This window comes from Mesorhizobium sp. CU3 (assembly GCF_006442965.1).
Lineage (GTDB): Bacteria > Pseudomonadota > Alphaproteobacteria > Rhizobiales > Rhizobiaceae > Mesorhizobium.
The window spans coordinates 1-57,671 of record NZ_VFWX01000013.1 but is presented as its reverse complement, the minus strand read 5'-3'; the positions used below and the strand labels follow the sequence as shown (position 1 = coordinate 57,671).

Here is a 57,671-nt window from a genome sequence, read left to right as displayed (position 1 = left end):
GCGTGGTGACCGTGCCCGACGTACCGAGCAGATGGAAATTGGGGCTGGCCAGCACATGCGCGAGCCGGTCGCGGCCGTCGAAAGCCTTCAGCCGCGCCGCGACGTCGTCGACCATGGCGGCGAAGGTTTCGCGCGTCACCGTGCGGCCGCCGAAGCGCTCGGCCAGCGAAACCACGCCGACCGGTAGCGAGGTCCAGGAGACGATGTGGTTGGCAAGGCGCGGCGAGCGCCGGCCGGTGAGGTCGATCAGCGCGATTTCGGAGGAGCCGCCGCCGATGTCGAACAGCACCACGCCCTGCGTGTCGCGCTCGACCAGCGAGCCGCAGCCGGAGACGGCAAGGCGGGCCTCGGTCTGGCGGTCGATGATCTCCAGCTTCAGCCCGGCCTCGCGCTCGACACGAGCGAGGAACTCGACGCCGTTGGCGGCCGAACGGCAGGCTTCGGTGGCGATCAGCCTGGCCTTGCGGATCTTGCGGTTGCGCAGCTTCTCGCCGCAAACCTTCAGCGCCTCGACGGCGCGGTCCATCGCGGCCTGGCCCAGCCGGCCGGAAGCGGTCAGCCCCTCGCCCAGCCTGACGATGCGCGAGAAGGCGTCGATGACGCGGAACTGGCCGTGACGCGCAGGAACCGCGACCAGCAGCCGGCAATTGTTGGTGCCGAGATCGAGCGCGGCGAAAACCGGCAGTTCTTGGAACGGGCGCGGCCCCGTTTGAGCCGGCGGCCTGGGCTGCGGTTGCGACGGCTCGGGTTGGGGCTGGGTCGGCGGGTCGGCGGCAGGCGCCGTCGCCTGAGCGGACGCGGCCTCGTCGCGCGCGAAAACCTTGCGGCCGCGCCTGCGCTTGCGCCGCTTGCGCGCCTTGCCCTTCGGCCGCTCGGCATGATCTGACAGTCTTTGGTCGGCATGTCTGGCATGCGCGCCCGCATGGCGGCTGAACCGCGCGGCGGACGGGCTCGCCTCACCTGTCGGCGATGCCCCGGACACACCCACTGCCGACGCGCCCGCGCCGGTGTCGTGGTCTTCCACTTCAGTTCCTTCCGGCGCCGCGCGAACCGGGAACGGACGCAGCAGGCACCTCGATTTGTTTCAAAGTTGGCAACAGACTAGCAGCGCGATCCGCAATCACCAAGAGCGCAGGGCCGAATTTTGACATGGGTCACGCCAGGGCAATCTCTTGCCGGTTGAATAGCCGGCTTCGATCAGGCATGTCTCAAATGAAGCCGGGCGCACGAACAGACGGGGCAACATCGCCGCATGAGCCGCAACGCATGACCATCTCGCCATGAATTGGAAGCGCTTTTTCTGGCCGGTCATCGGCATCGCGGCGGTGGCGTTCTCGCTGTGGCTGCTCATTCACGAATTGCGCGGCATTTCGCTCAACGACGTCTGGGCAGGCATTGCCGCCGTCCCGGCGCGCGGCTGGGTGCTTGCCGGGCTGAGCGCGGTGCTCGCCTACGCCTCGCTTGCCGGCTACGACCACATCGCGCTCCTGCATATCGGCAAGAAAGTGTCGTGGCTGTTCGTCACGATCTGCTCCTTCACCACTTACGCGGTGTCGCACAATATCGGCGGCTCGGTGTTTTCGGGCGCGGTGATCCGCTACCGCGCTTACGGCACGCGCGGGCTGACCGGCCAGGAGATCGGCGTGCTGGTGGCGATATGCTGGTTCACATTCATCCTCTCCAGCGTCTTCCTCGGCGGCCTCGTTCTGCTCTTCGAGCCGCAGATCATCGACCGCTTCACCGGCGCGCCGCATCATGGCGCCGCGTTTGGCGCGGGTGTCGCCATGCTTCTCCTCGTCGGCGCCTATGCCTTCGGCAGTTGGCTCGGGCTGAGGCCGCTGAAGGTCGGCAGCTTCGTGCTCCACTATCCGGCGCTGCCGATCGTGGCGCGGCAGTTGCTGATCGGCCCGGTCGAACTGCTGGCGGCGGCAGCGATCATCTATTTCGCTCTGCCCGAGGCCGGCAATCCCGGCTATTTCGTCATACTCGGCGTGTTCATGGTGTCGTTCTCGATCGGCCTGTTGTCGCATGCGCCCGGCGCGCTCGGCGTGTTCGAGGTGGTCTTCCTGACCGGGCTTTCCGACATGGACCCGGTCGGCGTGCTCGCCGCCCTCCTCGTCTTTCGCCTGTTCTACCTCATCATTCCGCTGGTGATCGGGCTCGGCGTGGTGCTGCTCTTCGAGCATTCGCAATACAGCAAGGGCGAGGGCTGAAAGCCTGGCGCCTGCGGTGTTGGCTAGCCTCACGCATGTCGCCCAAAAATGCGGAGCGGTTTTGGGAAGACGACATGCATCGGAAAAGCCTGCAGTTGAACTCAGCTACGGGCTTGACTATTTTTCGATGGCGGCTACAAGGCAGCGCTCGCGGCGCATAGCCGCCCGCTTCGCGCGGCACCAGCCGCGCCTGCTGGGGAATAGGTTAACGGTAGACCCACGGACTCTGACTCCGTTAGTCCTGGTTCGAATCCAGGTTCCCCAGCCACTAATTTAAATTAACAAAAACAAAGACTTATCTGATACCCTTATCTGTTCCTGCTGCAACGGATTTGCAACACAGTTTCAACTGAAATCTTTTTTCCATGGATTACAAACTCCACGGAACACGGATGGAACATGGAATCGGTGTTTGTTCCCTCCGCCTTGGGCACTCAGTCGAAATTGAGCGATCGGGCGTCTGCTCATAACTTACGCGGGGCGGTTCCGCCGCAAATGCCCGCACATGGCCGGTGCTACCACTCTCCCAATCCCAAAGTCCAAGGCGACACCCGGCCATTCCAAGCCAGCTTGAAACATGATGCCGCCCCTGCGCTTCACCCTGAACGGACAACCCCTCAAGATCATTAGGTTGCCAATGGCCTGCGACCGCTGCCATCATGGTCCGCATGGGGCTTCAGGAAGACATCGAGAGAGTCGAGCAGCACATCCGCGACATTGAGGAGCGGATCGGGAGGCAATTGGCCATCATTGTTCAAACGGAACAAGATGGATTGCCGATAGAACGCCCGCGCAATTTCCTGTGGGTCTTACAAGAATCGTTGAGGCTCAGCCGCGACCACCTCGCCAGGCTGCTCGCGGATGAGTTCATAGCGGGCCGAGCGCCGGATCAAGCCACAAGCTGATCACATCTCGATGTAAGCGTAGGCCGCGCCGAAGAAGGCCAACGTCCCAGCGATGAAAAATGCCCAGCCCTTCAACGCGTGGCGAACATCCTCCGGCCTGGGACCTTTTTGGTTGCCATAATCTTCCATGCTTGCCTCCGCTATTCACGAGTTCTCAGACGTTTCAGGGTAGCGACACGTTCCCGCTGCTCGGCTCGCAGAGATTGCAGGAACACAACCGCATTGTAGATCATCAGGCGCTGACCTTGTTCCTTGAGGCTCCTGACAAGCGCTTCTTGGCGCGCAATCAGTTCCTGACCTTCGCGCACCTGGCGCTCTACCGTTTCCAGCGGAGTTCCGGTTGGCCCATTTGGGGCCCTAGGAGTTCGGGGAAATTGTCATGTCCCTTATACGGAGCAGCGGAGCAATTACATCCCGGCACGTTAGAGTATTCTAAAGCTATGTGAACACTCAAACCCCTCGGACGCATTCTGTTTCAGGTGAGCGGGGCTTAACACACTGAGCTAACATCTTGTTATTAAATGCATTCCAAAACAGATCCGGGCACTTGAAACGAGATACCGGAAAAGACCGGCAGCGCTGGAGCGGCCTGATTTAGATCGCACTAATCCCTGTGCAAGCAGTAATCGCAGAGGCCGCCGGCTCCCTCATGGGCAGGATATGAATTTCCACAGTGGATGCAATCGAGTTTCTGGGGCTCTTCAATGAAGCCTGAGCGCTTACGCCGCAGATAATCCTCGACTTCCTTATCGGTGAAAGTCTCTTGCTGTGCGGCGATGATGATACCCCCTCCCTTGGCTTTGTCTTTGCGCATCTTGGCTAAGTTCATTTGATGACCGCGATGCTGATTGCAGTGGAGATGAGCCGCGGCAAGATTAGTACGCGCGTTCGTGCCGCCGCGCATCTTTCAGGTGCTCTAACGTAGCTCGCTTAGGTCCGGTCGCAGTGAAAGGTTTGTGGCACCAGTAGCAAAGGCCACCCTGCTGTTTGACCAGTTCGTCTCGGCGCTTAGCTGGTTTGAACGTCATGGGGGTTGTTTCCCTCCTTATTGTTGTTGTTAGCCGTTGCTGGCATCGCAAAGAACCACGGCCTCGAGGAGACGTCAAGCCTCCATTAGGCGATGCTTATAAGCCCTGGAGACAGGATACACAGTTTCCGCGCTTAACGAGTCAGCACTTGCCTTTGACTTCAATCGACATTTGCCACCTTTCCATCTCCGCAACAGATCACGAAGATTGATCGACAAGCGAACGGATGAGTTGATCTCTCCAGCAAACGGGAGTGCATCTAAAGCAAGCCAATTCGTGGATTGTCCAAATTTCTGCTTAACTTGGCGATGTCATTGTGCGCCAGGGAGCCGCACACGTCGCCAAGACCCAAGCGGAGGCGGTCGCAAAGAATCGCGAGCATCCGGCGAGGCTTCGCAGAAGCAAAAGCCCGCCGCCATCCAGGAGATGGCAACGGGCTTGCGATCGGCAGCGGCTACACCCCTGAGGGATCGACCACTCACCAGTAGAACGACTCACTTCCCCGCTTATCGCTTACGGAGCGCTCGCGGCGGCTTGCTGGTCGATCTTATCGGCCAGCACGCCCTTGGCCCAAGAGGTGACGTCGGCGTCGACCGGCTTGTTGGCCATGCTGGTAAGCGCCGCATCCAGCGACGCATCGTCCGGGGCCGGCGTGTTGGCGGCCGCGGTCTGGGCATCGGCGAGCGCAGCGGTGTCGGCGGTTATCGCGGCATTCTGGGCGTCGATCTGCGCCTGCAAGGCGTCGACCTGCGCTTGCGTGTGCAGCGGATCCGCCGTCAGCGCGGCCATCTGGTCGTTCAGCGAGGTCAACTGCGTCTGGTCATCGGCCAGTTTGGCGTTTGCGGCGTCAACCGCGGCCTGCGCGTTCTTGGCCGCGGCCGCCGCCGTCACATAGGCCTGGATGCCGGCAAACTTCTTGCTCTTCGAGTTCATGTAGGCGTTGATGTTGCGCTGCAGCGAATTCAGCCGGCCGAGCTTGGAATGAATGTTGGTCTTTTGCGTCGACGCCGTGACGGTGTCGTCCGCGGAGTCGTCGTTGGTATCATCCTGCGACTTTGACAGTTGGCCCGGCGCCGAAGCTTTGCCATGAGAGGCCTTGCCGTTGCCGCCGGCATTGCTGTTGCCTCCAGCGTTGCCATTGCCATTGCCACCGCCATTGCCGTGGCCTCCGCCGTTGCCGTGGCCTCCGCCATTACCGCCGGCTCCCGCAAACGAAGGGGCAGCCGCCAGCGCGAGAACGGCAAGCGATGCTATGAGTGTCTGTCGGATCTTCATCCTTAATCTCCGATCTAAAGCGCCACCACCACCCGACTGCTAGGCCGTGTCATATGGGAAATCCCTAATTGCTTGCAGCGACTTTTAGACAAATGCCGGTGTGCTGGGCCGGGACGCGGCCAACCAGAGCCGCAAGTCAATGCTTGGCGCAAGGTAAGCAATTGAATTATATGCATAAAAATTGAACCCCAAACACGTATCGGCCCTATGGAACAATGAAGGCTGACGCCCCCTTGGACCATAGGCCCAAGAGGCTCGGCAATGTCGCAGCCCATGGGCCGGCGCCAAAGCGCACACCTTGTTTTCAACTCGCTGATTCCATGGGATTTTTTGTTTGCGACCCAGGTCGGAAAAGTGGCCTTGCAGCGTTCGCCGACTGCAATCAGCCGCTGATCAGCGGCACGGTCACCGTGGTCGAATAGTTAATCGGAAAGGAAGCGAAATAGGGGAATGCGATAATGAAGGCGTAACTGGCCGTGATATGGGCCATCTTGAAGCCGCCGCTCGGCGGATCGGTGGCGATTGCGACGTTAACGTTCTGAAAGCCGAGCGTCTGCAGCTTCTGCGTCGCGATCGACTGGATGTCGGCCTGGGTAAGCGTGTTGTTGAGTTGCAGCGAACGGGCGGACGCCTCCAGCGTGTAGCGCACCGTGGAGGCCGAATGCATCGACCAGCCGAAGGCGAAGATGCCGAACAGAAGCATGATCAAGAAAGGCACGATCAACGCAAATTCGATGGCCGCGCCGCCCTGGGCATCGGCCGCAAATTCTCTTGTCCTGGATCGATCAGCGGACACGGACCACCTGCAGATGCGCGATGGCGCTGTTGCCGGGGAAGACACCGAAGGTGAAAGGGGGAACCCAGGTGCCCGAGGCCTGGATCTGGACATAGATGGTGGGCATCTTCGGGCCACTGCACAGTGTCGTCGAAGTGACCTCGGTCGTCCCGCACATATATTTGCGGTTCAGGCTGACCGTGGCATCGTCGGGCTTGTTCTCCCAGCTTGCGAGCGCCACGGCCTGGGTGGAGCTGTCATTCGTGGCGCCGGCCATCACCAGGTTCGCCGCCGTCTTGACGCCGGCCCGCATCGCCAGCGAGGCGGTGACGTAGGACCAGCCGTCCGCAGTGCTCAAAAGCGCGACGGTCAGCACCGGCAGCACGAGCGCGAACTCCACCGCGGCGGTGCCGTTGCGGCTTTTGCGGAAGCGGATCGCAGCCGATCGCATGCTGCTATTCGACGACCGCGACCGACTGGGCTGCGGGAATGGTGCGCATGCCGAGGCTCGAGCAGTCCTGGTTGATGGTCGAATTGCCGGACCATTGAATGGTGTCGGCAACGACCTGGGTGCAGCCGCTCTGCCCGGAGAAGTTGCCGAGATAGTTGACCTGCTGCCTGGGGAAATAGATGGCGCCGGTCAGAAGCGAGTTCGCCGTGCCGTTGAAGGTGCTCTGCGCCGCGGTCCCCGTCTGGTCGCCGTAGAACAGCACCCCGGAATAGGTGCCCGAGGTCGGCGCGCTCAGTGTCACGGTAGCGTTGCCATTCATGCTGACGGTGTTGCTGCCCGACATGAAGATGGTCACGCCGCTGCCGCTGACGGCGGCGTTCGCGTTGACCTTGAAACTGCCCTGGACGACATAGACGCCTGGCTGGAGGGTGACGGTGCCCTTGAGGTCCATGCCGCTGCAATAGGTCCCGGGCTGAAGCGTCTGGCTGCTTTTGTTGCCATTGACGTTCTTGCATGGGTTGGAGGCGGCTGGCGCCGGCAGGCTTGCGAACGGATCGGACGCAGGTAATGCCTGGGTGATCGGGGCCTTGCAGACGGTGGTCACCGGATTGCTGAGCGACACACCGCCGACCGCGATGAGGCAGTCGGCCTGCAGCGCCGCAGATCCCTGCAGCTTGATGGCGTCGGCCTGAAGCGAGTCCGACATGACTGAGCAGCCGATCAGCTTGACGCTGGTGTTGCCGGAAAAAAGCGCCGCCTGATAGGCCGACGGATTGAGCGCCAGCACGCACGCCTTGGACGCATCGGTGATCAGCGCCACCGCCCGCGCCTGCTCCGGCACCTGATTGGTGGCGAAGATCGAGGTGAACATCCGGTCGAGGTTCTGCTTCAGGATCACCTCGACCGCCTTGTTGCCGGTGTTCGGCCCGCTTGCTGGCGGTGTGTTGACGACAACGGTCGCCGCGGACAGCCCGTTGGAGGCGACCGACTGCGTGGCGGCCGCTGTGATGGTGGGCGTGTCGGAGCCAGCGACCTTCTCCAGCGCGCCGGCATAGGCGGCCGCGTCGGCCGCTGCCTGCAGCTTTAGGCTGGAATAATACCAATAGGATGTCTCGACGCCGAGCCCGGCGCCGCCGACCACGACCGGCAGGGTGAGCGCGACGATGGTAGCGACGTTACCGCTCTCGCCCTTTCGCCGACAACCGGAAACGAAAAGTCGCAAAAGTCGACCGAGTGATGCCATGCCCGACGCCCCGACGCGCAACCTGACATCCACGGGAGCGCTTGTTCTATGAACGAAGGACTAACTTTTTTGGTTGATTTGCGATCGTCAGACCTTAGCGCCGACTATACTGCACCTGGCGGAAGCGATACTTAGGACCAAGGTCCCATACCGACGGCGTCCTGGTGTTTGACATCCCAAGGACGCCGCATCTTTCAGTTTGGCCCGGGTGCCATACCCCCTGGCAAGTCAGGCTTCTTTCACAAGCGCCCTCCCCGGCGATGGCAAGCAGCGGGGACCGGGCTGGTGGCGTTGGGGTCGGTCCCCGCCGCCTTGAGCTGCCTTGCGGGTGGGACATGGGCAGCACAATCAAAACGACGGCCGAGCCAGCGAATACATGGCATCGGAGTTGAAGGTCCAGGTGCGGGCGTCAGGGGTGCGGCCGGGGTCGGAACGTCAAAAACGCGTTACAACTTCCGTAACCCAGCCGCACGCCAGGCCTGACGTGCACGCCACCCGTCTCTACCCCAAAAACGCCAGGCGACAGATCAACATAGCAGAAACGGATCACCCCCAAATCGCTCCATGGAGCTAGCCCAGGATAGATAAATCAGGCAGGCGGGGAGACCAGTCTTGCGCCAGCATCATGAACTGGTGGCCGAAACCGATTAAGCACTCCGCTGCGCGCCCACGAGACACTTCGCCATGCGTTCCGAACGAGCAGCCTGTCGGGCAATCGAAGCCGTATTCGCTCTGGCATCGCCAAGGCCCCGGCCTTTCTCGGGGCCAGGCGAGTTCGTGATCCGCATGCAGTGGGCCGGGTAACTGCCCAAGCGCGTCAAGACGTGCTGGCGGGACTGTTGCCCCATTTCGAGACAGGGGGCTTGGCATTCGCCTTGCAAGTCAAGTCCGTGCCGGGCTGGTCCCGGTCCCGATTGCGTACATTGATCGGGTTAGTGGGCTCGTCGGGCTTGAGGCTGTTGGGGTCTTCGCCCGGCGAGTTCCGCACGACAAGCGGCCCGACAATCCCAGGGGTTGGGGTGCATTGGGCTGAGACAGCCGGGCCTAACCGACCCATGCGGCTGAGTCGGCTAGAGCGATCTTAGATTAGCAATTGCGCAGATAGTGCTTTAACTCGATCTTTCCCCTGGTTTCCACTGGGCGCCTTCCTTTCACGCCGGGCGGCCCGACACTGGCGGGGAAGGCCAGACTGTGTCGGGCCTGACCGGTGGGGACTTAGCTACGTGTTGGGCAGCACGAACCGGCTAACGGCGATTTACGTATCTGCCGGCGTAAATTGGAAGGCATCCATTAAGGCGCCAGGCACAAGCATCTACTTACCCCCTTGTAAGTAGGTCGGACTGGCGCGCCTAGACCCGGAAGCCGCTGAGCGCGAGGCTTGTGCGGCAATGGTCTAGCGTCTCGCCGCTGCTCGTGACACGTTCAGCGCTCTATGGTCGTCGGACATTACATTAGCAATCAACGATATATTAATAAGCATGGCAGAGCCTATGCGCGTTAAGACCAGTTCCTGATCGACGATCCGGCGCTATGCCGCGACGTCCGGCCGGAGCAAGAAACATGAGTGCTGAGACAGCGCTGGCCCAGTTATTGCGCATGATCCACCGTCGCGCCTTCAATCTGGCGGCGATGCCGGACGATGAAAGAGACCCGCATTACGACACCATCCGCCGGTCATGCTGCGGAGCCGCAGAGCATATCGGTCAAAGTCCGGACAACGCAGCCCTGACGGCAAACAGCATGGTCGAGTTCACGCGCGCCATGGTCGGCATAATCGAGGCAAACCGCGGCGGCCACGACAGTCGCCAGCCCCACCGCTGAACCGATAGTGGCCCGGGGCCTCGCCACGACCGTCAATTGCCCAGCACCTTCGCCTTGCACAAGAACAAGCCAAGGGGGCACGTTGCCTGGTGTTGCAAAAGCCAAAGGCCGCTCCTCTCTCGAAGGGCGGCCCTCGGCAGGCTCGATGTTTGATTTTTTCGTCAGCCGGCTATTCAGCCGCCTCGTAGCCGGCGATGCCCTTGATCTCGAGGAAATCCTCAAGGCCATATTCGGCATATTCGCGGCCGTTGCCGGATTGCTTGTAGCCGCCGAAGGGCAGGCCGGCGTCCCAGGTCGGATAGTTTATGTAGACATTGCCGGAGCGCATGCGAGCCGCCACCTGGCGCGCCTTCTCGATGTCCTTTGCCTGGAGGTAGGAGGCAAGGCCGTAGACCGTGTCGTTGGCCTGCTCGACCGCCTGCTCGACACTGTCATAGGGCATGATCGCCAGCACCGGGCCGAAGATCTCCTCCTTGGCGATGCGCATGTCGTGGGTGACGTCGGCAAACACGGTCGGGCGCACATAATAGCCGCGATTGAGTTCGGCCGGACGGCCGGGACCTCCGGCGACGAGCGTGGCGCCTTCGTCGATGCCGCTCTGGATCAGGTCCTGGATCTTGTCGAACTGAATCTGGCTGACCACCGGGCCGAGCTTCGAGGCCGGCGCGTCGGCCGGGCCGACTGTGAATTTCTCCGCCGCCTGCTTCGCATAGCCGGCGGCCTCGTCATGACGGTCGCGCGGCACGAACATGCGGGTCGGCGCGTTGCAGGACTGGCCGCTGTTGCCGAAGCAGCCGGCGACGCCCTTGGTGACCGCCCGCTCCAGATCGACATCGGGGAACAGGATGTTGGCCGACTTGCCGCCGAGCTCCTGATGCACGCGCTTGACCGTATCGGCGGCGGCCTTGGCGACCAGGATGCCTGCGCGGGTCGAACCGGTGAAGGACATCATGTCGATATCGGGATGGCTGGAAAGTGCCTGACCGACGCCCGGGCCGTCACCGTTGACGAGGTTGAACACGCCCTTAGGCACGCCTGCCTCGTCGATGATCTCGGCGAAGATGATGGCATCGAGCGGCGCGATCTCGGACGGCTTCAGCACCATGGTGCAGCCGGCGGCAAGTGCCGGGCCGACCTTGCAGGTGATCTGGTTGAGCGGCCAGTTCCACGGCGTGATCAGGCCGACGACGCCGATCGGCTCCTTGACGATCAGCGCCGAGCCCTTGACGTGGCGGAACTGGAATGACTTCAGCACCTCGGCCATCTTCGTGAGATGCGCCAGGCCGACGCCGACCTGGCTGTCGAGCGCCATCTGGCGCGGTGCGCCCATCTCGCGCGAGACGGCAAGCGCAAGGTCGCCGCTGCGCTTCTTGTAGACTTCGATGATGCGGTTGAGGATGTCGAGGCGTTCCTCGACCGAGGTAAAGCCGAACGTGTTGAAGGCGCGCTTGGCGGCAGCCACGGCCTTGTCGACATCGGCCTTGGAGCCCAGCGAAATCTGCGCGAAAGCGTCTTCATTGGAGGGATCGATGACGTCCAGCGTGTTCGGCGCCACCGGATCGACCCAGGCGCCGTCGATGTAGAACTGCAGATTATGGGACATGGATTTCCTCCTCGGTCAGCCGTGGTTCTCGATTGTGATGGATTGGGTCGTCGTATACCGCCAGAGATAACGATGCCGCAAGCGTCCTGTCAAACGCAAGCACGAGCGATTGAGCCAGCCTCCGCGGCGCCAGTGGAGCTTCAGCCAAAGCCAAGATGGACGGCTAAAGCAGCGCGTGTCCAGCCTTGCCCATCAACCGTGCGGCCGCCGCTCAGCCGGCGATCCTCTTGCTCATATAGACGGTCGTGCCATTCATGAACGGCTCCTCCCGGTCGATCGTGTAGCCCAGCCTCGCATAGAGCGAGACATTCGCCTCAAAGGCGCCGTTGGTCAGCAGGCGAAGCTCATGACGCCCGGCCTGGCGCGCCTTGGCCTCCGCCCGCTCCAGCAGCAGCCGGCCGATGCCCCTGCCCTGCGCGTCAGGCGCCACGCAGACGTTTTCGATCCAGAGGTGGTCGTCGGCCAGCACGGTCTCGATCAGGCCGACAATGCGATCGCCGTCGATGGCGAGCCCGAATGGATGCTCGGCGACGGCCTTGTCGTAGTCGGCTCGCATCGGCATCGGCTCGCGGCCGATCACCGGGACCCATTTGGCATAGGCCGCGCGCACGATGTCACGGATGGCGGCGGCATCCGCCGGCGTGGCCAGCCGAAATTCGATGGCAGAAACGACAGTCATTCGAGACACTCCAAAATGCAAAAAACCCGCCGATCGTTTCGATGGGCGGGGCTGGGGGACGGACAGACGAGGGTGACTTGCTAGCCGGCCTTTGTCTTCACGCAATCAGCTTGCCGCTCGAAGGAGCGGCGGCGTCGCTGAGTGTTTGCGATAAGGGCTACCATGGCGCGAAACTGGACCGGAGGCCGCAACGCTGTCAAGCCAACCGCCGGCATCCGATAAGCGCGTTTTACATCGCTCCTACAGATTACGAGCGCTGCGTGCCTGATCGTTCGTAAAAATCGATCGTTATGATACAAACAATTCGCTTGAAAGATTGATTTCGGAATGGCATTTCACCCGTGAAAGCGCCTGGAGAATTCAATTGTCTTTCCTGCCCGCGACCGCGAACGATCTTCCAAACAGCCTGAATTCGGCCAGTCAGAGCAGCAGGCGCCCTGCCCTCGCTGCGATCTCGACCGGCGTCGTGCCGGGACTGGTGCTGGTGGGGATGATCACCAGCGTCGCCTATTCGGCGCGTGGCTTCTCCGGCCTCACTTTGTTCAGCCCGATGATCCTGGCCGTCGTCGCCGGCATGGTCTATTCCAACGTGCTCGGCCTGCCTGCGCACGCCAAGGCCGGCATCGCATTCTCGCAAAAGCGTCTGCTGCGCTTTGCTATCGTGCTGCTCGGCTTCCAGCTGACGCTCGGCCAGGTCGCCGGCATCGGGTTTGGCGGCGTCGGCATCGTCGCTGCGACACTCGGCGCCACCTTCCTGTTCACCGTCACGCTTGGCCGGCTGATCGGCGTCGACCGCAAGCTCGCGCAACTGATCGCGGCCGGCACCTCGATCTGCGGCGCTTCGGCGATCGTCGCCACCAACATCGTCACCGAAGCGCGGGATGAAGACGTCACCTATGCCGTCGCCGCGATCACGCTGTTCGGCACCGTCGCCATGCTCGGCTTCCCGCTGCTCGCGCCGGTGTTCGGCCTCGACCAGCACGCGTTTGGCCTGTGGGCCGGCGCCTCCATCCATGAGGTGGCGCAGGTGATCGGCGCCGGCTTCCAGAACGGCACGCTGTCCGGCGAGACGGCGACGGTCGCCAAGCTGACGCGCGTCGCGATGCTGGCGCCCATGGTCATCGCGCTCGGCCTGATGGCGCGGCGCGGCAACACTGATGCTTCCGGCGCCAAGCCGCCGATGCCGTGGTTCGTAGCGGCCTTCGTCGCGGTCGTGGCGCTGAACAGCCTGGTCGCCATCCCGGCGCCGATCCATTCGGCAATCGCGCTGGCCGCACAGATCGTGCTGACCATGGGGCTCGCCGCCATGGGCCTTCAGGCCGACATCTCCCAGCTACGGTCGCGCGGCCTGCGCCCGCTGATGCTGGCCTTCTCGGCCTTCATCTTCATCGGCTGCTTCAGCCTGATGCTGGTGAAGTTCGCCTAGCCCTATCTCCTTGTTTTACGCAATTCCGGACGGAAAATCGCTCACACTTTTCCTGGAATTGCTCTAATCCTCGAACGAGCAAGACGCGACATAGATCGCGGCGAGTTTCTCGATGCCGGCCTGGTCCTCCTTGTCGAAGCGGCCGGGCGTCGGGCTGTCGAGGTCGAGCACGCCGAAGGCGCCTTCGGCATCGCGCAACAGCACCACCAGTTCCGAGCGCGAGGCGGCATCGCAGGCGATGTGGCCGGGGAACTCGTGCACATCCTTGACCAGCATCGACATGTCGAGCTCGATCGCCTTGCCGCAGACGCCCTTGCCGACGGCGATGCGCACGCAGGCCGGCTTGCCCTGGAACGGACCGAGCACCATCTCGTCGTCTGAGGCGAGGAAATAGAAGCCGGCCCAGTTGAGGTCAGGCACCATCTGGTAGATCAGCGCCGCGGTGTTGGCGGCGTTGGCGATGGAGTCGCCCTCGCCTTCGAGCAGCGCCTTAAGCTGCGCGGCCAATTCCTTGTAGAAAGTCGGCTTGTCCTTGGTGTCGATGGCGGTTGCCGCAAACATGGTGTCGTCTCTCCGTTGCAAGGGCGCCGACGCGCCCGCTAGAGTCTCGCTCTCTGTGCCATCAATGCAGCGCCCGGGAAATACACAATCGTGAATGTCGCCTTAGCCAGCCGAGAACGCGACCGCGACCAACCGGAGGCGAACGAAGCGCCCCTCACCTTCGCAGTGCTTGTCTTTCCAGGCTTTCCGATGATGGCGTTTTCTTCCGTCATCGAGCCGCTGCGCGCCGCCAATGTGTTGTCAAAGCGCGAATGCTATCGCTGGGTGATCGTCGGCGCCGACAAGGGCACGGTCGAAGCCTCCAACGGTGTCGTCATCCAGCCCGGATTTTCGGCCGCCGACGCGCCGAAGGTTGACCGCATCGTCGTCTGCTCCGGCGGCGACGCCGACCACGTCGTGGCCGACGAGGCGATGAGCTGGATCAGGAAAAGCCTGCGCGGTGGCGCGCATATCGGCGCGGTCGCTGACGCGGCCTTCTTTCTCGCCCGTGCGGGCCTGCTCGACGACCATGCCTGCACCTTGCACTGGACCAGCCAGGCCGCCTTCACCGAGGCGTTCCCGGACATCGAGCTTCGGCGCGATCTCTTCGTCATCGACCGCAAGCGCTTCACCTCGGCCGGCGGCGTCGGTGGCCTCGACATGATGCTCGAGATCATCGCGCGCGACTACGGCGCCGAGATCGCGGCCGGCGTCGCCGAATGGTTCGTGCATTCGCCCCTACGCTCCAGCGTCGACCGCAAGCTGATGCCGCTCCGGCTGCGCACGGGCGTCCAGAACGAGCTGGTGCTGTCAGCCATCGCGATCATGGAGGACGCGGTCGAGGAGCGGCTCGGCATGGCCGAGCTTGCGACAAGGCTTGGCGTGTCGCCGGACAAGCTGGAGCGCAATTTCCGCGCCGAGCTAAATATCTCGCCCAACGGCTATTACCGGCGACTCAGGCTGAAGCGCGCCGCCGACCTTTTGGCCCATTCCACGCTGATGGTGCGCGATGTCGCGCTGGCCTGCGGCTTTGCCTCGATGTCGAGTTTTGCGCGGGCTTTCAAGGAGGAGCATGGACACGCGCCGAAGGCGATGCGGCGGCATTAGCGGCCACGCGGCATCCGGCACAACATTTGCGGAACTCCGCACAAGCTGAAACCCCCGCCCCGCTATGGTCTCCGCAACAGGAGACTTCCCATGAGCATCGTCGTTTTCGATCCCGACAGCACCGAGGATGTGGACTTCAAGGACCGCATGCGCCATCCGGCAGCGGCCGATCCGGCCGGCGGCATGTGGCTGTCCGACACCGAGCCGTCCTTTATCGATGCGGATGCCCTTCGCAAAGGCCGGCTGGCAAAACTGCGCGGCTGGATGCGCGAGGCGGGCTATGGCGGCGTCGTTCTGTTCGATCCTTACAACCAGCGCTACGCCACCGGCTCGCGCAACATGTTCGGCTATTTCCTGCGCAACTCGACGCGATACTTCTTCATCCCGACCGAAGGACCGATCGTGCTGTTCGAATATCCGCAGAGCTACCATGTCTCGATGGTGCTCGACACGATCGACGAGGCAAGGCCTTCGAAGCTGGTCTGGTCGTCGGTCTCGGGCCGTGATGACGAGACCGCCGGCCCCTTCGCTGACGAGATCGCAGAGCTGCTGAAGAAGCATGGAGGCGGTTCGATGAAGCTCGGGCTCGACCGCTGCAGTCATTTGCAGGCGCTGGCGCTGGAAAAGCGCGGCTGCGAGGTCCGGGATTGCCAGGGCGAGATCCTGGCGGTCCGGGCGGTAAAGACGCCGGAGGAAGTCAAATGCCTGTTGGCGTCGATGGCCGGCGCCGAAGCGGCGGTCGCCGCTGTGCGCGAGGCGATCAAGCCCGGTGTGTCGGAAAACGAGCTGTTCGCCATCATGTATGGCGAGGTGATCCGCCAGGGCGGCGAGTTCATCGAGACAAGGCTGCTGACCTCCGGGCAGCGCACCAATCCCTGGTTCAACGAGGCGAGCGGGCGCAAGATCCGGCCGGGCGAGCTGGTCGCGCTCGATACCGACACGATTGGGTGCTACGGCTATTATTCCGATTTCTCGCGCACCTTCCGCTGCGGGCCGGGCAAGCCGACGCCCTACCAGAAATCGCTCTATCGCATGGCGCATGACCAGGTGCAGCATAACATCGGCATCGTGAAGCCCGGCATGGCGTTCCGCGAGATCGCCGAGAAGGCCTGGAAGATCCCGGACCGTTTCGTCGACCAGCGTTACACTTCGGTGATGCACGGGGTCGGCATGCATGGCGAGACGCCTTTTATCGCCCACGCGATGGACTACGAGACCTACGGCCGCGACGGCATCGTCGTGCCCGGCATGGTGGTCAGCGTCGAAAGCTATATCGGCGAGAAAGGCGGCCGCGAGGGCGTCAAGTTAGAGGACGAGATTCTCATTACGGACACGGGAACGGAGCTGCTTTCGCGGTTTCCGTATGAGGATGAATTCCTGGGATGAGCGGTTTGATGCCTACTGCCGGCCTCGGTGACGTGAACTTTGCTGCTTGCGCGAACGCCCACCGCTTCGTCATCCTAGGGCGAAGCAAGGAGCGCAGCGACGCGGCGCAGACCCTAGGATCCATGCCGCGACTTCAAAGCACCGCCACGGTCCAAATTCTGCTCCGCTGCATCCGTCGATCAACGTCACGGCATGGATCCTCGGGTCTCCGCGACGGAGCTTCGCTCCTGCTCCGCCCGTGGATGACGAAGGTGGAGAGGCACCGGCCAAGCACCACGGCTTACGCCAGCGCGCTGAACGGAACGGACATGAGCGCCAACCAAGGCGTCTCTGCATGAAAACGCCCATCTCCATCCGGCGCGGCAGCGTCGCCGCGGTGTTCATCGATCTCCAGGAGGAGCATCGCCAGGACGAGCGCTATCTGGTCGAGGGCTTTGCCGACATCCTCGCCAACGTCCAGCGGCTGCAGGACGCGGCGCGGCGCAATTTCGTGCCGCTCTACCATTGGGCCTACATCGTCGACCTTGCCGAAGCGCGGCCGTTCCATCCGGTGGATCAGAGCGGCAAGTCGGCCTTCTCCGATAAAAATGACCCACTGACCGCGATCTGCCACGAGGTTGGCCCGAAGGACGGCGAGGCCATGCTGGTCAAGCAGGAGGCAAGCGCCTTCGGCAGGAACGATTTCGCCGACAAGCTCAAGGCTTCCGGCATCGAATGGCTGGTCATTGCCGGCGTCTGGACCGAGGCCTGCATCGACGCCACGGCGAAGGACGCCGTCGCGCGCGGTTTTCGCGTGCTTTTGGTCAAGGACGCCTGCGGCAGCGGCAGCGCGGCCATGCACCAGACCGGCATCCTCAACCTCGCCAACCGGCTCTATGGCGGCGCCGTCGCCAACACGCTTGACGCCTGCCGGCTGCTGGCCGGCGATGTGGTCGATGTCTGGCAGGTCGAGGGCTCGGTGCCGCTGCGCTTCACTTTCGAGAACGCGGCGCGGCTTTACGCCGAGCTGTGAACCAATGGCGGGCGACGCAGCAGACCAAACGAGGCGCGGCAAATATGCCGACAGGCTCGACCCGGAGTTGTGGGCCTATATCGACAAGGTCAACAGTTGGTACCCGCCAGAGATCGTTGCAGCGCCCATTGCCGAGCAGCGCGCGGTGTACAATCGGATGTGCGCGGCGTTCCACCACGGCCGCCCCGCGGGCGTGAGCGCCGGCGACGGGCTGGTCGTCACGCAAGCGCATGCCATCCCGGTGCGGCATTACCGCATGGCGAACAGGATCGCGACGGCCATTGTCGTCTACTATCATGGCGGCGGCTTCGTGCTCGGCGACCTGAACAGCCATGACGACATCTGTGCCGAGATCTGCGCCGGCACCGGCTTCGAGGTGATCTCGGCCGACAACCGGCTGGCGCCGGAGCATCTGCATCCCGCCGCCTTCGACGATGCGCTGGCCGTGTTCGAATGGGTCGCGGCGACAAGCGCCCTGCCGATCGTTCTGTGCGGCGAGAGCGCCGGCGGCACCCTGGCGGCGGCGGTGGCGCAGGCGACGCGGCATCATGAGCGGCATGCCGTCGGCCAGGTGCTGATCTATCCCGGCCTCGGCGGCGACGAGAGCGGGCGTTCCTATATCGAGCATGCCGAGGCGCCGCTGCTGACGCTGGCCGATATCGAGTTCTACCGTCGCGTCCGTTCCGCACCGGGACAAGTGCTGGACGATCCGACGTTCTCACCGCTCCGCGATCGCGACTTCTCCGGCCTGCCGCCGACGGTGATCGTCACCGCCGAGTGCGATCCGCTGTCTTCCGATGGCGAGGCCTATCGCAACCGGATCCTTGCGGCCGGTGGACAAGCGTGGTGGCGAGAGGAGAAGCGGCTGGTGCACAGCTTTCTGCGGGCACGGATGACGGTGCCAAGGGCGGCTGAGGCGTTTGCGAGGATCATCAGCGACATCGCCAGGCTGGGCGCCGGCGACGGCGCGCTAATCTCCCCCCTTGTGGGGGAGATGGCCGGCAGGCCAGAGGGGGGCGCGAAGGATCGCGACCTTTCGGATTCCTAAAATCCAAAAACTACCTGCGAAGGTAGCGGCAGTTAGTTGAGACGTCGGCGGGACAGCGCCCCCCTCTGCCCTGCCGGGCATCTCCCCCACGAGGGGGGAGATCAGCAGCTTCAACGCTCTGCGGAACAGCGCACAAGAACTGCGGAAAACCAAACATTTCGTCGTGGCAAGCAGACCTATCATCCCTCCGGCAGGCAACGGCGCTCCGGCGGTCGCATCCGCCCCCGCGCCTTACGGCGGCCAGGGTGTCCGCTGCCTCCTGCATGCCGCCGGCCCAGCACTACGCCGGCAGGCCCCGAGCGGCAGCCACCGACAACAAAGGGAACGACGATGAAATTCATGCTGACCGACAGGAAACTCCACCCGCAAGCCAGACCGACCGCCAATGACTTCAAGAAAGGCGCGATCAGCCGACGTGAATATCTGGCGCTGATGGCCGGCTTCGGCGTCAGCGCCGCCGGCGCCTTCGCGCTGGGCGGGCTCACCCCCTCGCCCGCGCGCGCCGAGGAGGCGAAAAAGGGCGGCGTGCTCAGGGTCGCCATGAACGTCAAAGGCTTCAAGGACCCTCGCACCTTCGACGGCGTCGAGATGTCCAATGTGGCGCGCCACTGCAACGAATATCTGGTGCGCTGGAAGACCGACTTTTCCTTCGAGCCGTGGCTGCTGGAAAGCTGGGAGACCAGCGACGATGCCAAGACGATCACGCTGCATGTGCGCAAGGGCATCACCTGGTCGAATGGCGACACCTTCAACGCCGAGGACGTGATCCATAATCTCAACCGCTGGTGCGACGCATCCGTCGCCGGCAATTCGGTTGCCGCGCGCATGGGGGCACTGGTCAATGCCGATACCAAGAAGCCGGTCGACGGCGGCATCCAGAAAGTCGACGACTATACGATCAAGCTCAATTTGCCGAAGCCCGACATCTCGCTGATCGCCGGCATGGCCGACTATCCGGCGCTGATCATGCACCGCTCCTATGACGGCGATGCCGACCCGAAAAAGGCGCTGGCCATCACCACCGGCCCCTGCGAGCTGGTGAGCTGGGACGCAGAGACGGGCGCAGAGGTGAAGCGCAAGGACAAGTGGTGGAAGGGTGAGTTCCATCTCGACGGCATCAAATGGGTCGACTACGGCTCCGATCCCAACGCCACGCTGTCGGCCTTCGAATCCGGAGAGATCGACACCGACCACGAAACCGCTTCGGATGCCGTCTCCCAGACCGAGCAGATGGGGCTGGAAAACTCCGAGATCGCCACCGGTTCGACCATCGTCGCGCGCTTCAATGTCGCCAACGCGCCCTATGACGACGTCAAGGTGCGCCGCGCCGCGCAGCTTGCGGTCGACAATACGGCTGTGCTGAAGCTCGGCATCGATGGGCGCGGCAAGCCGGCCGACAACCACCATGTCGGCCCGATGCATCCCGAATTCGCGGACATCGGACCGGCCAAACGGGACGTCGATCAGGCGAAGAAGCTGATCGCCGAAGCCGGCAAGGCCGACCACGAATACGAGCTGATCTCGGTCGACATCGAATGGCAGAAGAGCACCGCCGACGCGATCGCCGCGCAGATCCGCGAGGCGGGCCTGAAGATCAAGCGCACGGTGCTGCCGGCCGCGACCTTCTGGAACGACTGGGCCAAATTTCCCTATTCCTGCACCGAATGGCTGGGACGGCCGCTCGGCGTCCAGGTGCTGGCGCTCGCCTACAAATCGGGCGCGGCCTGGAACGAAAGCGCCTATGCCGACAAGGAGTTCGACGAGCTTCTCGATAAGGCGCTGGCGACGCCCGATGCGGCGGCGCGCAAGGAGATCATGGCAAAGATCGAGACCAATCTGCGCGACAGCGGCATCATTATCCAGCCCTACTGGCGCTCGGTCTACCGCACCTACCGCAAGGGCGTGCATGGCTGCGAGCAGCACCAGGCGCTGGAGCAGCATTTCGAGACTGTCTGGTTGGAGTCTTGATCCTCCCGGGATAGGACCGGGCCGGCGTGGCTTAGCTGAGCCGCGCCGGCCGATTGCTTTTCAAACTCTCATATCTCTGACGACGGACCTACCGACATCCGTTCGATGATCGTCGTCGGCAGCACGATCCTTTCGGGCGGCCGGTCGTCGCCTTTCAGGCGGCGTATTAACAGCTCCGCCACCAATTTTCCCAGCGCATAGACAGGCTGGTCGATGACGGTGATCGGCGGCGTGGTGACGCTCGTCCAGTCGGCATCGTGGAAGGTGATCAGCGATATGTCGCGCGGGATGCTGAAGCCGCATTCGCGGATCGCCTTGAACAGGTCGAGCGCCACGACGCTGTCGGAGGCGAGGATCGCCGTCGGCCGCTCCTGGCTTTTGAGCAGGCGCTGCACCATGGCGTGCGCGCTCTCCGATCGCCCGCTGCCGAAATGGATGTTGCGCTCCGCGCCTTCTATGCCCGCTTCGCGGCAGGCCTCGATGAAGCCGAGTATGCGCTCGCGCACCGTCGAGGTGTTGATCCTGGACGCCGCGCCGCGAAAGTCTCCCGACAACACCGCCGCGGTGACATAAGCGATCCTTCGGTGCCCTTCCCGGGTCAGGATGCGCGTGGCCTGCAGCGCGGCATTGCGGTCGTCGACCGTGACGGTGTCGACGGCAAGCCCCGGCAAAGCGCGGTCGAGCAGCGCCAGCGGACAGGCGATCTCCTTGAGATGCGCGATCTCGCCGGCCTGGGCCGGCGTCACGATCAGCCCGTCGACCTGCTTGGCCAGGAGGACGCGGATCGCGTTCTTCTCGGCTTCGACGTCTTCGCCCGAATTGGCGAGGATGACGTTGATGCCGGACAAGCGCGCAACGTCGCTGATGCCGCGAACGGCCAGCGAGAAGAACGGGTTCTCGATGTCGCCGACAACCACGCCGATGCTTCCTGAGCGCCCGGTCGTCATGCTGCGCGCCAGTTCGTTCGGCCGGTAGTCGAGCGCCCTGGCGGCTTCCAGCACGGCGACGCGCACCGTCTCGCTCACCGTGCCGTAGCCGCCCAGCACGCGCGCCGCCGTCGCCTTCGAAACCCCTGCTTCGCGGGCGACGTCGCTGACGGTGACGGAGGGAGCCTTGGGTGGGCGCTTCATTCCTTGGGCAGTCGCTCTCAAACGCGTTGACGAATGGTCGTCGCTGTGCCTACAAATGTCAAGAGACCGGTCTCATTCGCATTTGAGACCGGTCTCATAAGAAAAAGAGCGCCGGGAGGCGCCGCATCGGAAGCCGTGTCGAATTGACCGCCGGGCCGTTTTCAGAGCCCGGCTTGAACCGATCTTCAGAGTGGAGAACAACCAAATGAGCATAAGAGGTCTTTTCACAGCGAGCCGGCGGCAGCGCATCGGCTCGGTGTTCTTCGCCATCGCGCTGGCGGCGCTTTCGCTGCCCAAGGCCTGGGCGGCGGACAATCCCTACAATCTCATCGACCCCAAGACGATCAGCGTCGGCACGATGGGCGACGCCAAGCCCTATGCCTTCACCACCGCCGACGGCAAGTTCACCGGCTTCGACCTCGAATTCTTCCTCAACGTGGTCGGCCGCATGGGCTTCAAGCCGGAACAGGTGACCTTCACCGGCCAGGAATTCTCGGCGCTGATGCCTTCGGTCGCCAACCAGCGCTTCGATGTCGCGGTCGCGGCGATCGGCACGACGGAGAAGCGCAAGCAGACGGTCGATTTCTCCGACGGCTATCTCGCCGGATATCTGTCGGTGCTGACGTCAGATCCCAAGATCACCAGCGCCGACGGCCTCGCCGGCAAGCGCCTCGGCGTCGTGCAGGGCACGCTGCAGGAGATCTACGCCGCCAAGAATTTCACCAACACCGACCTGGTGAAGTTCCCCGACAACAACTCGGCCATCGCCGCGCTCAACAACGGTACGATCGACGGCCACTTCCTCGACTATGAGGCGGCCAAACAATATGGCGAGCGCTATCCGGCGCTCAAGATCGCCGTCAACATCCCGTCCTTCGACGCGCCGGCCGGTTTCGTCATCCGGAAGGGCAACGACGCTTTCCGCGAGGCTTTGAACAAGGGCATCCATGAAGCCATGCAGGACGGCACCTGGCGCGACCTCTACCAGAAATGGTTCCCCGGATCGCCGATGCCGGAGCAATATCTCCCCAAGAAGAACTGACCTGTAAATTTGCCGCCGGCGCGAATGCCGGCGGCCTTTCAGGCAGGTGGTGAGCGATCGCGCGACGGAGAATTCCGTCGCCGAGCAGGGCAGGTTGGCGGATGGACTGGTTAGCAAACCTTCAGCGCAGCTTTTTCGACTGGGACGCGATGGCCGAAGTACTGCCGTCGCTGCTCATGGTCGGCTTGAAGAACACGCTGATCCTAGCCGCGGCCTCGACCGTGCTTGGCATCTTCATCGGCATGGTGCTTGCCGTGATGGGCATTTCGCGCTCCGCCTGGCTGCGCATTCCGGCGCGCGTCTACACCGACATTTTTCGCGGGCTCCCAGCGATCCTCACCATCCTCCTGATCGGCCAGGGCTTTGCCCGTATCGGTCGCGAGATTTTTGGGCCCTCCCCCTACCCGCTCGGCATCCTCGCGCTCAGCCTGATCGCCGGCGCCTATATCGGCGAGATCTTTCGCTCGGGTATCCAAAGCGTCGAAAGCGGCCAGATGGAAGCTTGCCGCGCGCTCTCGATGAGCTATGGCCAGGGCATGCGGCTGATCGTCATTCCGCAAGGCGTGCGCCGTGTGCTGCCGGCCCTGGTCAACCAGTTCATCGGCAACGTCAAGGATTCCAGCCTCGTCTACTTCCTCGGCCTGCTCGCTTCCGAACGCGAGATTTTCCGCATCGGCCAGGACCAGGCCGTGGTCACCGGAAACCTGTCGCCGCTGCTCCTGGCCGGCATGTTCTATCTCATCATCACCGTGCCGCTCACCCATGTGGTCAACACCATCGACAACCGCCTGCGGCTCGGCAAGCAAAAGCCGGGCGGCGTGGTCAGCGGGCTGGTCGAGGTCGGCGAATTGAAGGACACGGCGTCGTCCGGCGCGGCGCGGCCGGCGATCAAGGCCGGCAGCCTCGAAGTGCGCGATCTCGACATGGCTTATGGCGAATTGCAGGTGCTGAAGCAGATCAAGCTGAAGGTCGAGCCGGGCACGGTCACCTGCGTCATCGGGCCGTCGGGTTCGGGGAAATCGACGCTGCTGCGCTGCCTCAACCGGCTGGTCGAGCCGAAGGCCGGCGACGTGTTGCTCGACGGCCAAAGCATCCTGGCGATGAAGCCGGAGACGCTGCGCCGGCGCGTCGGCATGGTCTTCCAGCATTTCAACCTATTCCCGAACCATACCGCGATCGAGAACGTCATGCTGGCGCTGACCGAGATCAAAGGCATGCCGCGGAGCCAAGCGAAGCGCCTTGCCGAAGCGCGCCTGACGGAAGTGGGACTCGCCGCCCGCGCCGACTACCGGCCGAGCCGCCTCTCCGGCGGCCAGCAACAGCGCGTGGCCATCGCCCGTGCGCTGGCGATGGACCCTGAAGTCATCCTCTTCGACGAGGTGACCAGCGCGCTCGACCCCGAACTGGTCAAGGGCGTGCTCAACCTGATGGCCGATCTCGGCCGTCGCGGCATGACGATGATCGTCGTCACCCATGAGATGGGGTTTGCCCGCAAGGTGGCCGACCAGGTCGCCTTCATGGACGAAGGCCGCATCGTCGAGGTCGGCCCGCCGGCGGAGATCTTCGACCGGCCGAAGAGCCCGAGACTCCGGCAATTCCTCGCCGAGGTGCTGTGAGCGATGCCGCCGCGCCCTCTCCCAAGCCAAAGCCCGATCATCGAAAGCAGCAGCCATGACCGATAAATCCGCCCTCAAGGTCGCCGTCATCGGTGCCGGTATCTTCGGCGTCTCGACCGCCGTTCACCTCGCCCGGCTCGGCGCGCAGGTGACGATCGTCACCGATGGGCCGGTCGCCAATGGCGCGTCGTCGCGTTCGCTCGCCTGGCTCAACTCGGCGCGCAAACGCTCCGCCGCCTACCACGCGCTGCGCATGGCCGGCCTGGACCGCTACAGGAAGCTCGCCGCAGTGCAGGATTGCCGCGCCTGGCTGCGGCTCGACGGTGGGCTCACCTGGGACGCCGACAATGCCGCCAACCAGATCGCGGAGATTTATCGTCACGAACAGGCGATCGGCTACGAGACGCGCCTGCTTGCGCCCGGCAACATCGCCGCCGTTACGCCGGGTGTCGACGCGAAGGCCGTTTCTCGCCAAGGCGCCATCTTCAATGCCGGCGAAGGCTGGGTCGACCTGCCGTCGCTGATCGGGCTGTTGCTGCGCGAGTTCGGCGAACGCGGCGGGCGTATCCTCACCGACAGTGGTGCAGCCGATGTCATTCTTGCCAGTGGCCGCGCGACCGGCGTTAGGACGGCTTCGGGTCAGGTGGTCGACGCGGATGCAGTGGTGGTCGCGACAGGTCCGGCGGTGCCGGCTATGGCGGCGAAAGCAGGCAGCCGCGTCGGCGACGGCACGACGCGCGCGCTGCTTCTGTTCAGCAAGCCGGTACGCCACCCGCTGCGCGCCGTGCTCAACACGCCGCGCGTCGCCATCCGGCCGACGCCGAACGGCGGTTTCGCGCTGGATTCGGCCTGGTCCGAGGAAGAGGTTGTCGTGCGCGAAGACGGTAGCTATGAGGTCAAGCCGTCGACGATCACAGGCCTGCTGGAGGAAGCCTCCAAAGTGCTGGAGGGCAACCCGACGCTTACCCTGGAAAGCCATCATATGGGGCCCAAGCCGATACCAGCCGACGGCGAACCGGTATTCGGCCAGTTGACCGGCATTCCGGGCTACCACGTCGTCTTCAGCCACAGCGGCGCGACGCTGGGTCTGATCACGGGAGAAGTGCTGGCCGGCGAGATCGTCAGCGGCGCGGCCAGCCCGTTGCTTGAGCCGTTTCGTCCCGCGCGGTTCGACTGAGAGGGATGCTGCAGACAACCTTGACACGATAATTGCTCATCTGTCTGTAATCTGATGCGCTCATGCCGACAGGGAGTGTTCTGATGCGTGCCCGTTGGGCGTTCTTTCTTGCACCCATTATCCCGGCGGCTGTGGCCGGCTACAATCTCCACATGCACCGCTCTCACATCACGCTGCTGGCGGGCTTCATGTTTATGTGCCTGGTATTCTATTTTCTGGAGGCAGTAATCGGGATTCCCGCTTTCTACGCTCTAAGGCGGAAGCGCTGGCGGCATTTTTGGATATATGCTGTCGTTGGCTTCCTTGCGGTTTTCGCGCCATTGTTCGCATTATGCCTGGTTCGGTGGCAGGCATCGTACGAAATCGGCCCAGTTTTATATACATGCGCCTTGGTAGGGATTTTCGGGGGCGCTATAGGTCTGATTTTCTGGCTTTTGGTTCGCCCGGATAAAGATCCTATAGAGCAGATTGCATCTCACTTTACATAAACTGCCTGCTTCTCGGTTAAGGCTTGCGCGAGAACCATGGACCACTTCGACCTCGGCACCTATCGCCGTCCCATCTCCACGGCCTCGACCGAAACGCAGCGCTGGTTCGATATCGGGCTGAACTGGTGCTACGGCTTCAACCACGAGGAAGGCATCAAATGCTTCGAGAGGGCGCTGGAGAGCGATCCCGGCTGCGCCTTCGTGCATTGGGGCATCGCCTATGCGGCCGGGCCTTTTTACAATTTGACCTGGAAGGAGCATGGCAAGGCGGAGGCCGACCAGGCCGCCAAGCGCTGTTTCGAGCACGTGCAGCTGGCGCGGGCCAATGCGGCGAACGCCAGCCTCGTCGAGCAGATGCTGATCGAGGCTCTGGCCGAGCGTTTCCAGGAACCGCATGGGGTCAGCCCGGCCACGTTCGAACAATGGGACGACGCTTATGCCGCAGCGATGCGCGAGGTCTATCGCGACTTCCCCGACGACCATGATGTGATGGTGCTGACCGTCGAGGCGCTGATGATGCGCACGGTCAGGCGGCTGTGGAACCTCAAGACCGGCGCGCCGGCGCCGAATTCGGATGTGCTCGAAGCGCTGGAGATCTGCGAGCGTTCGATCCGGATGTCGGACGAGGTCGGCACGACGCCGCATCCGGCGGCGCTGCATCTCCACATCCATCTCCTCGAAATGTCGACGCAGCCGGAGCGCGGCATGCGCTCGGCCGAACGGCTGGGCACGATGTGCCCGGATGCCGGCCACATGAACCACATGCCGGGACACATCCATGTGCTGTGCGGCCAATATGAGAAGGCGAAGCTCGCCAGCGAGAAAGCTGTGCGCGCCAACGACCTCTATCTCGCCTATGCCGGCGAGCCGACCTATTACCTGCTTGGCTGCTGCCACGACCTGCATCTGATGATGTTTACCTGCATGTTCCTTGGCCAGTACCGCCCTGCGCTTTGGGCGGCCGACAAGGTGCGCAGCCTGGTGACACGCGATGTGGTCGCCATCCCCGAGCGGCCGAAGCTCACCCAGACGGTCGAGGGCTATCACGCGATGCGCTCGCATGTGCAGGTGCGTTTCGGGCGCTGGCGCGAGATCATCGACGAGCCGATGATTGCCGAGCCCGAACTCTATGTTTTGACCACCGCCATGCAGCACTACGCCAAGGGCGTGGCGCATGCGACGCTACGCGACTTTGCCGCCGCGGAGAGCGAGCGCGAGAGGTTTAGCCGGCAAATCGAAAGCATTTCGCCGGAGCGCCGCTTCCTCAGCAACCCGACAAAAGCCTCGCTCGCGGTCGGCGCGGCGCTGCTCGACGGCGAGCTCGCCTACCACCAGGGCCGGTACGACGAGGCCTATGATCGTCTGCGGCGCGCGGTCGCGCTCGACGACAACCTCTCCTACACCGAACCGTGGGCCTGGATGCATCCGCCGCGCCATGCGCTGGCCGCGCTTCTGCTCGACCAGGGTCATGCGACGGAGGCCGAGCAAGTCTATCGCGACGATCTGGGCCTCAGCGGCGCGGTGCAGCGCTGCGCCCAGCACCCGGACAATGTCTGGGCGCTGCATGGATTTGTCGAATGCCTGAATCGGCGCGGCGAGACCGACGAACTGCCCGGATTACAGGGCAAGCTCGCCCCAGCATTGGCCAGAGCGGACGTACCGATCACCTCATCGTGCCTTTGCCGGACGCGCGTCGAGGCAAAGCATAGCTGTTGTCGCTGAGCAGCCTGGCGCGAGCGAAGCTGGCACCTAAGAGAAGATCTCCGCCAGTTCTTCGACGCCGGTGCCTTCCTTGACCTGGCGCAGCTCGACATAGGTGACCGCGATCGCCACCGAAATCACCGCCGAGAAGATCGTCGACAGCAGGCTGCTTCCGACGGCCCCTGCGATGATGCCGGTGGCGGTGAGGCCACCGCTGCTGACAACGGCGAGTTGAAACAGCAAGGTGAAACCCATCTGAAGCACCATCGCCGCGATACCGATGATCAGAAACAGCCCAAATACCCGCCAGCGGCTGCCCTTCGTCAGCGCTCTACTGCGCGAAATCGAGGCGAAGACGCCAGGCCTTTCCTGAACCAGGACGGGTACCGCGACCGATATGCTGATCAGCCACATGGCCATGGGGATAAGCGCAAGGATCGCGATAAGCCCGCCGATGACGGGGATGACCATGGCCATCACGCCCAACACCATCGCCGCCAGAACCAACGCCAGGATGATCACAAGGCCAATTCCCAGCGTGGGGAAGAAGCTGCTCAGGGCTATCTGGATGCAATCGCCGACCGAGGGGCGCTTGCCGTTCAAATCCTCGATTGTCGCCCGCACCAGCGCTGCTTGCGCGAGGAAGGCCAACATCATAAGCACCAGGCCGGCGATCAACGAAATGGCGCCAAAACCTGCCATGGCCGATTGGTCTAAGCCGGTAGCGCCCCCGCCACCCGACATCCTGGCAACCTGTGTGAGGCTCCAGATATTATAGAGCAACGCCGGCAGCGTCGAAAAAAGCCCCACGATGACGACAAGAGGTCCGAAACTGCGACCTATGACGGAAAACGTGTTGCTGAAGGCCCGCCCGATGCTGAATCTCTCGAATCTGTCACTTGCCACCGACACCATGCTATTTCCCCCTGCTGATAAAATATTCAAAGAATAACTCTGCGAGATGAATGTCCGCGACACGAGATAACGGCCGGCGTATCTCGTGGACGCAAGTTCGGGTCGCGAATCGCGGCAACATCCCCCGTGCCGGGCCAGACCAGTGTGGCCATGCCTCGCCCTGCCCGGCCGGACGAAGCTCTAATCTCGGCTCTTACGAAAAGATCTCCGCCAGTTCCTCGACGCTGGCGCCTTCCTTGGCCTGGCGCAGCTCGACATAGCTGACCGCCGTGGCGACCGACAGCACCATCGACACCACGGTCTGCACCAGCGCGGATCCGACTTCGGCGAGGATCCCGCCGAACAGAACCAGGACCAGCAACATCCCCCACTGGATGATCATGGCGATGACGATCAGGATGATGAACAGGCCGAACAACGGCCAGCGGCTGCCCTTGGTAAGCGCCCGGCTGCGCGACATCGAGCCGAACACGCCGAGCCGCTCCTGGATCAGAACCGGCACCGACATCGACCAGCCCAGCCACAGGATGATGCCGGGCACGATCAGGAGGATGAGGCCAAGGCCGGCACCCAGGCCGACCAGCAGGCCAACCGCGAGCGTCGGCAGCAGGAAGCGGATCGCGATCTGTATGCAGTCGCCGAAGGACGGCCGCTTGCCGTTCAAATCCTCGATCGTCGCCCGCATGAGTGCGGCCTGTAGCAGCAGCGCGAAAACGAATGCGATCAAGCCGCCGATGACGCTGACGGCGGTGTTGCCAAACATCGCGCCGGGATCCGGCATGGCGGCCGGATCGTGGTGCAGCATCGCATCGATCTGCGGTTGCTGCCAAAGCCTTATGAGAAAGGCCGGCAGCCCGGAGAAGAGCGCCGCAAGCCCAACGCAAAGCCCGATGTTGCGTCCGATCACGCCGAACGTGTTGTTGAACACCCTGCCGATCTCGAAGCGGCCGGGCTGTCCCAGTGTCGCAGTCGTCATCAATTCCCCCTTTAGTCACCACCGCATCCAACCGGTGACTTCAAAGTAAATTTGCCAAGATTGAACGCCCGCGTCCAGTGCACTTGCAATTGTCATGGCGTATTGCCAGTGTCTGCGCCGAACCGCAGGTTGCAAGGGGAACGAGCGGGTGGCAGCCGTGCAGGCAGCGACACAAGAGGCCGAACGGCTGGGGCAGTTGCACAAGCAGCTGCTGGCGGACGATTCGATTCAGTTCGCTCTGCCGAGCTATGTGCGGCCGGAGCCGCCGGAATGGATGAAGCCCATTCTGGAAGCCCTCGGCAAGCTCGGTCCCTATATGATCTATCTGTTCTGGGGCGCGGTGATCATCGGTGTCGCGATCATCGTCTCCCTACTCGTCCTGGAAGCGAACGGCATCGCCTGGCGGCTGCCATGGCGGCGCAAGCGCAACGAGGCCGAGGAAACGAAGGAGGAGTGGCGTCCCGATGCGGGCACCGCGCAGATCCTGCTGTCGGAGGCCGATGCGCTGGCAGCGCGCGGCGAGTATGACGAGGCGGTGCATCTCATCTTGCGCCGCAGCGTCGCCGACATCGCCACCCGCCTGCCGGATTTCCTGCGGCCGTCGCTGACGTCGCGCGACATCGCCGCCGCCGGCTCGATCCCAACCCGGCCGCGTGCCGCCTTCAGCGAGATCGCGCGCATCGTCGAGGCGGCGCTGTTTGCCCGCCGCCCGGTCGGCGCCGAGGGCTGGCAGCAGGCGCGCGGCGCTTATGAGCGCTTTGCCTTTCGGGATGCCTGGGCATGAGCGCGGCGGCGACGGACACAGCGCAGGAGCCGTTCAGCCGCAAGACGCTGTTCTGGGGCATTTTCGCCAGCCTGCTGGCGGCGGCGGGCTTCTTCCTGCTCTCCACCTATGCGCCCGATTTCCGCCAGCCCGAAGGCGGCGCCACGCCGCTTTCGAAAGGCGGCACCGGCTATGCCGGGCTGGTCGAATGGCTGAAGCTCGCCAACGGGCAGGCGCCGCCGCTGGAGCGCGCGAAGGACCTCGGGTCCCGCTCGGCGGCGAATGCCCTTTTGATCGTCACCATCGCGCCGGGCAGCGATCCGGGCGCGCTCGATACCCTCATCAAGCTGCGCTCGGGCAAGGACACACTATTCGTGCTGCCGAAATGGCAGACCTTTCCCTTGTTCGGTCATGAAGGCTGGGAGGAAAAGGTCGAGCGGCTGCCCAACGCGACCGTCAACGACTGGCTCGGGCGCATCGCCAAGGCGAAACTCGGCGAAGCAAAGAATACACTCTCGCAGATCAACATCGGCGGCCGCATGGTGGCGGCGCCCGATGAGCTGCAATGGGTGGCGGACGAGCACCCGCTGATCGCGGCGGGCGATGGCCGCGCCATCCTCACCGAACTCGACAACGAGCCTTTCTATATCCTGACCGATCCCGATTTCATCAACAACTGGGCGCTGGGCGACCCGCAAAAGGCAGCCGCGGCGCTCAACATCATCGCCATGCTGGAGCCGCGTCGCGGCGGGGTGATGTTCGACCTCAGCCTGCATGGCATCGGCGGCAATTACGACCTTGCCAAGCTTTTGATCGAACCGCCCTTCCTGGCGCTGACGCTGTCGGTTCTGATCGCCGCGGCACTGGCCTTCCTGCATGGGCTCGGCCGCTTCGGGCCGGCGCGCGCGGAGGGACGCGCCATCGCCTTCGGCAAGCGCGCGCTGGTCGACACGACGGCGATGCTTCTTAAGCGCGCCGGGCGGCTCGATGGCCTCGGCGACCGCTACGCGGCGCTGATGCGCCAGCGCGCAGCAACCCTTCTCGGTGCGCCCCAGGGCCTGCATGGCGAGGCGCTTGACCGTTGGCTCGACACCCGCGACAGAAACGAGACGCATGGCTTCAGCCAGCGCTTCAAGACCGCGAATGATTCCAGAGATTTGGCCGCAATGCATGAAGCAGCCGAACAGCTGCATGACTGGACGGCAAGGAGGCTTGGTGAACGTCGATGAAGTAAAGGGCCTGGCGAATGCGATCAGGGAAGAAGTGGCGAAAGCGATCACCGGCCAGAGCGACACGGTCGACCTGATGCTGACGGCGCTGTTCGCCGGCGGGCACATCCTGCTCGAAGGCCCGCCCGGCACCGCCAAGACGATGACGGCGCGTTGCTTCGCCCAGGCGCTGGGCATCGCCTATGGCCGCATCCAGTTCACGCCCGACCTGATGCCCGGCGACATCGTCGGCGCCAACATCTACAATTTCCAGACCGGGCAGTTCACACTGACGCGCGGCCCGATCTTCTGCGACCTCTTGCTCGCCGACGAGATCAACCGCACGCCGCCGAAGACGCAGGCGGCGCTGCTCGAAGCCATGCAGGAGCATGCCGTCACCTTCGACGGCACCACCCATTCGCTCGGCCAGAACTTCATGGTGGTGGCGACGCAGAACCCGATCGAGCACCAGGGCGTCTATCCGCTGCCGGAGGCGCAACTCGACCGCTTCCTGTTCAAGCACCGGGTCAGCTATCCGAACGCGCAGGAGGAACGCGCCATCATCGTCAATCACGGCGGCGGCTCGGCCTCGCACGATATCGGGCAATACGGCATCAAGGCGCAGATCGACCGCGAGACGCTGCAGGCGGCGCTGGCCACGGTCGGCGAGGTCACGCTGGTCGACGACGTCGTCGGCTATATTGCGGCTCTGGTGCGCGGCACACGCGAAAACCCGGACCTCGAGGTCGGCGCCAGCCCGCGCGCGGGCGCCATGCTGGCGCGCGCCGCGCGCGCCCGCGCCGCGCTCGACGGCCGCAACTACGTCATTCCCGACGACGTCAAGGCTTTGGCCGTGCCGGCGCTGCGCCACCGCGTCATCCTTTCGCCGGCGGCGCAGATCGACGGACGGCTGGTCGAGCAGATCGTCTCCGCCCTCGTCGACCAGACGGAAGCGCCGCGTTGATCTATCCGAGCGGACGAGCGGTGTGGGCAGCGGCGGCGGGGGCGATCCCCGCCTTCCTGATCGCGCTCGCGCTGCCCTCCGTCTGGTATCTCGGCCTGGCCTGGATCTGCATCCTTCTGGCCTTCCTGGCGGTCGATGCCGCGGCCGGTCGCGGCCGCGCCTCGCTCAGCCCGACATTGACGGCGCCGCCGCAGGTCGGCGTCGGCGGGCGTTTCACCCTCCATATCGCGGCCGGTCTCGGCGCGCGGCTGCGGCATCTGCAGGCACGCATCGGGCATGACCAGCGGCTGGCGCCGGTCAAGGGCACGGGCGGCGCTCTGCCAACGAATGGCGGCACGCTCGACCTCGAATTCGACGCCGTGCGCCGCGGCATCGCAAGCTTCGACCGGCTGTGGCTGCGCTGGCAGGGACCGTTCGGGCTGGTCTGGAACCAGGTCGTACTGCCGGTCGACCGCAAGGTGGCGGTGCTGCCCGACGTCAGCAGCGCCCGCGACGAGGCGATCACGCTGTTGCAGCGCTCGGCGCTTGCCGACGGCCACGCGCAGAAGCGCGCCGGCCAAGGCCGCGAATTCGAGGCGCTGAAGGACTACCAGCCCGGCATGGGCCGGCGCATGATTGACTGGAAGCGCAGCGCCCGCCACGGCAAGCTTCTGGCGCGCGAGTTCCGCATCGAGGAAAACAACAACATCGTGCTCGCCATCGACAGCGGCCGCCTGATGTGCGAGCCGGTCGACGGCGTGCCGAAGGTCGACCGCGCGGTGACGGCCTCACTTTTGTCGGCCTTCATCGCGCTCAAAGGCGGCGATCTCGTCAGCCTGTTCTCCTTCGACGCCAGGCCGCGCGTCTCGAGCGGCGCGGTGCGCGGCTCGCCGAGCTTCACCATGATCCAGAAGCGCGCCGCCGAGATCGACTACTCCACCGAGGAAACCAATTTCACCCTGGCGCTGACCACGCTCTCGGCCAAGCTCGACCGCCGTTCGCTGGTCATCGTCTTCACCGATTTCGTCGATCCGATAAGCGCCGAACTGATGCTACGCACCGTCGGCCGGCTGACCGAGCGGCATCTGGTGCTGTTCATGCTGATGCGCGATGTCGAGCTGGACACGCTGGCCGACATGGCGCCGCAGACGCCGGAGGACGTCGCCCGCTCCGTCACCGCCGGCGACCTGCTGAAGCAGCGGCAGGTGGTCATCGGCCGTCTGCGCCTGCTCGGCGCGCATGTCATCGAGGCCGATCATACCAGGCTCGGCCCGGCGCTGGTCGAGCGCTATATCCAGCTCAAGGAGGAAAACCTCTTATGACGCTGCCCGCCGGCACCGACGCGGTCCGCCAGTCGCTGCAGAGCTTTCGCCAGGAGCGCGAGGCCGACTGGAAGGCCTTCGAGACCCTCTTGGCGCGCGTCGAAAAACGCGCGCCGCGCGCGCTTACGGAAGACGAGCTTCTGTCGTTGCCGCTGCTCTACCGTTCGGCGCTGTCGTCGCTCTCTGTGGCACGCGCGACCTCGCTCGACAGCGCGCTGATCGCCTATCTCGAAGCGCTCTGCCTGCGCGGCTACTTCTACCTCTACGGCGCGCGCCGCACCATGCGCGCCCGCCTCGGCGACTTCTTCCTGCGCGACTGGCCAGCCGCGGTCCGCGACTTGTGGCGCGAGGTGTGGACCTCGGTCACGCTCACCGTCGTCGGCGCCATCGCCGGCTACTGGCTGGTCGCTTCCGACAAGCGCTGGTACGACGCCATCATCGCGCCGAGCCTTGCCGGCGGCCGCAATCCGGACTCTTCGGCCGAGACGCTGCGCGGCGTGCTCTATGGCGGCGGCGACCATTTCCTGTCGGGCTTCGCCGCCTATCTCTTCACCCACAACACGCAGGTGTCGATCCTGGCCTTCGCGCTGGGTTTCGCCTTTGCGGTGCCAAGCGTGCTGATCATCCTGATGAATGGCTGCATGCTCGGCGCCATCTTCCAGATCTATGCCGCCAAGGGGCTCGGCTTTGAGCTCGGCGGCTGGCTGTCGATCCACGGCACGACGGAACTGTTCGCGATCGCCATCGCGGGTGCGGCCGGCATGCGCATCGGCACCAGCATCGCCTTCCCGGGCGAGCTAAGCCGCATGCAGGCGGCCGCCCAGGCCGGGCGCGCCGCCGCGACCGTCATGGTCGGCGTCACGGTGATGCTCCTGTTTGCCGGCCTGCTCGAAGGCATCGGCCGCCAGACCATCACCAGCGACTTTGCCCGCTATGCGATCGGCGGCGGCATGCTGGCGTTCTGGATCTCCTATTTCTACCTGTTCCGGATGGTGCGGCATGGCGACCGCTAAAACCGCGAAGGTCAGGGATCCGGCGGCGCTGATCCGGCCGCTGATCACGCCGGAAGGTGTCGACCTGCGCGTCAAACTGGCGGATGCCGGCACGCGCGCTTCCGGCTTTCTGCTCGACGCGGTGATCATCATCGTCGCCGCGGTAGTGATCTCCCTCGTCGTCATCTTCGGCCTTTCCGGGCTAGGCTTCGACAGCGCGCAGCCGCTGTTCATCGTCTGGATCATCTTCATCTTCTTCCTGCGCAACATCTATTTCATCGCTTTCGAAGCGGGCCGGCGGGCGGCGACGCCCGGCAAGCGCATGGTTGGCATCCGGGTGGCATCGCGCAGCGGCGCGGGGCTGACCATCGACCAGGTCATCGCCCGCAATTTGATGCGCGAGATCGAGGTGTTCCTGCCGCTGTCGATCATCGCCGCGCGCGGCAGCGCCGGCGTCGCCGACACGCTATCGACCATTTTCGGCCTGGTCTGGGCACTGCTCTTCTCGCTGTTCCTGCTGTTCAACCGCGATCGCTTGAGGATCGGCGACTTGCTCGCCGGCACCTGGGTGGTCGAGGCGCCGAAAGTCGCGCTGGTCGAAGACCTTTCGCTGCGCAACGACCCGATCGCCGCCCGCTTCCAGTTCAGCGCAGCACAGCTCGACGCCTATGGCATCGCCGAATTGCAAAAACTGGAAGAGGTGCTGCGCCGCGACGACTATTTCGCGCTGAAAGCGGTGGCGGAAACGATCAGCCGCAAGATCAACGCCAGAGTCGAGCCGGTGGATTCAAGAGCCTTCCTCACCGCCTATTACGGCGAATTGCGCGCGCATCTGGAGCGCAAGCTGCTGCTGGGGAATAGGAAGGCGGATAAGTACGCGAGGTAGTGCCTCGCGGTAGCTAACGGAACTTGGCGCCGCCCCTCATCCGCCCTTCGGGCACCTTCTCCCCGTGAACGGGGAGAAGGCCATTGCGATGTCTGCCTACCCCACCCACTTCTCGTAATCCGACACCAAGAGGTGTAGCGGCGTGACGTCCTCGTCGATGTTGGAGAAGCGGCCGATCGGCTCGCGGAAGACGTTGTCGGTGAGGTCGTCATTGACGGTCGAGACCTCGCCGATCAACACGTCCTTGCCCTCGGCCCAGAAGGCGTGCCAGACGCCGGGGAGCAGCGTCACGCTCTGGCCCGGGTCGAGCTTGAGCAGCCCGCCGGCCGGCAATCTGGTGATGGTGCCGTCGACCGGCACCGAGACTTCGGCCTTCGGGTCGATGCCGCCGTCGCGATCATGCATGAACAGTTCCAGCACCAGCTTGCCGCCGCCGCGGTTGATGATGTCCTCGGCCTTTATGTTGTGGCGATGCATCGGCGACAGCTGATCCTTGCGAGAGATCATGATCTTTTCGGCATAGAGCATGCCCATGCCGAGCTTCATGTCCTCGTAGCGGCCGTTGCGGACGGTGAACAGGAAGAGGCCGAGGTCGTCGAACTTCTCCTGGCCATAGTCGGTGATGTCCCAGCCGAGGCGCGAGGTGAAGATGGCCGAAGAATCGGCCTTGTGCGACTTCATCTCGTCCGGCGACCAGTAGGCGAAGGGCGGCATGATATAGCCGAAGGAGCGGATGAAAGCGTCGGCTTCGCGGATGATGTCGTTGATCTTGGAGCGCTTCATGGTCCTCTTCCCTTCGGGCGGCTGCCTGCTGAAATCTGCATCTCCGAATAGCCCAATGCCGGTCCGCTGTCGACGCAAACCCGCGGCCCTGGCCTCGTGACATCGGTTGCGTTCAGGGCCATAAACCCAAGCGATTTGACTTAACGCCTGTCTCCGCCCGAAGCGGGTCGGGAGACATGCCTTGGACGGTGATTTCATGCCAAGCATAGACGACCTCGACACGCCGGCGATCCTGATCGATGCGGCCCGGGCCGAAGCCAATATCAGGAAGGCGCAGGCGCATGCCGACGCGCATGGGCTGAAGCTCAGGCCGCACATCAAGACGCACAAGCTGCCTTACTGGGCGAACAAGCAGGTCGCGGCGGGCGCGGTCGGCATTACCTGCCAGAAGATCGGCGAGGCCGAGGTGATGGCCGATGCCGGGCTGACCGATATTTTTATCCCCTACAACATCCTCGGACGTGCCAAGCTAGAGCGGCTGAAGGCATTGCATGGCCGCGTCACGCTGTCGGTGACGACGGACAGCCACGAGACACTGGAGGGGCTGGCCGCGACTTTCACCGATGCCGGGCATCGGCTGTCCGTGCTGGTCGAGTGCGACACGGGCATGGGCCGCTGCGGCGTGCAGAGCCCGGCCGAAGCGGTGACGCTGGCCAAGGTGATCGACAGCGCCAAGGGACTGAGCTTCGGCGGATTGATGACCTATCCGGCGGCCGGCCGCGCGGCGGAAGCCGAGGCCTGGCTGAAAAGCGCGCACGATGCGCTCGCCGCGGCCGGGCTCGACTGCGCCCGTGTCTCCAGCGGCGGCACACCGGATATGTGGCGCTCCGGCGAGAACAGCGTCGTCACCGAATACCGTCCAGGCACTTATATCTATCTCGACCGCTATCAGGTCGCCAAAGGCGTCGGCACGCTGGACGATTGCGCGCTGACGGTGCTGGCCACCGTGGTCAGCCATCCGACGGCGACCCGCGCCATTCTCGACTCAGGCAGCAAGGCGCTGTCCTCAGACACGCTGGGGCTGCCTGAATTCGGCGAACTGCTCGGCATGCCCGGCGCCCGCGTCACGGGCCTCAGCGAAGAGCACGGCACCGTCACGCTTGCGGATGGCGCCGCCCTGCGCATCGGCGAACGCGTGCGCGTCGTGCCTGATCATTGCTGCGTGGTGACCAACTTGTTCGACCAAGTGCACCTGGTCGACGGCGACAATGTGCTGGAAACGCTGCCGGTGGCGGCGCGGGGGCGGATGGGTTGATCCCTACTGCCGCTCGGCTTGTCTGGCCGCAACCCTGCGCATCGCCGTCACCCTGCGCCTGAAAATCTCCGTGCGCATCGCCATCAGATGCAGCGCGAAGAACAGCACGGTGAACCCGAGAGCCATCACGCCAAGCGGCCACAGCATCGAGGGGTCGATGGTCGGGCCGCCGAGGCGGAAGACGGAGGCGGGCTGGTGCAGCGTGTTCCACCAGTCGACCGAGAATTTGATGATCGGGATGTTGATGAAACCGACCAGGGTAATGATCGCAGCTGCCCAGGCGGCGCGGCCGGCATCGTCCAGAGCGCGGGTCAGCGCGATGATGCCGAGATACATAAGGAAGAGCACGAAGACCGAGGTGAGCCGCGCGTCCCACACCCACCACGTGCCCCACATCGGCTTGCCCCAGATCGAGCCGGTGATCAGCGCGAGCGCGGTGAAGGTAGCCCCGATGGGAGCCGCCGACTTCAGCGCGACATCGGCCAGCGGATGGCGCCAGACCAACGTGCCGAGCGCCGAGATCGCCATGATCGTGTAGCACATCATGGCGAGCCAGGCGAAAGGCACGTGGATATACATGATGCGCACCGTGATGCCCTGCTGAAAGTCCTCGGGCGCGGTGAAGCTCATGTAAAGGCCGACGCCAAGAAGGATGGCGGCTATCCCGGCCAGCCACGGGATGACCTTGTCGGCCAGCCCGACGAAGCGCGTCGGGTTGGCGAGATCGGTCCAGGCGCTCAAGCGTGAGGTGGTGTCGCTCATGCCGATCTAAATAGACCGGCATGAGGCTTGGGGCAATCGGAGGGTTGTCGCGGCCTTACGCTGCTTCCGTCACCGGACGGCTGAGGCGGCGAACCTCTTCGTCGTTGAGCAGGCCGCCGGCGCGCAGCAGGCTGGCAAAGCGGCCGTTGCGCAGCGACAGCTCGGTGAAGCCGCCCATCTCGACCACCCTGCCCTTGTCCATGAAGACGACGAGGTCGGCGTCGCGGACCGTGGTCAGGCGGTGGGCGATGATGAAGGTGGTGCGATTGCGGCGCAGTTCGTCGATCGCTTCCTTGACGCGGTCCTCGGTCTCGACGTCTAGCGCGCTGGTCGCCTCGTCGAGCACCAGGATCGGCGCGTCCTTCAGCACGGCGCGGGCAATGGCGATGCGCTGGCGCTCGCCGCCCGAGAGCTGGCCGCCACGCTCGCCGACGACGGTGTCGTAGCCGCCGCTCTTGGCGAGGATGAAATCCTGCGCGGCGGCGGCGATCGCCGCTGCGTGGATCTCGTCATAGCTCGCGTCGGCGCGGCCGACGCGGATGTTGTCCTCGATCGAGCGGTTGAGCAGGCCGGCGTCCTGGAAGACGGTGGCGATCGAATGGCGCAGCGACTTGCGGGTCACCGTCTTTGTATCGATTCCGTCGATCAGGATACGGCCGCTGGACGGTGTGAAGACGCGCTGCAACAGGTTGATCAGCGTCGTCTTGCCGGCGCCGGTCGGGCCGACGATGGCAACCGTCTGGCCTGCCTGGACCTCAAAGGAGACGTCCTCGACCCCGTGGCCGGAATTGCCGAACTCGAAGCTGACGTCCTCGAAGCGCACATGGCCGGTGACGTTGGCGAGCTCGCGCAGGCCGTCCGGCTCGGCGGTGTCGGCAGCCGAGTCCTCCAGGCGATAGAAATCCTCAAGCTTGGCGCGCGCCTCGGAAATCTGGGTGGTGAAGGCCGACATCTGGTCGAGACGGGCGATCAGCATTCCGGCAAAGCCGGTGAAGGCGACGACATCGCCGACACGAAGCTGGCCCTGGGTGACGAGATAGGCGCCGATCGACAGCACGATCATCATCGAGATGGTCGAAGACAGGCGATTCAGCGCATTGGCGATCGCCCACCAGTCAAGCACCGGATTCTGCGCGTCGAGCAGATCCTTGACGTAACGCTTCAGCGTCGCGGTCTCATGGCCGATGCGGTTGTAGCTCTGCAGCACGGCGACGTTGCTGACCGAGTCGCTCACATGGGCAAAGACGGTGTGGTAATGGCGCTCGACAGCGGTCTGCCCCGACTTGGTGCGACGCATGACGATCCGGCCGATACCGACATAGAGCACGCCGAGGCCGAGCAGCACGATAGACATGCGGACGTCCATGGCAAGCGCGGTCGGCACAAGCAGCACAAGCGCAATTGCCGTCGACAGATGCACGCGCATGAATTCTAGCCACAGGCTGAACAGGGTCTCGACGGCGCGCAGCAGTGTGTGCAGCGAATTCGAGGTGCCGCGCTGGTGGTGCCAGGCGAGCGGCATGGTGATGACGCGCTCGAACGACTGGCACAACACTTCGGAGCGGCGGGCATGGGCAAAGCGGTCGGCGCCGCGTGCCACCAGGACGAAGGCGACGACGTTGAACAGACCAAGAGCGGCCCAGACGGCGAGCGTCGAAAACACCGGGCCTTTTTCGGAGATGGCGCCGATCACGCGGCCGAGCAGGATCGGCTCGAGGATTGCGATCCCTGCCAGCGCGACATTTGCGGCGCAAATCAGCGCGACGCGCTTCTTGTCGGCCGCCAGATAACCAAGCGCTCTAAAGTAGATCTGCAGAAGTGACACTTCAGCTACTCCGCCAAACTCTTATCTGTGCTCAATGCCGGTATTGTGCACCGCACCATTTTTTGACACGTATCGGTTAATGTGTCGCGAAACAATGCCCCGTCTATCGCTTCCGTTCCGATTTAGCGAACAAAAGATGACGACGGTACGAAATCTGACGTGATCACCTAACGGTTTGAGATAAAAGGTGAAATGCCAGCCTTACGGCAAAATAATGGCACATCCCTAGCTCTGCCACATTTTTAGTCACCGGCAGCTTGGTTAGCGTGCGCTAAAAGATCGCAGGCGATGGTGCCCGGCGTGGCCGCCAAGTAAAAAGCCAGGCTTGGCCGCGCACCCCAGAGGGTACACGGCCAACCAGTCAAGCCTTTGATTTTACGCAGGTATCCTGACGACGACTTCGGTCTTGTCTCCAGCCTTCGGCTCGAAAGAGGCCGACTTTTTCTTCGAACCGTCGACTTCTAGCGAGATCGACTTGGTCTTTTTGTCGCGGATAACGCGAACCTTGACCTCCGCGCCGAACATCTTGAGCGTGGCGGCGTAGCCGTCCCAGTGCCCGGGCAGCTTCGGCCTAAACGTGATCTCGGTGCCGCGCCGCTCGATGCCAAGGATGCCTTCCACCGCAGCGCGGTAGAGCCAGCCGGCCGAGCCCGTGTACCAGGTCCAGCCGCCACGACCGCCCTTGCCCTCGCCGGAATAGATGTCGGCCGCCACCACGTAAGGCTCGACGCGGTAATGCTCGGCCGCCTTCTCGTCCGAGGCATGGTTGACCGGGTTCAGCATCGAGAAGCAGCGATAGGCCTCGTCGGTGCGGCCCATCTCGGCCAGCGCGATGACGAACCAGGTAGCGGCATGGGTGTACTGGCCGCCATTTTCGCGCACGCCCGGCGGATAGCTCTTGATATAGCCGGGGTCCTTCTCGCTCTTGGAGAAAGGCGGCGTGAACAGTTTGACGATCTTGAGCTCGTCGTCGACCAGCATCTCGGTCGCCTGTTCCATGGCAGTGGTCGAGCGGGCGGGATCGCCCTCGCCCGAGAGCACGCTCCAGGACTGAGCGATGGAGTCGATCTTGCACTCGTCGGAGGTGTGCGACCCCAGAGGCGAGCCGTCGTCGAAACTGCCGCGCCGGTACCACTGGCCATCCCAGGCCGTGCTTTCCAGCGCCCGCTTCAGCACATCCGCGTGCTTGCTCCAGGCCTGGGCGCGCTTGGTATCGCCCTGCCCTTTGGCGACCGGCGCGAAGTCGGTGAGCGTCTTCAAGAGGAACCAGCCCAGCCACACGCTCTCGCCCTTGCCGCCTTCGCCGACACGGTTCATGCCGTCGTTCCAGTCGCCGCCGAGGATCAGCGGCAGGCCGGCGGGGCTGCTGCGCTTGATGGCAAGATCGAGCGCCCGCGCGCAGTGGTCGTAGAGCGAAGCGGTGGTCTTTGTGATCTCGGGCGTGAAGAAGGCGTCGTGCTCGCCCTCGCCGAGCTGCTGCCCGTCGATGAACGGTATCTGCTCCTTGAGGATCGAAGCATCGCCCGTCACCTCGATGTAGCGCGTCGTGGCGTGAGCCAGCCAGACGACGTCGTCCGAGATCATGGTGCGCACGCCGGCATCAGTGCGCGGCAGCCACCAATGCTGGACGTCGCCTTCCGGGAACTGGCGGCGGGCGGCGTTGAGGATCTGGTCATGCGCGAGCTTCGGGTCATGCGCCAGAAGGGCAAGCGTGTCCTGCAGCTGGTCACGGAAGCCGAAGGCGCCGCTGGCCTGGTAGAAGGCCGAGCGCGCGCGGATGCGGCAGGCGACGGCCTGGTAAGGCAGCCAGTGGTTGACCATGGCGTTCATTGCCTCGTCCGGCGTCTCGACCTGGATGGTGTCGAGGAAGCCGCGCCAGGCCTTTTCGTTGTCGGCCAGCCGCTGGTCGAAATCCTTGCCGCGATGGGTCTGCACCAGTGCGCTTGCCTCGGCGGGCGTCGCCGCGTCGCCGAGCAGCCAGAGCAGCGTGACGTCGCCGCCGGCCGGGATGTCGATGTCGCTGGCGACGACCGCGCAGGGGTCATCGCCCGCCTCGACGCGGCCGGAGAGCGCCAGCCCGCCAAGCACGGCCTGTGGATATTCCGTCGTGCCGTGCCTGCCGATGAACTCGGAGCGGTCCGCGGTCACCGAATGGACGGGATGCGTCGCGGCGAGGAACGCCACGCGCTCGCCGAAGTCGAGGCCGTAGGGGTTCTGCGCCAGCATGGCGCCGGTCGCCGCGTCGCGCGACGGCACGATGGTCGCCGCGGTCTTCGAGCGATGGCCGCCCAGCACCCATTCGGCATAGGCGTAGACGCGCAGCCTGACCGGCACCGAACCGCCGTTCTGGATGCGCAGCCGGGTGATCTTAACCGGATCGGCGGCATCCACCACTTGCGTCAGGTCCATCGACAACGGGCCGCGCCTGGAGCGGAAGGTCGAGAAACCCTGGCCGTGCCAGGTCTCGTAGGTCATGGCCGGATCGCGCACGACGGCGGCCATCGGCGAGAACGCCTTGCCGCTGGCGTGGTCGAATATGTAGAAGCCCTCGCCCGGCCGGTTCGACACCGGATCGTTCGACCATGGCGTCAGCTGGTAGTCGCGGCTGTTGCGGCTCCAGGTGAAGCCGGCGCCCTCGGCCGAGACGTGGAAGCCGAAGGAGGCATTGGAGATGACGTTGATCCACGGCTGCGGCGTCGAGCGCCGTCCGGTCAGCCGCGTCACGTAATGGCGGCCGTCGCCGTCGAACCCGCCAAAACCGTTCCACAGGCTGAGACCGCTGCCGTCGGCGGCGATGTCTTGCCCGCCCTGGCTGGCCGGCACCGGCAAGGGCAGCGGCGCAACCGGTTCGCGCGGCGTGCCGGCCTCGGCCTGCAGAAGCGCGTCTCGTGCCTGCAGTGCCGCCGTGTCGGCGCGTTCAAGCTGGTCGAAGATGGTGCCGTTGCGGGTATGCAGCACGACGCGGGCCACCGACAGCAAGGTCTTGTAGGTCGGCTCGTCCATCAGGTCGCGGCGCACGGAGAAGATGTGCTGGCGCGGGCCAAGCTCGCGGCCGCGCAGGCGGCTGTTTTCGCACAGCGTCTCCACCGCGCGCTGCAGGTCCTGCACATAGGACGAGGCCTGCTCGTTGACGACGACGAAGTCGATCATCATGCCGCGGGCGCGCATATATTCCTGGAAGCGCAGCGCCTGGGCGACGATCTCGAGGTCGGCGACATCGCCGATGCGCACGAGGAAGATCGGAAAATCGCCGGAGATGCTGGTCGGCCACAGGCTCGACTGGCGGCCGAGGCCGGAGGCGATCGATTCCGCCGGCAGGCGCAGGAACGGATCGGGATAGATCAGGTAACGCGCCAGCTTCTGCACATTGGCCGCATCGGTGAGGCTGAGGCCCAGATGCCGGGTCTGCACCTGGCTGCGCGTCCAGGCAAGCATCGCCTGGCGGGCGAAGCTCTCCTGGTGGTCGAGGCGGGCGATCGCCTCGTCGAGCTCGCCGCGATTGGCGCCGACGACGGTCCAGAAGGTCAGCGAGATCTTCTTGTTGGCCGGCACGCGCACCTGGCGGCGAAGTGCTGCGACCGGGTCGAGCGTGAAGCCCTGGCTGCCGGACAGCCTGACGCCAGGATCGAAGGCGACGGCATCGGCAATGGTGCGGCCACGGCCGATGAAGGCGCGGCGGTCGGTCTCGGCCTCGGCATCGCGCGACGGACCCGACGGGTCGGTGACGAAATGCACCATGGTGAGGTCGGGCTCGTTCTTGTCGCGCTTGCGCCGTGTGGCGAAGATCGCGCCGTTGTTCGGGGCGATTTCGGTCTCGACGAACATCTTCGAGAAGGCCGGATGGGCGTTGTCGGAGGCCTCGTTGCCGAGCACCAGCTCAGCGAAGGAGGTCACCTCGATATGCCGGTCTGTGGGGCCGTCATTGTAGAGCGTGATGCGGCGGCCCTCGCCATTGCCTTCGGAGATGACCATGCATTCGACTTCCGAACGCAGCGAGCCGACCGTCTTGGTGAAGCTTGCCTTGTCGTCGGCAAACAGCGTCTGCACGCGCTCGCCCTCGGCGCGCTTCGGCTCGGCCGTGGCCGACCACCAGTCGCCGGACGCTGCGTCGCGCAGGAAGATGTAGGAGCCGAGCCGGTCCTCGTTCGGGTCCGGCTGCCAGCGTGTCACGGCAAGCTCGCCGAAGCGGCTGTAGCCGGAGCCGGTGGCGGTGACCATGACCGAATAGCGACCGTTGGACATGACGTTGGTGGCGCGCAGCGCCTTGATCGGATCGAGGATGACGCGGCTGTCCGGGCTCTCGACCTCGGTCTCGTCCTTCTCGCGCTCGTCGGCCTCGGTCCTGACAGTGGCGGTCGGGATGTCGCGTGGGGCCTTTTCCTGCAACAGCAGCTCGGCGGACTCGATCACCGGATCGCTGTGGAAGCGATCACGCAGCCGACCCTCGAAGATGGCGTCGGCAACGGCGGCGATCGACATGCCGGAATGGTGCGCCATGTAGTTCTGCACCACGGCATGGTCGGTGCCTTCCGGCACACGCTGCGGCGTGAAATCGACCGCATCGTAGAAGCCGTGCTTGCCGAGCGCGCCGATCGAGCGAAGGCGCTGCAGGTTCTGCACCGCCTCGCGCGGGCTGAACTGGGCGGCGAGGATCGTCGCATAGGGCGCAATCACGGTGTTCTGACCAAGGCCGCGCTTCAGGCCGAGGCCGGGCACACCGAAATTGGTGTACTGGTAGGTGAGCTCGCGGTCGCGGGCATTGTAGGCCGCTTCCGAGATGCCCCAGGGCACGTTCTTCGAGCGCGCATACTGGATCTGGCGCTTGATGATGAGCTTGCTGGTCTGGTTGAGGATCGAGCCTTGCGCCTCCTTCATCACCAGCGGCGGCATCAGATACTCGAACATCGAGCCCGACCAGGACATCAGCGCGCCCTGGAAGCCGATCTCAACGATCGGCCGTCCGAGGCGGAACCAGTGCTCGGTTGGCAGGTCGCCCTTGGCGATGGCGAACAGGCTGGTGAGACGCGCTTCGGAGGCGAGCAGGTCGTAGCAGCTTTCATCGAGCTGGCGGTCCTCGACGCGGAAGCCGATGGACAGCAGCTTGCGCTCCTGCCGCATCAGGAAGGAGAAATCCATCTCGAAGGCATAGCGGCGGCAGCGCTCACGCAAGGCGAGCAGCTTGGCCCGCAGCGCCGAAACGGCGCTCTCGTCATTGTGCGAGTCGTGCACATGCGCTTCGCAAGTCGCTTCCAGCCGCTCGGCCCAGTCGGCGATGATCTCGCTCTTCGGCGACGCCGCCTCGGTGTGGATGGCGGTGGCGAGCTTGCGGATCTCGCCCGCCAGCACGGCAAGGTTGATGGTGCGGATCGAGGCCATCTCGGGCTGCGCCTTGATGGTCGTTACCGCGCGGCGCATGCCGTCGAGACGGTCGGCGAGGCGCTGGCGCAGCGGCCTGAGCTGCCGGCGGTCGTCCGGCAATTCCTCAAGGCTCTCGTCGAGGATGGTAACGGTGTCGATGATGCCTTCGAAATCGCCCTGCAAGTGCACGGACGGCGCTTCCGCCCATTCCGCACAGGAGGCCGCAACCGCGACCAGATGGCCGGCGAGATTGCCGCTGTCGACCGCCGAGATGTAGAGCGGGTAGAGCGGCTTCAGCGTCGTGGTGTCATACCAGTTGTAGAGATGGCCGCGGTCGCGCGGCATGTTCTCGATCGTCGTCATCGTGGCGTCGATGCGGGTGATGGCGTCCGACAGGCTGATCCAGCCGAAATCGCGCGCCGACACCACCGACAACAGATAGACGCCGATATTGGTCGGCGAGGTGCGCGGCGCCACCACAGGCGCCGGGTTCTCCTGGAAATTGTCCGGCGGCAAATGATGCTGCTCGGGCGTCACGAAGGTCTCGAAATAATGCCAGGTGCGGCGCGCGAAGGTACGCAGCACCTGGATGTCGGCCTGCGAGATGCGCAGCCGGTCCTCGGTTTCTGCCGAGCGGCTGATCCAGCAGGCAACGGCGGGCGAGCCAATCCAGAAGATGGCGAAGAAGAAGGCGACGAAGGCGCCGGTGGAATCGGCCAGCACCGGAATGGCGAGGCCGACGACGCCGATGATCACGGCGCCATACATCATGCTGTAATAGGCGCCGAGATCGTTGCCGCCCTTGGCCGCCTGCGAGGCGGTGCGCCATTCCAGGAGGTTCTGGCGGCTGACGAAGAGACGGTAGATGGTACGGATGATGGCGTCGCCCATCATCCAGGCGAGATGCGCCATCAAGAGCACCTTGAGCGCGACAAGCGCGGTGCCGAACACGGTATCGCGGGCCAGCGCCGAAAAATGGCCGCGCGGGGTCTGGTCGCCGCTCTTCGGCAGGATGCCGTTCACGATATCGAAGGTCGGAGCCATGAACAGGCTGAGGATCATCAGCGCCTGCCATTGCGCGGCCTGCGTGAAGGGCAGCAGCGTCCAGCCGGCGACGCAGGCCATGACCCAGAAGATCGGGGTGATCGAACGGCGCAGATTGTCGACCATCTTCCAGCGCGACAACGCCGGAACGCCGGAACGCGGATTGAAGATGTAGCCGAGCAATTGCCAGTCGCCGCGCGCCCAGCGGTGATGGCGCGAGGCGTCGACCGAGTAGCGGGTCGGATAGTCCTCGACCAATTCGACATCGGTCACCAACGCGGCCCGCGCAAGGGCGCCTTCGAGCAAGTCGTGGCTGAGGATGGTGTTTTCGTCGATACGGCCCTTCAAAGCCGCTTCGAAGGCGTCGACGTGATAGAGACCCTTGCCGGTGAAGGAGCCGTCGCCGAAGACGTCCTGATAGAGGTCGGAGACCGCGAAGACATAGGGATCGAGACCGCGATTGGCGGAGAAGACACGCTGGAAGAAGGAGGCATCGTCGCCGCTGGTGAGCGAGGCGGTGATGCGCGGCTGCAGGATGGTGTAGCCGGCGGTGACGACGCGCTTCACCGGATCGAAATGCGGGCGGTTGAGCGGGTGGGCAAGCTTGCCGACCAGGTCCGTAACCGCGTCGCGCGTGGTGCGCGTGTCGGCATCGAGCGTCATCACATAGACGACCTTTTCCGGCAACGGCACGTCCAGAGGCAGGAAGGTGGTGTCGCTGTCGCCGCGCAGAAGCAGGTTCAATTCATGCAGCTTGCCCCGCTTGCGCTCCCAGCCCATCCAGCAGTCCTGGGCCTGGTTGTAGAGCCGGCGGCGGTGCAGGATGTAGAAGCGCGGCGAACCTTCCGACGGATAACGGGCGTTCAGCCGGGCGATCTCGTCGCGGGCATATTGCAGGATCTCGATGTCGGCGGCGTCGATCTCGGTCTTGGAATCCGGCCAGTCGGACAACAGCGCGAAATGGATCTCTTCGGCCGTGTTGGCGAGGTGATGCACTTCGATGTTGCGGATGTTTTCCTCGACATCGTCGCGCGAGCCGATCAGCGAGGGCACCACGACAAGCGTGCGCGACCCGGCCGGAATGCCGTTCTTGTTGAAGTCATAGCCGACAAGCCGGGTGGGTTTTAGGAACAGCGCCACCACGGTGTTGAAGAAGGCCAATGCGCCTTCGCTGGCCGGCACCGCGAACAGCGCCAGCATCAGCGCGATCGACTCGACCGACAGGCCGAGATTGCCGAGCGCCCGCCCGGCGAGGAAAAGCAGCAACACGGTCAGCAGGAAGACCGGCACGACGATGCCCAGCCAGCCGGTGGCGGCGAAGGCGCGCTTGACGGTGACGTAGAAGGGCGGCCGGTAGCCGATCGCCTTCTCCAGTTCCGGCCGGCGCGGGCCGACGAGGAAGAAGCCGACATCGGTGTGCACGGAGGGATCGGCCGTCTCCGGCACGCCGGAGGCGTCGGTGACGCCCGGAAGATGCCCGGCAAGCTCGATCGCCTTCTCGGCGACGCGATATTCGGAAAGGTCGGAACGACGCGCCAGCTGCTCGATCGCAGTGCGGTATTGGTCGCGCGAGAAGAAGTCGAGGTGGGCGAAATCGGTCTTGTCGCGCAGCAATGCGTCGGTGCGGCTGACGCCTTCGAACCAGACCGTCCAGTCGATGTCGTTGATGAGGCGCAGGCCGCGGATGATGTTGCCGGTGGTGACGTTGCCGCTCGACAGCGTCTGGTGCTCGGAGATGATGATCTCCTCGGCGTCCGAGCCGGTCTTTTCGAGCTCGCCTTCCAGCCATTCCAGCGCGCGGCCGGCATTCTGCGAGCCGTCGCGCAGGCGATAGAGCAGTTGGGTGGCGAAAGTGGTGTCCTGCGCGTGCGCGCCATAGTTCGACAGGATCCTCGTCCGGTCGGCATTGTCGTCGGTCGCCAGCACCCGGTCAGCGACCTCGTTGGCGATATGGCGCATCTGCCTGGTGCGCTCGACGCGCACGGCGATCCGGCGCAGGTTCTCGATCAGCACGAAGCGCAGCAGCGAGGGCAGCGCCCACAGTTCGCCGATCTTCATCGGCTCGATCGACTGGAAGCCCTCGACAATGGCCTTGAACATGGTCGCCGAGACCGAGCTGTCGGAATGCTCGACATAGCTCCAGGCAACGACGAAGGCGCGCGGCAGCACGGTACCGTCGGCCAGCGTCAGGGTCGGCAGTTGGTGGTAGAAGCGGCGCGGCAGGTCGCGCTTGACCTGAAAAATGGTCTCCTCGACCAGATAATTGTTGTCGAGCAGCCATTGCGCGGCCGGTGTGATGGTCTCGCCCTTGGCCTGGGCGGCATTGGTCGAGCGGTAGACCTCGAGGATCTTCTTGGCGCTATCGCGGATACGGGCCTGGAATTCGAACGGCGTGAGGCCGAACAGCTCCCTCACCTCGCCCTTGGCCAGCCCCACGCCGAGGGCGCGCAGCCGGTCTTCAGGCAGGAAATTGGAGCGTATCGGCGCTTCCGTCACGTTCGGGAAGCTCGCGCTCGACTGTTCTAGTTTGGTGGGGTTCGTCTGAATGTTCATTGAAAATTCCGTAAGGCGGGGCGCAATGCGGCGTCACCGCCACGGCAATGCCCTTAAAACCGGTTCAATTGCAATTGGTTGCATGACTGGTCGGCCGAAAGTTTTGTTGCGCACCATGACAGGGGCGTGCCCTTTCGACAGCTCGTGGGCGAACGCCCCTCGCTCTCCGCCCCCGGTTTTGGATGAGGGCAAGGAATCAGGCTTTTTCGTGATACATGCAAGGGGCCGAGCGATAAATCGCGCGCGCCGCGATCATGTTTGGCAACAGCCGTTAATGGTTGGCTGCGACCGCTTTCAATCCGATGACGAAGACCAGCCCCTGCCCTTCAGGCAGAAGCCGCAATTGTGGGCTGTTGCGGTCGAGGATCAGCGTGTCGAGCGGCCCCAGGCGCGATTCGCTTTCCGTGAGGAGTCTTGCGCCGGCGCCCACCGTAAGAACGAGCGTCGTGTCGGCGCTCGGCGCGATGCTCATCTCGCCGACCATGGGCAACTGCTCCACCGCATGAATCATACGGCCACGGCGGGTCATGACGTTGAGGTCGGTGATCGGACCGCCAATGAGGTCCGCGCTGATCGGCACGTCGCCCGGAAAGGCCAGCGGCGCCGAAGCGACGGTCAGCCGCGCTGGCGGCCGGCCGGCGATTTCCAGGATAATCCCCTCGCCTTCCAGCACCGACAGCGTGCGATCGATGCCGGCAAAGCTTGAGAACGGCCCGCTGGTCTCGACGCGGGCCATCGAAACGCGCCAGTCGAAATCGTCGAGCCCGGCGCCGTCCGGCGAGACGGCTATCTCCGTGGTCGTGCCGCCGCCATTCTTCCACGGCATGACGCGGTAGTCGGCGGCACGAAGGATGCGCATCGTTTTAACCTAGTATGCCCGGCAGGTTGAGTTGGTGCTCCCTGGCGCACTGGATGGCGATGTCGTAGCCGGCATCGGCGTGGCGCATGACGCCGGTCGCCGGGTCGTTCCACAAAACGCGCTCAAGCCGCTTGGCCGCTTCGGCCGTACCGTCGGCGACGATCACCATGCCGGAATGCTGCGAAAAACCCATGCCGACGCCGCCGCCATGGTGCAGCGACACCCAGGTGGCGCCGGATGCGGTGTTGAGCAGCGCGTTGAGCAGCGGCCAGTCGGACACGGCGTCGGAGCCGTCCTTCATCGCCTCGGTCTCGCGGTTGGGCGAAGCAACCGAGCCGGAATCGAGGTGGTCGCGGCCGATGACGACCGGCGCCTTTAGCTCGCCCTTGGCCACCATCTCGTTGAAGGCGAGGCCGAGCCGGTGGCGGTCGCCGAGGCCGACCCAGCAGATGCGCGCCGGCAGGCCCTGGAAGGAGATGCGCTCGCGCGCCATGTCCAGCCAGTTGTGCAGATGGGTGTTGCCGGGGGTCAGTTCTCGCACCTTGGCGTCGGTCTTGTAGATGTCTTCTGGATCGCCCGACAGCGCGGCCCAGCGGAACGGACCGATGCCGCGGCAAAACAACGGCCGGATATAGGCCGGCACGAAGCCCGGGAAAGCGAAGGCGTTTTCGAAACCCTCTTCCTTGGCGACTTGGCGGATGTTGTTGCCGTAGTCGAGCGTCGGCACGCCGGCGTTCCAGAACGCCACCATCGCCTCGACATGCTCGCGCATCGACGCGCGGGCCGCCTTCTCGACCGCCTTCGGGTTGCTGACGCGCTTCTCGCGCCACTCGGCCATCGTCCAGCCCTTGGGCAGATAGCCGTTGATCGGGTCGTGCGCCGAAGTCTGGTCGGTGACCATATCGGGGCGGATGCCGCGCTTGAACATTTCCGGCACGATCTCGGCGGCGTTGCCGAGCAGGCCGACCGATTTTGCCTCGCCGGCCTTGGTCCAGCGATCGATCATCTCCATCGCTTCGTCGAGCGTCTCGGCCTTCTCGTCGAGATAGCGGGTGCGCAGGCGGAAATCGATCGAGTCCGGATTGCATTCGATTGCCAGGCAGGAAGCGCCGGCCATCACGGCGGCCAGCGGCTGGGCGCCGCCCATACCGCCGAGACCGCCGGTCAGGATCCACTTGCCCTTGAGGTCGCCATTGTAGTGCTGGCGGCCGGCCTCGACGAAAGTTTCGTAGGTGCCCTGCACGATGCCTTGCGTGCCGATATAGATCCAGGAGCCGGCGGTCATCTGGCCGTACATCATCAGGCCCCTCTTATCGAGCTCGTTGAATTTCTCCCAGGTCGCCCAATGCGGCACGATGTTGGAGTTGGCGATGAGCACGCGCGGTGCATTGGAATGGGTCTTGAAGACGCCGACCGGCTTGCCCGACTGCACCAGCAGCGTTTCGTCCTCGCCCAGCGTCTTCAGCGAGGCGACGATGCGGTCGAAGTCGTTCCAGGTGCGCGCGGCGCGGCCGATGCCGCCATAGACGACTAGTTCGTTCGGGTTCTCGGCGACCTCCGGATCGAGATTGTTCATCAGCATGCGCAGCGGCGCTTCGGTCGTCCAGTAGCGTGCGTTGAGCTTGTCGCCGCGCGGGGCGCGCACTTCGCGGATGTTGTGGCGAGGGTCGTTCATCATTCTTCCCTTTCAGCAGGACAAGGCCGCGCGTCAGCGCTTCGCCCAGTCGATCGCGGTTTCGAGGATGGTCTTCAGAGTCGCGCGGATCGGCGCGGCGTAGGATGCGTCGTAAGGCACCGGCCAGTTTTCCGGTGACCCCTTCTCCGACGGCTCGCGCATGTAGCCGCGGTTGGAGAGTTCCATCTGCAACGCATGCACGCCGTTTTGGGGTTGTCCGAAGCTGCGGGTTATAAAGCCGCCCTTGAAGCGGCCGTTGACCACCCAGCTCTCGCCGGTCGCGGCCAAGATGGCGGCCACCTTTTCCTGCAGAACCGGGTCCGTGCTTTTGCCGTCGTTGGTGCCGAGGTTGAACACCGGCAGCGTGCCTTCGAACAGGCGCGGCAGCACCGAGCGGATCGAGTGGCAGTCGTAGAGCACTATTCTGTCGTGCATGCCGCGCAGCCGGTCGATCTCGGCCTGCAGGGCGGCATGGTATGGCGCGAAATAGGTCGCGCGGCGCTGGTCGATCTCGGCCGGCGTCGGCTCTTCGCCCATGCGGTAGAGCGGATCGCCGTCGAAGGTGTCCGTGGGACAGAGCGTCGTGGTCGCCTGACCGGGATAGAGCGACACGCCCGACGGATCGCGGTTGACGTCGATGACGGTGCGCGAGATCGCCGTGTGCACCACGGTCGCGCCGAGGTCCTTGGCGAAGTCATAGAGATTGTCGATCCACCAGTCGCAGTCGCGGCGACCGAGCCAGGTCGAGACCAGGCGGCCGTCAAGGCCGGCAAGGTCGATGCCCGTGTGCGGGATCGACACCAGCAAGGGTGCGGTGCCTTGGGTGACGGTGAGCCAGGATGGCGTTGCCATCACGCCGCTCCCGCGATCGAGGGCAGCGCCACACCGTTCGCCGCCTGCACCGTTGCCCCGCTGCGCACCATGGCGATGGCCTTTTCCATGTCGGGATGGAAATGGCGGTCATTGTCGAGATGCGGCACCTCGGCCCGCACCAGCTTGCGCACCGCTTCCAGCGCAGCGCTCGACGCCAGCGGCGCGTGGAAATCGCAGCCTTGTGCGGCGGCCAGTAGCTCGATGCCGATGACAGCCGTCGCATTCTCGATCATGCCGAGCAGCCGGCGCGCGCCATGCGCGGCCATCGAGACATGGTCTTCCTGGTTGGCGGAGGTCGGGATGGAATCGACACTCGCCGGATAGGCCTTCTGCTTGTTTTCCGAAACAAGGGCTGCCGCCGTCACCTGCGGGATCATGAAACCGGAATTGAGACCGGGCTTCGGCGTCAGGAAGGCCGGCATGCCGGAGAGCGCGGGATCGACCAGCATGGCGATGCGGCGTTCCGACAGCGAGCCGATCTCGCAGACGGCGAGCGCGATCATGTCGGCGGCAAAGGCCACCGGTTCGGCGTGGAAATTGCCGCCCGAAAGCGCGGTATCGTCCTCGGCGAAGATCAGCGGATTGTCGGTGACGCCGTTGGCTTCGGTCTGAAGCGTGTCGGCGGCCTTGCGCAGCACATCGAGCGCGGCGCCCATCACCTGCGGCTGGCAGCGCAGGCAATAGGGATCCTGCACGCGTTCGTCGCCGACGCGATGCGATTCACGGATGGCGCTGCCGGCCATCAGATTGCGCAACGCATCGGCCGTTTCGATCTGGCCGCGATGCTTTCTGAGCAGATGGATACGGGGATCGAAGGGGGCGTCCGAACCCTTGGCGGCGTCGGTCGACAGCGCGCCGGCGACCAGCGCCGACTGGTAGAGCACCTCGGCCTCGAACAGGCCGGCCAATGCGTAGGCGGTCGAGAACTGCGTGCCGTTGAGCAGCGCCAGGCCTTCCTTGGCGCCAAGCGTCACCGGCTCGAGCCCATGCGAGACGAAGGCGACCTTGGCCGGGAAACGGCCATGCGGGGTAAAGCATTCGCCGACGCCGATCATGACGGCGGTCATGTGCGAAAGCGGCGCGAGGTCGCCGGACGCGCCGACCGAGCCCTGCGCCGGCACGACCGGGATGACGTCATTGGCGAGCATGCCTTGCAGCAGGTCGATGGTCTCTGCGCGCACGCCGGAAGCACCTTGGGCGAGGCTGGCAAGCTTCAGCGCCATCATCAGCCTGACCACCGCGACCGGCATCGGCTCGCCGACGCCGGCGGCGTGCGAGAGCACGATGTTGCGCTGCAGGGTTTCCAGATCGTTTGCCGGGATGCGGACGCTGGCGAGCTTACCGAAGCCGGTGTTGATGCCGTAGACCGGCTCGCCCTTGGCGACGATGCGGGCAACCGCCTCGGCGCTCGCCTTGATCTTCGGACGGCAGGCCTCGTCCAGCTTTGGCACCGCGCCGCGGTAAATGGCGCGCCAGTCGGCAAGCGTCGCGCTGCCGGGGTTCAAGGTGAGTTCGGTCATTGTCCTCTCCAGATACGGGCATGGAGCGGATTGAAGCCCATGCGGTAAACGAGTTCGGCCGGGCGCTCGATGTCCCAGATGGCGAGATCGGCCGATTTGCCGGCTTCCAAAGTGCCGGCCTTGTCTTGCAGACCGAGCGCACGCGCGGCTTCGCGGGTGACGCCGGCCAGACATTCATCGACTGTCATGCCGAACAGGGTCGCGGCCATGTTCATGGTGAGCAGCAGCGAAGTGAGCGGCGAGGTGCCGGGATTACTATCGGTGGCGACGGCCATCTTCACGCCATGGCGGCGGAACAGGTCGACCGGCGGCTTCTTGGTCTCGCGGATGAAATAGTAGGCGCCCGGCAGGATGCCGGCCACCGTGCCCGCCTTCGCCATCGCCGCGGCGCCGGCCTCGTCGGTGTATTCGAGATGGTCGGCCGAGAGCGCGCCATAGCGGGCGGCAAGGGCGGCGCCATGCAAGTTGGAAAGCTGGTCGGCGTGCAGCTTCACCGGCAGGCCGAGCGCCTTGGCCTTGTCGAAGACGCGCACCATCTGCTCCGGCGAGAAAGCGATACCCTCGCAAAAACCATCGACGGCATCGGCGAGGTTTTCGGCGGCCACTTCCGGCAGGATCGTGCCGGCGACGAGATCGATGAAAGCGTCCTTGTCGCCCTTGGCCTCGGGCGGCATAGCGTGGGCGGCGAGGCAGGTCGTGCGGATCATCACGGGGCGCTCATCGGCCAGACGGCGGGCGGCGCGCAGCGATTTTTTCTCATTGTCGAGGTCGAGGCCATAGCCCGACTTCACCTCGACGGTGGTGACGCCTTCGGCCATCAGCGCGTCGAGGCGCGGCAGCGTCTCAGCGACAAGCTCGTCTTCACCGGCGGTGCGCAGCGACTTGACCGAGGAGACGATGCCGCCGCCGGCGCGGGCCACTTCCTCATAAGTGGCGCCAGCCAGCCGCATCTCGAATTCATTGGCGCGGTTTCCCGCATAGACGAGGTGGGTGTGGCAATCGATCAGGCCGGGCGTGATCCAGCGTCCTTCGCAATCGATGGTTTCGGCGCCCTGCCCGGTCGCAGCCGGCATGTCGGCTTGAGGACCGGCATAGACGATCAGCCCATCGCGCGCGGCGACCACGCCTTTCTCGACGATGCCGAGACCGGCAGCACCCTCGGCCATGGTCGCCAGGCGCGCATTGCGCCAAACACGATGGCCGCTCTTCCCGTTTGCTCCACCCATCATCTTTTCCGTTTGCTTGGACGGCGATTATGTATATACATATTGAAACGCGACGCAAGTGGTAATGTCGCCTGGGCATTCAGATTCGGAGAGAAACGTGACGGCGATCTTTGCGGAACAGGCGCTGCTGCCCGAGGGCTGGCAAGGCAATGTGCGGATCGCCTTCGACGGCGGCCGCATCGCGACGGTAGAGGCCGGCTCTTCCGCGCAGGCCGGCGACGAGCGCCATGCCATCGTCATGCCCGGGATGCCGAACCTGCACAGCCACGCCTTCCAGCGCGGCATGGCGGGTCTTGCCGAATTGCGCGGCCCTTCGGCCGACAGCTTTTGGAGCTGGCGCGATGTGATGTACCGCTTCGCTCTGTCGATGACGCCCGACCAGGTCGAGGCTGTCGCGGCGCAGCTCTATGTCGAAATGCTGGAGGCCGGCTTCTCGCGCGTCGGCGAGTTCCACTATCTGCACCACGACCGCGACGGGCAGCCCTACGCCAACATCGCCGAGATGGCCGAGCGCATCGCTTCCGCCGCTTCCGCCACTGGCATCGGCCTGACGCTGCTGCCGGTCTTTTACGCCCATTCGTCTTTCGGCGGTGCTGCCCCCAATGAAGGCCAGCGGCGATTCACCAATGATGTCGAACGCTTCGGGCGTCTGCTTGAGAAGGCTCGCGAAGGCGTTCGTTCGCTGGAGCAAGCCGTCGTCGGCGTCGCGCCGCACAGCCTGCGCGCGGCAACGCCAGACGAGCTCAATGCCGTTGCCGCGATGGCGCCGAACGGGCCGATCCATATCCATGTCGCCGAGCAGGTGAAGGAAGTCGAGGACTGCATCGCCTGGTCGGGCAAGCGTCCGGTTGAATTCCTGCTGGCCAACGCCAAGGTCGACAAGCGCTGGTGCCTGATCCACGCCACCCATATGACCGAGGCCGAGACCATTGCCATGGCCAAGGCCGGCGCGATCGCCGGGCTCTGCCCGATCACCGAGGCCAATCTCGGCGACGGGACTTTCGCGGCGCCGCTGTTCATCGAGCATGGCGGCCGTTTTGGGGTCGGCTCCGATTCCAACGTGCTGATCGGCCTGCCGGATGAGCTTCGGCAGCTCGAATATTCGCAGCGCCTCGCCCACCGCGCCCGCAACGTGCTGGCGCGTCCCGGCGGTTCGAACGGGCGCGCGCTGTTCGATGCGGCGCTCGGCGGCGGCAGCCAGGCGCTCGGCGCAGGACCCTCGCGGCTTGCCGCCGACGGTCCGGCCGATTTCGTTTCGCTCGACCAAAACCATCCCTCGCTGGCCGGCAAGGCGGGCGACGCGATCCTCGACGCCTGGATTTTCGCCAATGGGAGCACCGTCGATTGCGTCTGGGTGCACGGCAAAAAGCAGGTGAGCGGCGGACAGCATGCGAAGCGCGAACCGATTGCAAAGCGGTTCCGCGACGTCATGACCGCACTGTCGCAAGGCTGAACAGGACTGTACGATGACCCTTGTCGAACCAGATGACGTTGACAGCGGCGAGAGCCTCTCGCTGCACCAGCGCATCCTGTCCGACATAAGCGAAAAGATCCTGTCCGGCGCCTGGCCGCCCGGATATCGCATCCCGTTCGAGCACGAGCTGACGGCCGAATACAGTTGTTCGCGCATGACGGTGAACAAGGCGCTGTCGCAGCTCGCCAAGGCCGGTCTGATCGAGCGCCGCCGACGCTCCGGCAGCTTCGTGCGCCAGCCGCAGTCGCAGGCGGCCGTGCTGGAACTGCACGACATCAGGATCGAGGTCGAGGCGCTCGGCCTGCCCTATCGCTATGAGCGGCTGGAACGCCTGAAGCGGCGCAGCAGCGCCGAGGATCGCGCGCTGCTCGGGCTTTCTGCGTCAGGTCCGGTGCTTGCGCTGGAGAGCCTGCATTTTGCCGGCGAACGGCCCTTCGCGCTGGAGCAGCGGCTGATCAACCTTTCGGCCGTGGCCGAAGCCGCTGACGAAGAGTTTCTCAACATCGCCCCCGGCCCCTGGCTGATCGGCCGCGTGCCGTGGAGCGAGGCCGAGCATCGCATCCGCGCAATGGCCGCCGACGACACGATCGCCGATGCGCTCGACATCGAGGCCGGCGCGCCCTGCCTGGTGGTCGAGCGCCGCACCTGGAGCGCCGAGCACCCGGTGACGCATGTGCGGTTCATCTATCCGGCGGAAAGCCACACGCTGGTGGCGAGGTTCACGCCGTCGCAGGGATAGCGCCTGCGCTCCCTTCTCCCCTTGTGGGAGAAGGTGGATCGGCGCGCAGCGCCGAGACGGATGAGGGGTGTTCCAGCGGAGTGAGA

The 57,671-nt window shown here is 64.4% G+C and carries 46 protein-coding genes and 1 tRNA gene (1 of these 47 running past the window's edge); 24 read left to right on the top strand and 23 right to left on the bottom strand.

Annotated elements, in window-relative coordinates:
- Positions 1 to 1,024, bottom strand: the 5' portion of a protein-coding gene (locus FJ988_RS20130) for a Ppx/GppA phosphatase family protein (RefSeq protein ID WP_140820102.1). 311 nt of this gene lie to the left of the window's left edge; the window shows 1,024 of its 1,335 coding nt (coding positions 1-1,024); it begins with the start codon at positions 1,022 to 1,024; its stop codon lies beyond the left edge, outside the window.
- A gap of 256 nt (positions 1,025 to 1,280) precedes the next feature.
- Between FJ988_RS20130 and FJ988_RS20125 the strand changes: the two genes are divergently transcribed.
- From FJ988_RS20125 to FJ988_RS30895, 3 genes are all read left to right on the top strand, one after another.
- Complete coding sequence (locus FJ988_RS20125; protein ID WP_140820101.1) at positions 1,281 to 2,213, top strand: YbhN family protein; 933 nt, start codon at positions 1,281 to 1,283, stop codon at positions 2,211 to 2,213.
- 194 nt (positions 2,214 to 2,407) lie between these two features.
- Positions 2,408 to 2,481 (top strand) — tRNA-Gln (locus FJ988_RS20120).
- Between the two features lie 391 nt (positions 2,482 to 2,872).
- Positions 2,873 to 3,118 (top strand): hypothetical protein, encoded by a 246-nt coding sequence (locus FJ988_RS30895; protein WP_181183614.1) that lies wholly within the window; start codon positions 2,873 to 2,875, stop codon positions 3,116 to 3,118.
- Here FJ988_RS30895 and FJ988_RS31405 read toward each other — a convergent pair whose 3' ends face one another.
- From FJ988_RS31405 to FJ988_RS20100, 7 genes are all read right to left on the bottom strand, one after another.
- Positions 3,119 to 3,247 carry a hypothetical protein gene (locus FJ988_RS31405; RefSeq protein ID WP_281407753.1) on the bottom strand — a complete coding sequence of 43 codons (129 nt, stop codon included), beginning with the start codon at positions 3,245 to 3,247 and terminating at the stop codon, positions 3,119 to 3,121.
- An 11-nt stretch (positions 3,248 to 3,258) separates the two neighbouring features.
- The gene (locus tag FJ988_RS30890) at positions 3,259 to 3,426 is read right to left on the bottom strand and encodes a hypothetical protein (protein WP_181183613.1); all 168 of its coding nucleotides are present in this window, start codon (positions 3,424 to 3,426) and stop codon (positions 3,259 to 3,261) included.
- A gap of 296 nt (positions 3,427 to 3,722) precedes the next feature.
- On the bottom strand, positions 3,723 to 4,022 hold the full coding sequence (locus FJ988_RS30885) for a hypothetical protein (RefSeq protein ID WP_140824968.1): 300 nt from the start codon (positions 4,020 to 4,022) through the stop codon (positions 3,723 to 3,725).
- A gap of 637 nt (positions 4,023 to 4,659) precedes the next feature.
- Positions 4,660 to 5,421, bottom strand: coding sequence for a hypothetical protein (locus FJ988_RS20115; protein WP_140820100.1), 762 nt, complete (start codon positions 5,419 to 5,421; stop codon positions 4,660 to 4,662).
- A 382-nt stretch (positions 5,422 to 5,803) separates the two neighbouring features.
- Positions 5,804 to 6,217 carry a TadE/TadG family type IV pilus assembly protein gene (locus tag FJ988_RS20110; RefSeq protein WP_281407752.1) on the bottom strand — a complete coding sequence of 138 codons (414 nt, stop codon included), beginning with the start codon at positions 6,215 to 6,217 and terminating at the stop codon, positions 5,804 to 5,806.
- A complete protein-coding gene (locus FJ988_RS20105) occupies positions 6,207 to 6,647 on the bottom strand; it encodes a TadE/TadG family type IV pilus assembly protein (RefSeq protein WP_140820098.1) in 441 nt (146 codons plus the stop codon). The genes FJ988_RS20110 and FJ988_RS20105 overlap by 11 nt, the downstream gene beginning before the upstream one ends.
- A gap of 4 nt (positions 6,648 to 6,651) precedes the next feature.
- On the bottom strand, positions 6,652 to 7,890 hold the full coding sequence (locus tag FJ988_RS20100) for a pilus assembly protein TadG-related protein (protein ID WP_140820097.1): 1,239 nt from the start codon (positions 7,888 to 7,890) through the stop codon (positions 6,652 to 6,654).
- A gap of 1,560 nt (positions 7,891 to 9,450) precedes the next feature.
- Here FJ988_RS20100 and FJ988_RS20095 point away from each other — a divergent pair.
- Complete coding sequence (locus FJ988_RS20095) at positions 9,451 to 9,711, top strand: hypothetical protein (RefSeq protein ID WP_140820096.1); 261 nt, start codon at positions 9,451 to 9,453, stop codon at positions 9,709 to 9,711.
- A 169-nt stretch (positions 9,712 to 9,880) separates the two neighbouring features.
- Here the strand turns inward: FJ988_RS20095 and FJ988_RS20090 are convergent, their stop codons facing one another.
- Together FJ988_RS20090 and FJ988_RS20085 are read right to left on the bottom strand one after the other, a co-directional pair.
- A complete protein-coding gene (locus FJ988_RS20090) occupies positions 9,881 to 11,314 on the bottom strand; it encodes an aldehyde dehydrogenase family protein (RefSeq protein WP_140820095.1) in 1,434 nt (477 codons plus the stop codon).
- A 211-nt stretch (positions 11,315 to 11,525) separates the two neighbouring features.
- Positions 11,526 to 11,993, bottom strand: coding sequence for a GNAT family N-acetyltransferase (locus tag FJ988_RS20085; protein WP_140820094.1), 468 nt, complete (start codon positions 11,991 to 11,993; stop codon positions 11,526 to 11,528).
- A 364-nt stretch (positions 11,994 to 12,357) separates the two neighbouring features.
- On the opposite strand from FJ988_RS20085, the gene FJ988_RS20080 reads away from it, so the two are divergent.
- Positions 12,358 to 13,419 carry a YeiH family protein gene (locus FJ988_RS20080; RefSeq protein WP_246688615.1) on the top strand — a complete coding sequence of 354 codons (1,062 nt, stop codon included), beginning with the start codon at positions 12,358 to 12,360 and terminating at the stop codon, positions 13,417 to 13,419.
- Positions 13,420 to 13,482: 63 nt separating this feature from the next.
- On the opposite strand, the gene FJ988_RS20075 is transcribed toward FJ988_RS20080, so the two are convergent.
- Positions 13,483 to 13,980, bottom strand: coding sequence for a GAF domain-containing protein (locus FJ988_RS20075; protein ID WP_140820093.1), 498 nt, complete (start codon positions 13,978 to 13,980; stop codon positions 13,483 to 13,485).
- Positions 13,981 to 14,169: 189 nt separating this feature from the next.
- Here FJ988_RS20075 and FJ988_RS20070 point away from each other — a divergent pair, with 189 nt between their 5' ends.
- The 5 genes from FJ988_RS20070 to FJ988_RS20045 all read left to right on the top strand — a co-directional run bounded on the left by FJ988_RS20070 (position 14,170) and on the right by FJ988_RS20045 (position 20,480).
- Positions 14,170 to 15,066: a GlxA family transcriptional regulator gene (locus FJ988_RS20070; RefSeq protein ID WP_246688623.1), complete on the top strand. Its 897-nt coding sequence runs from the start codon at positions 14,170 to 14,172 to the stop codon at positions 15,064 to 15,066.
- Positions 15,067 to 15,156: 90 nt separating this feature from the next.
- Positions 15,157 to 16,452 carry a Xaa-Pro peptidase family protein gene (locus FJ988_RS20065; protein ID WP_140820091.1) on the top strand — a complete coding sequence of 432 codons (1,296 nt, stop codon included), beginning with the start codon at positions 15,157 to 15,159 and terminating at the stop codon, positions 16,450 to 16,452.
- Between the two features lie 334 nt (positions 16,453 to 16,786).
- On the top strand, positions 16,787 to 17,464 hold the full coding sequence (locus FJ988_RS20055; RefSeq protein WP_140820090.1) for an isochorismatase family protein: 678 nt from the start codon (positions 16,787 to 16,789) through the stop codon (positions 17,462 to 17,464).
- A 4-nt stretch (positions 17,465 to 17,468) separates the two neighbouring features.
- Positions 17,469 to 18,512, top strand: coding sequence for an alpha/beta hydrolase (locus FJ988_RS20050; protein ID WP_140820089.1), 1,044 nt, complete (start codon positions 17,469 to 17,471; stop codon positions 18,510 to 18,512).
- Between the two features lie 330 nt (positions 18,513 to 18,842).
- Positions 18,843 to 20,480 (top strand): ABC transporter substrate-binding protein, encoded by a 1,638-nt coding sequence (locus FJ988_RS20045; protein ID WP_140820088.1) that lies wholly within the window; start codon positions 18,843 to 18,845, stop codon positions 20,478 to 20,480.
- Positions 20,481 to 20,548: 68 nt separating this feature from the next.
- Here the strand turns inward: FJ988_RS20045 and FJ988_RS20040 are convergent, their stop codons facing one another.
- Positions 20,549 to 21,610: a LacI family DNA-binding transcriptional regulator gene (locus tag FJ988_RS20040; RefSeq protein WP_140820087.1), complete on the bottom strand. Its 1,062-nt coding sequence runs from the start codon at positions 21,608 to 21,610 to the stop codon at positions 20,549 to 20,551.
- Between the two features lie 205 nt (positions 21,611 to 21,815).
- Here FJ988_RS20040 and FJ988_RS20035 point away from each other — a divergent pair, with 205 nt between their 5' ends.
- The 5 genes from FJ988_RS20035 (at position 21,816) to FJ988_RS20015 (ending at position 27,655) form a co-directional block, all read left to right on the top strand.
- Positions 21,816 to 22,652 carry an ABC transporter substrate-binding protein gene (locus FJ988_RS20035; protein ID WP_140820086.1) on the top strand — a complete coding sequence of 279 codons (837 nt, stop codon included), beginning with the start codon at positions 21,816 to 21,818 and terminating at the stop codon, positions 22,650 to 22,652.
- A 101-nt stretch (positions 22,653 to 22,753) separates the two neighbouring features.
- Positions 22,754 to 24,268 carry an amino acid ABC transporter permease/ATP-binding protein gene (locus tag FJ988_RS31400; RefSeq protein WP_140820085.1) on the top strand — a complete coding sequence of 505 codons (1,515 nt, stop codon included), beginning with the start codon at positions 22,754 to 22,756 and terminating at the stop codon, positions 24,266 to 24,268.
- Positions 24,269 to 24,323: 55 nt separating this feature from the next.
- Positions 24,324 to 25,445, top strand: a complete 1,122-nt coding sequence (locus tag FJ988_RS20025) for an FAD-binding oxidoreductase (RefSeq protein WP_140820084.1) — start codon at positions 24,324 to 24,326, stop codon at positions 25,443 to 25,445.
- 83 nt (positions 25,446 to 25,528) lie between these two features.
- Positions 25,529 to 25,933 carry a hypothetical protein gene (locus tag FJ988_RS20020; protein WP_140820083.1) on the top strand — a complete coding sequence of 135 codons (405 nt, stop codon included), beginning with the start codon at positions 25,529 to 25,531 and terminating at the stop codon, positions 25,931 to 25,933.
- A 36-nt stretch (positions 25,934 to 25,969) separates the two neighbouring features.
- Positions 25,970 to 27,655, top strand: a complete 1,686-nt coding sequence (locus FJ988_RS20015; RefSeq protein WP_140820082.1) for a M48 family metallopeptidase — start codon at positions 25,970 to 25,972, stop codon at positions 27,653 to 27,655.
- A gap of 27 nt (positions 27,656 to 27,682) precedes the next feature.
- On the opposite strand, the gene FJ988_RS20010 is transcribed toward FJ988_RS20015, so the two are convergent.
- Together FJ988_RS20010 and FJ988_RS20005 are read right to left on the bottom strand one after the other, a co-directional pair.
- The gene (locus FJ988_RS20010; RefSeq protein WP_140820081.1) at positions 27,683 to 28,549 is read right to left on the bottom strand and encodes a hypothetical protein; all 867 of its coding nucleotides are present in this window, start codon (positions 28,547 to 28,549) and stop codon (positions 27,683 to 27,685) included.
- A gap of 193 nt (positions 28,550 to 28,742) precedes the next feature.
- Positions 28,743 to 29,525, bottom strand: coding sequence for a hypothetical protein (locus tag FJ988_RS20005; RefSeq protein WP_140820080.1), 783 nt, complete (start codon positions 29,523 to 29,525; stop codon positions 28,743 to 28,745).
- Between the two features lie 148 nt (positions 29,526 to 29,673).
- On the opposite strand from FJ988_RS20005, the gene FJ988_RS20000 reads away from it, so the two are divergent.
- From FJ988_RS20000 to FJ988_RS19975, 6 genes are read left to right on the top strand one after another with little or no spacing between them, the layout of a single operon-like run.
- Positions 29,674 to 30,309: a DUF4129 domain-containing protein gene (locus FJ988_RS20000; RefSeq protein WP_246688614.1), complete on the top strand. Its 636-nt coding sequence runs from the start codon at positions 29,674 to 29,676 to the stop codon at positions 30,307 to 30,309.
- Positions 30,306 to 31,517 carry a DUF4350 domain-containing protein gene (locus FJ988_RS19995; protein ID WP_140820078.1) on the top strand — a complete coding sequence of 404 codons (1,212 nt, stop codon included), beginning with the start codon at positions 30,306 to 30,308 and terminating at the stop codon, positions 31,515 to 31,517. Before FJ988_RS20000 ends, FJ988_RS19995 begins: the two co-directional genes overlap by 4 nt.
- Positions 31,504 to 32,460: a MoxR family ATPase gene (locus tag FJ988_RS19990; RefSeq protein WP_140820077.1), complete on the top strand. Its 957-nt coding sequence runs from the start codon at positions 31,504 to 31,506 to the stop codon at positions 32,458 to 32,460. The genes FJ988_RS19995 and FJ988_RS19990 overlap by 14 nt, the downstream gene beginning before the upstream one ends.
- Positions 32,457 to 33,761 (top strand): DUF58 domain-containing protein, encoded by a 1,305-nt coding sequence (locus tag FJ988_RS19985; protein WP_140820076.1) that lies wholly within the window; start codon positions 32,457 to 32,459, stop codon positions 33,759 to 33,761. Before FJ988_RS19990 ends, FJ988_RS19985 begins: the two co-directional genes overlap by 4 nt.
- The gene (locus FJ988_RS19980) at positions 33,758 to 34,774 is read left to right on the top strand and encodes a stage II sporulation protein M (RefSeq protein WP_140820075.1); all 1,017 of its coding nucleotides are present in this window, start codon (positions 33,758 to 33,760) and stop codon (positions 34,772 to 34,774) included. The genes FJ988_RS19985 and FJ988_RS19980 overlap by 4 nt, the downstream gene beginning before the upstream one ends.
- A complete protein-coding gene (locus FJ988_RS19975) occupies positions 34,761 to 35,639 on the top strand; it encodes an RDD family protein (RefSeq protein WP_140820074.1) in 879 nt (292 codons plus the stop codon). The genes FJ988_RS19980 and FJ988_RS19975 overlap by 14 nt, the downstream gene beginning before the upstream one ends.
- Before the next feature lie 96 nt (positions 35,640 to 35,735).
- Here FJ988_RS19975 and FJ988_RS19970 read toward each other — a convergent pair whose 3' ends face one another.
- A complete protein-coding gene (locus tag FJ988_RS19970) occupies positions 35,736 to 36,422 on the bottom strand; it encodes a D-lyxose/D-mannose family sugar isomerase (RefSeq protein ID WP_140820073.1) in 687 nt (228 codons plus the stop codon).
- 196 nt (positions 36,423 to 36,618) lie between these two features.
- Between FJ988_RS19970 and FJ988_RS19965 the strand changes: the two genes are divergently transcribed.
- Entirely contained in the window at positions 36,619 to 37,677 is a 1,059-nt protein-coding gene (locus FJ988_RS19965; RefSeq protein ID WP_140820072.1) for a D-TA family PLP-dependent enzyme, read from the top strand.
- A 3-nt stretch (positions 37,678 to 37,680) separates the two neighbouring features.
- Here FJ988_RS19965 and FJ988_RS19960 read toward each other — a convergent pair whose 3' ends face one another.
- From FJ988_RS19960 to hutI, 8 genes are all read right to left on the bottom strand, one after another.
- On the bottom strand, positions 37,681 to 38,439 hold the full coding sequence (locus tag FJ988_RS19960; RefSeq protein ID WP_140820071.1) for a heme ABC transporter permease: 759 nt from the start codon (positions 38,437 to 38,439) through the stop codon (positions 37,681 to 37,683).
- A gap of 55 nt (positions 38,440 to 38,494) precedes the next feature.
- On the bottom strand, positions 38,495 to 40,264 hold the full coding sequence (locus tag FJ988_RS19955; RefSeq protein WP_140820070.1) for a glucan ABC transporter ATP-binding protein/ permease: 1,770 nt from the start codon (positions 40,262 to 40,264) through the stop codon (positions 38,495 to 38,497).
- 375 nt (positions 40,265 to 40,639) lie between these two features.
- Positions 40,640 to 49,219 carry a GH36-type glycosyl hydrolase domain-containing protein gene (locus tag FJ988_RS19950; protein ID WP_140820069.1) on the bottom strand — a complete coding sequence of 2,860 codons (8,580 nt, stop codon included), beginning with the start codon at positions 49,217 to 49,219 and terminating at the stop codon, positions 40,640 to 40,642.
- A gap of 271 nt (positions 49,220 to 49,490) precedes the next feature.
- Positions 49,491 to 50,078 carry a HutD family protein gene (locus tag FJ988_RS19945; RefSeq protein WP_140820068.1) on the bottom strand — a complete coding sequence of 196 codons (588 nt, stop codon included), beginning with the start codon at positions 50,076 to 50,078 and terminating at the stop codon, positions 49,491 to 49,493.
- A gap of 4 nt (positions 50,079 to 50,082) precedes the next feature.
- Positions 50,083 to 51,756 (bottom strand): urocanate hydratase, encoded by a 1,674-nt coding sequence (gene hutU / locus FJ988_RS19940; RefSeq protein ID WP_181183612.1) that lies wholly within the window; start codon positions 51,754 to 51,756, stop codon positions 50,083 to 50,085.
- A 30-nt stretch (positions 51,757 to 51,786) separates the two neighbouring features.
- Entirely contained in the window at positions 51,787 to 52,605 is an 819-nt protein-coding gene (gene hutG / locus FJ988_RS19935; protein ID WP_140820066.1) for an N-formylglutamate deformylase, read from the bottom strand.
- Positions 52,605 to 54,146 (bottom strand): histidine ammonia-lyase, encoded by a 1,542-nt coding sequence (gene hutH, locus FJ988_RS19930; RefSeq protein WP_140820065.1) that lies wholly within the window; start codon positions 54,144 to 54,146, stop codon positions 52,605 to 52,607. The genes hutG and hutH overlap by 1 nt, the downstream gene beginning before the upstream one ends.
- Positions 54,143 to 55,372, bottom strand: coding sequence for an imidazolonepropionase (hutI, locus tag FJ988_RS19925; protein ID WP_181183611.1), 1,230 nt, complete (start codon positions 55,370 to 55,372; stop codon positions 54,143 to 54,145). Before hutI ends, hutH begins: the two co-directional genes overlap by 4 nt.
- A gap of 97 nt (positions 55,373 to 55,469) precedes the next feature.
- Between hutI and FJ988_RS19920 the strand changes: the two genes are divergently transcribed.
- A complete protein-coding gene (locus FJ988_RS19920; protein ID WP_140820063.1) occupies positions 55,470 to 56,825 on the top strand; it encodes a formimidoylglutamate deiminase in 1,356 nt (451 codons plus the stop codon).
- A 13-nt stretch (positions 56,826 to 56,838) separates the two neighbouring features.
- Positions 56,839 to 57,585 carry a histidine utilization repressor gene (gene hutC, locus FJ988_RS19915; RefSeq protein WP_140820062.1) on the top strand — a complete coding sequence of 249 codons (747 nt, stop codon included), beginning with the start codon at positions 56,839 to 56,841 and terminating at the stop codon, positions 57,583 to 57,585.
- The last annotated feature ends 86 nt before the right edge of the window (positions 57,586 to 57,671 follow it).

Coding starts and splice junctions, on each gene's coding strand:
- FJ988_RS20125 (WP_140820101.1), top strand. CDS start 1,281: ATGAATTGGAAGCGCTTTTTCTGGCCGGTCATCGGCATCGCGGCGGTG.
- FJ988_RS30895 (WP_181183614.1), top strand. CDS start 2,873: ATGGTCCGCATGGGGCTTCAGGAAGACATCGAGAGAGTCGAGCAGCAC.
- FJ988_RS31405 (WP_281407753.1), bottom strand. CDS start 3,247: ATGGAAGATTATGGCAACCAAAAAGGTCCCAGGCCGGAGGATGTTCGC.
- FJ988_RS30885 (WP_140824968.1), bottom strand. CDS start 4,022: ATGCGCGGCGGCACGAACGCGCGTACTAATCTTGCCGCGGCTCATCTC.
- FJ988_RS20115 (WP_140820100.1), bottom strand. CDS start 5,421: ATGAAGATCCGACAGACACTCATAGCATCGCTTGCCGTTCTCGCGCTG.
- FJ988_RS20105 (WP_140820098.1), bottom strand. CDS start 6,647: ATGCGATCGGCTGCGATCCGCTTCCGCAAAAGCCGCAACGGCACCGCC.
- FJ988_RS20100 (WP_140820097.1), bottom strand. CDS start 7,890: ATGGCATCACTCGGTCGACTTTTGCGACTTTTCGTTTCCGGTTGTCGG.
- FJ988_RS20095 (WP_140820096.1), top strand. CDS start 9,451: ATGAGTGCTGAGACAGCGCTGGCCCAGTTATTGCGCATGATCCACCGT.
- FJ988_RS20090 (WP_140820095.1), bottom strand. CDS start 11,314: ATGTCCCATAATCTGCAGTTCTACATCGACGGCGCCTGGGTCGATCCG.
- FJ988_RS20085 (WP_140820094.1), bottom strand. CDS start 11,993: ATGACTGTCGTTTCTGCCATCGAATTTCGGCTGGCCACGCCGGCGGAT.
- FJ988_RS20075 (WP_140820093.1), bottom strand. CDS start 13,980: ATGTTTGCGGCAACCGCCATCGACACCAAGGACAAGCCGACTTTCTAC.
- FJ988_RS20070 (WP_246688623.1), top strand. CDS start 14,170: ATGATGGCGTTTTCTTCCGTCATCGAGCCGCTGCGCGCCGCCAATGTG.
- FJ988_RS20065 (WP_140820091.1), top strand. CDS start 15,157: ATGAGCATCGTCGTTTTCGATCCCGACAGCACCGAGGATGTGGACTTC.
- FJ988_RS20055 (WP_140820090.1), top strand. CDS start 16,787: ATGAAAACGCCCATCTCCATCCGGCGCGGCAGCGTCGCCGCGGTGTTC.
- FJ988_RS20050 (WP_140820089.1), top strand. CDS start 17,469: ATGGCGGGCGACGCAGCAGACCAAACGAGGCGCGGCAAATATGCCGAC.
- FJ988_RS20045 (WP_140820088.1), top strand. CDS start 18,843: ATGAAATTCATGCTGACCGACAGGAAACTCCACCCGCAAGCCAGACCG.
- FJ988_RS20040 (WP_140820087.1), bottom strand. CDS start 21,610: ATGAAGCGCCCACCCAAGGCTCCCTCCGTCACCGTCAGCGACGTCGCC.
- FJ988_RS20035 (WP_140820086.1), top strand. CDS start 21,816: ATGAGCATAAGAGGTCTTTTCACAGCGAGCCGGCGGCAGCGCATCGGC.
- FJ988_RS31400 (WP_140820085.1), top strand. CDS start 22,754: ATGGACTGGTTAGCAAACCTTCAGCGCAGCTTTTTCGACTGGGACGCG.
- FJ988_RS20025 (WP_140820084.1), top strand. CDS start 24,324: ATGACCGATAAATCCGCCCTCAAGGTCGCCGTCATCGGTGCCGGTATC.
- FJ988_RS20020 (WP_140820083.1), top strand. CDS start 25,529: ATGCGTGCCCGTTGGGCGTTCTTTCTTGCACCCATTATCCCGGCGGCT.
- FJ988_RS20015 (WP_140820082.1), top strand. CDS start 25,970: ATGGACCACTTCGACCTCGGCACCTATCGCCGTCCCATCTCCACGGCC.
- FJ988_RS20010 (WP_140820081.1), bottom strand. CDS start 28,549: ATGGTGTCGGTGGCAAGTGACAGATTCGAGAGATTCAGCATCGGGCGG.
- FJ988_RS20005 (WP_140820080.1), bottom strand. CDS start 29,525: ATGACGACTGCGACACTGGGACAGCCCGGCCGCTTCGAGATCGGCAGG.
- FJ988_RS19995 (WP_140820078.1), top strand. CDS start 30,306: ATGAGCGCGGCGGCGACGGACACAGCGCAGGAGCCGTTCAGCCGCAAG.
- FJ988_RS19980 (WP_140820075.1), top strand. CDS start 33,758: ATGACGCTGCCCGCCGGCACCGACGCGGTCCGCCAGTCGCTGCAGAGC.
- FJ988_RS19975 (WP_140820074.1), top strand. CDS start 34,761: ATGGCGACCGCTAAAACCGCGAAGGTCAGGGATCCGGCGGCGCTGATC.
- FJ988_RS19970 (WP_140820073.1), bottom strand. CDS start 36,422: ATGAAGCGCTCCAAGATCAACGACATCATCCGCGAAGCCGACGCTTTC.
- FJ988_RS19965 (WP_140820072.1), top strand. CDS start 36,619: ATGCCAAGCATAGACGACCTCGACACGCCGGCGATCCTGATCGATGCG.
- FJ988_RS19960 (WP_140820071.1), bottom strand. CDS start 38,439: ATGAGCGACACCACCTCACGCTTGAGCGCCTGGACCGATCTCGCCAAC.
- FJ988_RS19950 (WP_140820069.1), bottom strand. CDS start 49,219: ATGAACATTCAGACGAACCCCACCAAACTAGAACAGTCGAGCGCGAGC.
- FJ988_RS19945 (WP_140820068.1), bottom strand. CDS start 50,078: ATGCGCATCCTTCGTGCCGCCGACTACCGCGTCATGCCGTGGAAGAAT.
- hutU (WP_181183612.1), bottom strand. CDS start 51,756: ATGATGAACGACCCTCGCCACAACATCCGCGAAGTGCGCGCCCCGCGC.
- hutG (WP_140820066.1), bottom strand. CDS start 52,605: ATGGCAACGCCATCCTGGCTCACCGTCACCCAAGGCACCGCACCCTTG.
- hutH (WP_140820065.1), bottom strand. CDS start 54,146: ATGACCGAACTCACCTTGAACCCCGGCAGCGCGACGCTTGCCGACTGG.
- hutI (WP_181183611.1), bottom strand. CDS start 55,372: ATGGGTGGAGCAAACGGGAAGAGCGGCCATCGTGTTTGGCGCAATGCG.
- hutC (WP_140820062.1), top strand. CDS start 56,839: ATGACCCTTGTCGAACCAGATGACGTTGACAGCGGCGAGAGCCTCTCG.